Source organism: Oribacterium sp. oral taxon 102 (assembly GCF_013394775.1).
Lineage (GTDB): Bacteria > Bacillota > Clostridia > Lachnospirales > Lachnospiraceae > Oribacterium.
In genome coordinates this window covers 2337501-2395171 of record NZ_JABXYT010000001.1, presented here as the reverse complement: position 1 = coordinate 2395171, position 57671 = coordinate 2337501, and the positions used below count along the sequence as shown (strand labels likewise).

49 protein-coding genes and 1 tRNA gene (2 of these 50 cut by a window edge) are annotated in these 57671 nt (G+C 57.2%); 45 read left to right on the top strand and 5 right to left on the bottom strand.

Annotated elements, in window-relative coordinates; all coding sequences use genetic code 11:
* The 27 genes from HW273_RS10695 to HW273_RS10565 all read left to right on the top strand — a co-directional run.
* A protein-coding gene (locus tag HW273_RS10695) for a polysaccharides export protein (RefSeq protein ID WP_179012221.1) crosses the window boundary here: on the top strand, nt 1–1300 show its 3' portion. 68 nt of this gene lie to the left of the window's left edge; the window shows 1300 of its 1368 coding nt (coding positions 69–1368); its start codon lies off the left edge, out of view; its stop codon occupies nt 1298–1300.
* Entirely contained in the window at nt 1233–2174 is a 942-nt protein-coding gene (locus HW273_RS10690) for a glycosyltransferase family 2 protein (protein WP_179012219.1), read from the top strand. Before HW273_RS10695 ends, HW273_RS10690 begins: the two co-directional genes overlap by 68 nt.
* A complete protein-coding gene (locus HW273_RS10685; protein WP_179012217.1) occupies nt 2171–2542 on the top strand; it encodes a DUF2304 domain-containing protein in 372 nt (123 codons plus the stop codon). The genes HW273_RS10690 and HW273_RS10685 overlap by 4 nt, the downstream gene beginning before the upstream one ends.
* Nucleotides 2539–4110, top strand: a complete 1572-nt coding sequence (locus HW273_RS10680; RefSeq protein ID WP_179012216.1) for a DUF2142 domain-containing protein — start codon at nt 2539–2541, stop codon at nt 4108–4110. Before HW273_RS10685 ends, HW273_RS10680 begins: the two co-directional genes overlap by 4 nt.
* 295 nt (nt 4111–4405) lie before the next feature.
* Nucleotides 4406–5221 carry an ABC transporter permease gene (locus HW273_RS10675; protein WP_179012214.1) on the top strand — a complete coding sequence of 272 codons (816 nt, stop codon included), beginning with the start codon at nt 4406–4408 and terminating at the stop codon, nt 5219–5221.
* A gap of 12 nt (nt 5222–5233) precedes the next feature.
* Nucleotides 5234–5965 carry a lysophospholipid acyltransferase family protein gene (locus HW273_RS10670; protein WP_179012212.1) on the top strand — a complete coding sequence of 244 codons (732 nt, stop codon included), beginning with the start codon at nt 5234–5236 and terminating at the stop codon, nt 5963–5965.
* A gap of 75 nt (nt 5966–6040) precedes the next feature.
* Nucleotides 6041–7171 carry a bifunctional chorismate mutase/prephenate dehydratase gene (locus HW273_RS10665; protein WP_179012210.1) on the top strand — a complete coding sequence of 377 codons (1131 nt, stop codon included), beginning with the start codon at nt 6041–6043 and terminating at the stop codon, nt 7169–7171.
* A 13-nt stretch (nt 7172–7184) separates the two neighbouring features.
* Complete coding sequence (locus HW273_RS10660) at nt 7185–7886, top strand: response regulator transcription factor (protein WP_179012208.1); 702 nt, start codon at nt 7185–7187, stop codon at nt 7884–7886.
* Between the two features lie 36 nt (nt 7887–7922).
* Nucleotides 7923–9110, top strand: a complete 1188-nt coding sequence (locus tag HW273_RS10655; protein ID WP_243206794.1) for a sensor histidine kinase — start codon at nt 7923–7925, stop codon at nt 9108–9110.
* Complete coding sequence (locus HW273_RS10650; RefSeq protein ID WP_179012207.1) at nt 9107–10291, top strand: hypothetical protein; 1185 nt, start codon at nt 9107–9109, stop codon at nt 10289–10291. Before HW273_RS10655 ends, HW273_RS10650 begins: the two co-directional genes overlap by 4 nt.
* 59 nt (nt 10292–10350) lie before the next feature.
* Nucleotides 10351–12867 (top strand): hypothetical protein, encoded by a 2517-nt coding sequence (locus HW273_RS10645; RefSeq protein ID WP_179012205.1) that lies wholly within the window; start codon nt 10351–10353, stop codon nt 12865–12867.
* Complete coding sequence (locus tag HW273_RS10640; RefSeq protein WP_179012204.1) at nt 12864–13835, top strand: ABC transporter ATP-binding protein; 972 nt, start codon at nt 12864–12866, stop codon at nt 13833–13835. Before HW273_RS10645 ends, HW273_RS10640 begins: the two co-directional genes overlap by 4 nt.
* Nucleotides 13804–14523, top strand: a complete 720-nt coding sequence (locus tag HW273_RS10635) for an ABC transporter permease subunit (RefSeq protein ID WP_179012202.1) — start codon at nt 13804–13806, stop codon at nt 14521–14523. Before HW273_RS10640 ends, HW273_RS10635 begins: the two co-directional genes overlap by 32 nt.
* A gap of 99 nt (nt 14524–14622) precedes the next feature.
* Nucleotides 14623–15240 (top strand): uridine kinase, encoded by a 618-nt coding sequence (udk, locus tag HW273_RS10630; protein ID WP_179012200.1) that lies wholly within the window; start codon nt 14623–14625, stop codon nt 15238–15240.
* A 21-nt stretch (nt 15241–15261) separates the two neighbouring features.
* Nucleotides 15262–16740 (top strand): threonine synthase, encoded by a 1479-nt coding sequence (gene thrC, locus HW273_RS10625; protein WP_179012198.1) that lies wholly within the window; start codon nt 15262–15264, stop codon nt 16738–16740.
* 252 nt (nt 16741–16992) lie between these two features.
* Complete coding sequence (gene fba, locus HW273_RS10620) at nt 16993–17859, top strand: class II fructose-1,6-bisphosphate aldolase (RefSeq protein WP_179012197.1); 867 nt, start codon at nt 16993–16995, stop codon at nt 17857–17859.
* 241 nt (nt 17860–18100) lie between these two features.
* A complete protein-coding gene (locus tag HW273_RS10615; protein ID WP_179012195.1) occupies nt 18101–18862 on the top strand; it encodes a GNAT family N-acetyltransferase in 762 nt (253 codons plus the stop codon).
* A gap of 89 nt (nt 18863–18951) precedes the next feature.
* Entirely contained in the window at nt 18952–19101 is a 150-nt protein-coding gene (locus HW273_RS10610; RefSeq protein ID WP_179012193.1) for a hypothetical protein, read from the top strand.
* A 41-nt stretch (nt 19102–19142) separates the two neighbouring features.
* Nucleotides 19143–19610, top strand: a complete 468-nt coding sequence (locus tag HW273_RS10605; protein ID WP_243206793.1) for a VanZ family protein — start codon at nt 19143–19145, stop codon at nt 19608–19610.
* Nucleotides 19611–19934 (top strand): hypothetical protein, encoded by a 324-nt coding sequence (locus HW273_RS10600; RefSeq protein ID WP_179012189.1) that lies wholly within the window; start codon nt 19611–19613, stop codon nt 19932–19934.
* 73 nt (nt 19935–20007) lie between these two features.
* Nucleotides 20008–22032: an aminopeptidase gene (locus HW273_RS10595; RefSeq protein ID WP_179012187.1), complete on the top strand. Its 2025-nt coding sequence runs from the start codon at nt 20008–20010 to the stop codon at nt 22030–22032.
* A complete protein-coding gene (locus HW273_RS10590; protein ID WP_179012185.1) occupies nt 22019–23434 on the top strand; it encodes a D-alanyl-D-alanine carboxypeptidase family protein in 1416 nt (471 codons plus the stop codon). Before HW273_RS10595 ends, HW273_RS10590 begins: the two co-directional genes overlap by 14 nt.
* Before the next feature lie 581 nt (nt 23435–24015).
* On the top strand, nt 24016–25125 hold the full coding sequence (locus tag HW273_RS10585) for a carbamoyl phosphate synthase small subunit (protein WP_179012183.1): 1110 nt from the start codon (nt 24016–24018) through the stop codon (nt 25123–25125).
* A gap of 17 nt (nt 25126–25142) precedes the next feature.
* On the top strand, nt 25143–28346 hold the full coding sequence (carB, locus tag HW273_RS10580; protein ID WP_179012181.1) for a carbamoyl-phosphate synthase large subunit: 3204 nt from the start codon (nt 25143–25145) through the stop codon (nt 28344–28346).
* A 23-nt stretch (nt 28347–28369) separates the two neighbouring features.
* Entirely contained in the window at nt 28370–29323 is a 954-nt protein-coding gene (gene arcC / locus HW273_RS10575) for a carbamate kinase (protein WP_179012180.1), read from the top strand.
* Between the two features lie 115 nt (nt 29324–29438).
* On the top strand, nt 29439–30548 hold the full coding sequence (locus tag HW273_RS10570) for a metallophosphoesterase family protein (RefSeq protein WP_179012178.1): 1110 nt from the start codon (nt 29439–29441) through the stop codon (nt 30546–30548).
* On the top strand, nt 30545–32401 hold the full coding sequence (locus HW273_RS10565; RefSeq protein ID WP_179012176.1) for an ATP-binding protein: 1857 nt from the start codon (nt 30545–30547) through the stop codon (nt 32399–32401). Before HW273_RS10570 ends, HW273_RS10565 begins: the two co-directional genes overlap by 4 nt.
* Nucleotides 32402–32413: 12 nt before the next feature.
* Here the strand turns inward: HW273_RS10565 and HW273_RS10560 are convergent, their stop codons facing one another.
* The 4 genes from HW273_RS10560 to HW273_RS10545 form a co-directional block, all read right to left on the bottom strand.
* Complete coding sequence (locus HW273_RS10560; RefSeq protein ID WP_179012175.1) at nt 32414–33253, bottom strand: CPBP family intramembrane glutamic endopeptidase; 840 nt, start codon at nt 33251–33253, stop codon at nt 32414–32416.
* A gap of 14 nt (nt 33254–33267) precedes the next feature.
* Nucleotides 33268–34164, bottom strand: a complete 897-nt coding sequence (locus HW273_RS10555) for a TlpA family protein disulfide reductase (protein WP_179012173.1) — start codon at nt 34162–34164, stop codon at nt 33268–33270.
* Nucleotides 34165–34295: 131 nt separating this feature from the next.
* Nucleotides 34296–35129: a 4Fe-4S binding protein gene (locus HW273_RS10550; protein WP_179012172.1), complete on the bottom strand. Its 834-nt coding sequence runs from the start codon at nt 35127–35129 to the stop codon at nt 34296–34298.
* 67 nt (nt 35130–35196) lie between these two features.
* On the bottom strand, nt 35197–35355 hold the full coding sequence (locus HW273_RS10545; RefSeq protein WP_179012170.1) for a CD1871A family CXXC motif-containing protein: 159 nt from the start codon (nt 35353–35355) through the stop codon (nt 35197–35199).
* A gap of 298 nt (nt 35356–35653) precedes the next feature.
* Between HW273_RS10545 and HW273_RS10540 the strand changes: the two genes are divergently transcribed.
* From HW273_RS10540 to HW273_RS10500, 9 genes are all read left to right on the top strand, one after another.
* Nucleotides 35654–36334, top strand: coding sequence for a response regulator transcription factor (locus HW273_RS10540; protein ID WP_179012168.1), 681 nt, complete (start codon nt 35654–35656; stop codon nt 36332–36334).
* A complete protein-coding gene (locus HW273_RS10535; RefSeq protein ID WP_179012167.1) occupies nt 36327–37529 on the top strand; it encodes a sensor histidine kinase in 1203 nt (400 codons plus the stop codon). The genes HW273_RS10540 and HW273_RS10535 overlap by 8 nt, the downstream gene beginning before the upstream one ends.
* 14 nt (nt 37530–37543) lie before the next feature.
* On the top strand, nt 37544–38503 hold the full coding sequence (locus tag HW273_RS10530; protein WP_207718945.1) for a class C sortase: 960 nt from the start codon (nt 37544–37546) through the stop codon (nt 38501–38503).
* Nucleotides 38504–38822: 319 nt separating this feature from the next.
* Nucleotides 38823–39665, top strand: coding sequence for a hypothetical protein (locus HW273_RS10525; RefSeq protein WP_179012165.1), 843 nt, complete (start codon nt 38823–38825; stop codon nt 39663–39665).
* The gene (locus HW273_RS10520; RefSeq protein WP_179012163.1) at nt 39662–40543 is read left to right on the top strand and encodes a hypothetical protein; all 882 of its coding nucleotides are present in this window, start codon (nt 39662–39664) and stop codon (nt 40541–40543) included. Before HW273_RS10525 ends, HW273_RS10520 begins: the two co-directional genes overlap by 4 nt.
* Before the next feature lie 18 nt (nt 40544–40561).
* Entirely contained in the window at nt 40562–44644 is a 4083-nt protein-coding gene (locus HW273_RS10515) for a Cna B-type domain-containing protein (protein WP_179012161.1), read from the top strand.
* Nucleotides 44631–46154, top strand: coding sequence for an isopeptide-forming domain-containing fimbrial protein (locus HW273_RS10510; RefSeq protein ID WP_179012158.1), 1524 nt, complete (start codon nt 44631–44633; stop codon nt 46152–46154). Before HW273_RS10515 ends, HW273_RS10510 begins: the two co-directional genes overlap by 14 nt.
* Nucleotides 46155–46281: 127 nt before the next feature.
* A tRNA-Pro gene (locus tag HW273_RS10505) sits at nt 46282–46356 on the top strand.
* 116 nt (nt 46357–46472) lie between these two features.
* On the top strand, nt 46473–47189 hold the full coding sequence (locus HW273_RS10500; protein ID WP_179012156.1) for an SDR family NAD(P)-dependent oxidoreductase: 717 nt from the start codon (nt 46473–46475) through the stop codon (nt 47187–47189).
* Between the two features lie 91 nt (nt 47190–47280).
* Here the strand turns inward: HW273_RS10500 and hpf are convergent, their stop codons facing one another.
* Nucleotides 47281–47811: a ribosome hibernation-promoting factor, HPF/YfiA family gene (hpf, locus tag HW273_RS10495; protein ID WP_179012154.1), complete on the bottom strand. Its 531-nt coding sequence runs from the start codon at nt 47809–47811 to the stop codon at nt 47281–47283.
* A gap of 299 nt (nt 47812–48110) precedes the next feature.
* On the opposite strand from hpf, the gene secA reads away from it, so the two are divergent.
* From secA to tsaD, 9 genes are all read left to right on the top strand, one after another.
* Nucleotides 48111–50720, top strand: coding sequence for a preprotein translocase subunit SecA (secA, locus tag HW273_RS10490; RefSeq protein WP_179012152.1), 2610 nt, complete (start codon nt 48111–48113; stop codon nt 50718–50720).
* A 1-nt stretch (nt 50721) separates the two neighbouring features.
* On the top strand, nt 50722–51858 hold the full coding sequence (gene prfB, locus HW273_RS10485) for a peptide chain release factor 2 (RefSeq protein WP_179012150.1): 1137 nt from the start codon (nt 50722–50724) through the stop codon (nt 51856–51858).
* Nucleotides 51858–52331: an ACT domain-containing protein gene (locus tag HW273_RS10480; RefSeq protein ID WP_179012148.1), complete on the top strand. Its 474-nt coding sequence runs from the start codon at nt 51858–51860 to the stop codon at nt 52329–52331. Before prfB ends, HW273_RS10480 begins: the two co-directional genes overlap by 1 nt.
* 23 nt (nt 52332–52354) lie before the next feature.
* Nucleotides 52355–53608, top strand: coding sequence for a homoserine dehydrogenase (locus HW273_RS10475; protein WP_179012146.1), 1254 nt, complete (start codon nt 52355–52357; stop codon nt 53606–53608).
* Between the two features lie 237 nt (nt 53609–53845).
* Entirely contained in the window at nt 53846–54301 is a 456-nt protein-coding gene (tsaE, locus tag HW273_RS10470; protein WP_179012144.1) for a tRNA (adenosine(37)-N6)-threonylcarbamoyltransferase complex ATPase subunit type 1 TsaE, read from the top strand.
* A gap of 30 nt (nt 54302–54331) precedes the next feature.
* Nucleotides 54332–55141, top strand: coding sequence for a tRNA (adenosine(37)-N6)-threonylcarbamoyltransferase complex dimerization subunit type 1 TsaB (gene tsaB, locus HW273_RS10465; protein ID WP_179012142.1), 810 nt, complete (start codon nt 54332–54334; stop codon nt 55139–55141).
* A 143-nt stretch (nt 55142–55284) separates the two neighbouring features.
* Complete coding sequence (rimI, locus tag HW273_RS10460; protein ID WP_179012140.1) at nt 55285–55710, top strand: ribosomal protein S18-alanine N-acetyltransferase; 426 nt, start codon at nt 55285–55287, stop codon at nt 55708–55710.
* Nucleotides 55711–55808: 98 nt separating this feature from the next.
* Nucleotides 55809–56747: a ribonuclease Z gene (locus tag HW273_RS10455; RefSeq protein WP_179012138.1), complete on the top strand. Its 939-nt coding sequence runs from the start codon at nt 55809–55811 to the stop codon at nt 56745–56747.
* Nucleotides 56731–57671, top strand: the 5' portion of a protein-coding gene (gene tsaD / locus HW273_RS10450) for a tRNA (adenosine(37)-N6)-threonylcarbamoyltransferase complex transferase subunit TsaD (protein ID WP_179012136.1). It continues 97 nt past the right edge of the window; the window shows 941 of its 1038 coding nt (coding positions 1–941); it begins with the start codon at nt 56731–56733; its stop codon lies beyond the right edge, outside the window. Before HW273_RS10455 ends, tsaD begins: the two co-directional genes overlap by 17 nt.

Sequence of the window (57671 nt, the reverse complement as noted above, 5' to 3'; positions counted from 1 at the left end):
GCTTGCCTCGATGCTGCTTGCTTTTGCGGTGCTTCGGCTTGCAGGGCCGCGGGACGGCGGGATCTTCGGCTTCGGCTTCTCGACGCTGGGACAGCAGCTCTTCATCGTGTCGTACTTCGGGATACGGCCGTTCCATATCACGGATATGCGGGGGGAGTACAGCTTCGGAGAGTATCTCCGGCTTCGGTGCTGGACCTGCGGCGGGGCGGTACTGCTCACCCTGCTCTATCTCTGGGCAATGACGGAGAGCGGCGGGTATTCGCTCCGCCGGAGCCTCATCCTGCTCTGTCTCGTGCTCTGCAAGGTGGCGGACGGGTATGCGGATGTCTATGAGTCGGAGCTGCAGAGGCAGGGCAGACTGTACTGTGCGGGGCAGTCCCTCTTTTTCCGGACGTGGCTTTTGCTCTGCACGCTGCTGGTTTCGCTGGCGCTGTTTGGGGAGCTTCTGCTCTCTGTAGCGCTGTCTGTGTTGATGCAGCTTTTCGGGCTTCTGCTCTTCTCCGTCCGTCCGCTGCGGGCCTGTCCTCCGGATACGAGGAGAAGTGGAGAAGCGGGGATTCAGGGGGTACGGGACGGGGTGCGGCGCGGCTACCCTATGCGGCTTCTCCGGAGCACAGGACTGCTCTTCCTCTCTGTATTCCTGGATTTTTATGTATTTTCCGCCTCGAAGTACGCGGTGGATCAGCGCATGGGTGCGGAGGCGTCAGGGATCTTTAATATTCTCTTCATGCCGGCATCCCTGATTTACCTCCTCGCAAACTTCCTGATCCGTCCGATGCTGACGCGTCTCGCGGAGGAGTTCCGGGAGGAGAGGCGGAGGGCGTTTCTTAGAACCTGCCGTCTGCTCTTCGGCGGGGTAGCGCTGCTCGCTGTGCTGGTCTCGCTGGCGGCGCTCCTTCTGGGCGGCTGGGGACTCGGGATCTTTGAGCTGCTGCTCGGCAGCCGTTACAGAGGCGTCATGCGGAGAGAGCTTCCCAGCTTCCTCCTGCTGATCGCAGGAGGCGGACTTTATGCGCTCTGCAATGTTCAGTATTATATCCTCGTGACGATGCGGCGGCAGAGAGAGATTTTCCTGTCCTATCTGCTCGCAGCCCTTGCCGCCTTTCTCACGGCGGGGCGGATGGTAGGGCGGGGCGGAATCCGCGCGGGCGCGGGAAGCTATTTCCTCCTGATGGGACTTTTGCTTATCATTTTTACGCTTTGGGTGCTTTATGCACTGTATGGGTTTTATCATGGAAAGACAGAATCAAAGGACGGTCGACGTCATCATTCCGACCTATCACCCGGGGGAGAAATTTGACCGGCTGCTGGCGGGACTGTCCCTGCAGCGTTATCCGATCCGCCGCATCATTCTCGTGAATACGGAGGAGGCGGGGCTGGATCCGCTGCGGCTTCGCGGCTATGAGAATATCGAGGTGCATCACATCCGTCGGGAGGCATTCAATCACGGCGCGAGCCGGAACCTCGGGGTGTCCTTCTCCATGGCGGATTATTTTCTCTTTATGACGGATGATGCGGTGCCGCGGGATGAGATGCTCGTGGAGACGCTGGTGCGCGGAATGGAGAGTGATGCGCGGATCGCTGCGGTCTATGGCAGGCAGCTCGCGACGGAGGAGAGCTCCTTTGATGAGCGCTACAGCCGCCGCTTCAACTACCCGGAGCAGTCCTTCGTGAAGGGGATAGAGGATTTGCCGCGGCGGGGCATCAAGACCTTTTTTCAGTCGAATGTCTGCTGTCTCTACCGGAGGGAGATCTTCGACCGGCTGGGCGGCTTCGAGGCGAGTACGATTTTCAATGAGGATATGCTCTACTGCGCGAAGATGCTCCGGGCGGGCTATCTGTCCCGCTACGAGGCGGATGCCTGTGTCCTGCACGCGCATCATTACAGCGGGATAGAGCAGCTCCGCAGAAACTTCGACCTCGGGGTTTCGCAGGCAGAGCATCCGGAGGTCTTCGGCGGGATATCGTCAGAGGGCGAGGGGAGCAGGATGGTTTTTGGCAATGCCCGGGCGCTTATTCGAGAGGGAAAACCGTGGCTTTTGCCGCTTCTCTTTTATCGTTCGGGCTGCAAGCTCCTCGGCTTTTGGCTGGGAAGGAGCTTTCGAAGGCTGCCGGAGAGCTGGGTTCGTGCCATGAGCATGAATAAGATGTATTGGAGGCAGAAAAGGCGATGACAGATTTACTGCGTGTGATTCTCATTATGGTTTCTGTGCTGACCTGTGCGGTTCTGAACCGGCGGATCCGCAGATCGAAAACAAGCATTGAGAGCTCGGTCTTCTGGATCCTGCTGTCGCTGCTTCTCGTGCTTTTTGCCCTTTTTCCGGTGCTGCCGGATATGCTGGCGCATCTTCTGGGGATCTATTCGACAGCGAACTTCCTTTTCCTGTTCACGATTTTCCTGCTGCTGCTCTGTCAGTTCCATCTGAGCATGGAGCTTTCCCGCACCGAGGAAAGACTGAAAACACTGGTACAGGAGATTGCGCTGGAGAAGAGGGACAGAGAGGAGCAGGAGGAAGAGACGGAACAGAGGGAGCCGGCATGAGCGCGCTGCCTCTGCTTCGGACGATCGGGGACGGCTTTCTGCTGCGATGGCTGCTCCTGCTTTCCGCTGTTCTTTTTCTGCTTCTTCTGGGGAGCCTCCTCCTTTTCCGGAGGAAGGGGATACAGCTCTGGCAGGTCTATATCCCAGTCGTGCTTTCGCTGGGGCTTTGCTACAGCTTCGTGCTTCCGCCGCTCTCCGCGCCGGATGAGGTGGTGCACTATATCGGCGCCTACGAGCTCTCGAGCCGTATACTGGGGCGGCCCTCTCCGCTCTATGACAGCGAGGGACAGCTTCTGATCCGTGCGGAGGATACCTTCATCGACGACTGGCAGGGAGACGGAGATCCGGACAATGCGACGGTAGTCGGGAGACATCTTACACGCGAGCTCTATGAGGAGCTGCACCGGCGGGGCTTCGGTGCGGGGGAGGAGAGCGGCTATCATTTCACACTGCAGCTTCCGGTGGAGACGACGAGGCTCGCTTATCTTTTTCCGGCGCTTGGCTTCTCTGCCGCGCGGCTTCTGGGACTGGGCGGCTTCGGACTTCTTTACTTCGGACGCTGGATGAACCTGCTTTTCTTCACGATGCTGGGCGGAATGGCGGTGCGGCGGACACCGGTCGGAAGGGAGCTTTTCTTCGGCGTTTCCCTGCTCCCGATGCTGCTGGAGCTTGCAAGCTCTCTCTCCTATGACTGCTTCCTGCTGGGGCTGAGCTTCTATCTGACGGCGGTAATGTTGGATCTCGCGCTTTCGAAGCCCTGTGTCACAGGGCGGGATGTGCTGACGCTGTCCCTCCTTGCGGTGCTGCTCTCCCCCTGCAAGATAGTCTATTCTTTGCTCTTTCTCGGCTGCTTTCTGATCCCACCCCGGAAGTTCCGATCAAAGAGACATTACCTCGGCTGCATCCTCCTGATCGGGACGCTGATGCTGGGAGCAATCCTCTGGAGCAACCTTCCGGCGCTCCTTCGGTATGTTTTCCCTGCCGCAGGTACGACGCATTCCGTGGACTGGGTGGAGAATGCCGCTTCGGCGGAGACCTATGATTTGCAGGAATTGCTGAAAACCCCTATAATACTACTGAAGATCCTCCGGAACACGGTGCAGATTCAGGGCGGCTATTACCTTTATACCATGGCGGGCGGCGCACTCGGGCATCTTGAGGAGGGACTGGGACTGGGACTTCCGGGGCTCTGGTTCTTTTATGGGCTTCTGCTGCTCCTCAATCTGTTCGGGAGCGCAGCGGAGCCGCGGATCCCGCTTTTTCGGCGGCTGCTCTGCTTCCTGAGCGTGCTGTCGGTTTCCGTGCTGCTGCTCGTCAGCATGCTGACGGCGTACACGCCGCTTCGGACGGATTATGCCTTGGGCGTGCAGGGACGCTACTTCCTTCCGCTGCTTCCGCTTTTCGCGATGAGCTTCCATGGAAGAGGAGAAGCGCTGCTCCTTCAAAGAGGCGGGAGCTTCGGGAGAATGCAGGGCTTCGGTGCTTCGGCGCTGCTCTTCACAGAGCTGCTCGGAAACGCCGTGCTGCTGCTGCTGCTCTTTCTCCGGATTTCGCTGCGAACCCTGTGATGGATCAGATCACCCATCGCAAGCGATTGCTCTGAACCGCTCAAAGCTCTTCGCCAGAGGGGCAGCGCAGTCCTTCGAACTGCGCTCAACCGCGTGGCTCCCCCGATCAAAGATCGGGGGCAGGCAGGTATTCGCGCTTTCGTGATGTTTACCCATCGCTTTGTGCTCATACCTGTTGTCCCGTCCGATAAACATACGTCTGCCCGTGCAAGCACGGCATCCATATGTTTGCTGTCCGGGGACTTATACAGTATAATTCGAGTTTCCTTAGAAAGGCTTTTAAGAATATAAGATTATGAGAGCAATCCTTCAACTGCTAAAGAATATCAAGGAAAAACGGCGGATGATCTGGGATCTCGCATGGGCAGACTTCCGGAAGCGCTTCGTCGGCTCCTATTTCGGCATGCTCTGGATGTTTATTCAGCCGCTGGTCACCATCGCGATCTACGCCTTTATCTTCGGCCCTCACGGCTTCAAGTCGACACCGCCGGTGCCGAATGTGAGCTATACGCTCTGGCTGGTTCCGGGGATTGTACCGTGGTTCTTCTTCTCCGAGGCGCTGAATACGATCACGGGCATCCTGCAGGAATACAGCTATCTCGTAAAAAAGGTGGTGTTTCCGATCGAGCTTCTGCCGGTCATCAAGCTGCTGAGCTGCGGCTTCGTTCATCTCTTCTTTTTCCTCGTCATGCTGGCGTTTTATCTGCTGAGCGGGGAAGCGCCGCGATTCGCATGGATGCAGGCACTGTATTATTCCTTCGCTGCCGGGATGCTGGCGCTGGGACTCGGCTTCTTCACGAGCGCGATCAATGTCTTTTTCAAGGATATGCAGCAGATCGTCGGCATTCTCCTGCAGTTTGGGATCTGGATGTGTCCGATCATGTACGATGAGGCGCTTTTCACGAAAGGGCGTCCGTGGATGTCCGTGCTCTTCAAGCTGAATCCCTTTTACTATATCGTGGCAGGGTACCGGGATTCCATGCTTACGGGTGCGCCGTTCTGGATGCGTCCGCAGCTGGGATTCTATTTCTGGCTGGTAACGGCGATATTCTTTGTGCTGGGGCTCTGTTTCTTCCGGAAGCTGCGTCCGCATTTTTCTGATGTACTCTGAGGAGGCTTTATTATGCTGCATCTGATTTCAGTGGTGTTTGTGGTCGGCTCCTTCCTGCTGTTCGGGAGCCTGCGGCTTCTGAAAATGAGGGGAATGCCGGAAAAGGAGAGGGCTGCCTGCGCGCTCCCTGTGGTACAGGCTGCCTTCCGGCGGACGCTTAGGGCGGCAGGAGTGACGGTGGAGGCCGAGGGGCTGGAGAATATCCCGGAGAAGGAGGCGGTGCTCTTCGTGGGAAACCATCGCTCCTGCTTTGATGTGGTAATCGGCTATACCCTCGTGAAGGGACCGACCGGCTTCATCGCGAAGAAGGAGCTCGGGCGCTTCCGGCTGCTCCGTAGGTGGATGGAGGCACTCGGCTGCCGATTTCTGGATCGGGACAATGTGAAGCAAAACCTGAAGGTCATCCTCGCCGCTATTAAGGATGTGAAGGAGGGACGCTCGATCTGGATCTATCCGGAGGGAACGCGGAGCGAGGAGGATGAGCTTTTGATGCTTCCATTCAAGGACGGTTCGTTCAAGATTGCGGAGAAGAGCGGCTGCCGAATCGTGCCGGTCGCGATGCACGGGACACGGAATATATTAGAGGCGGACTTCCCGCGGATTCATCCGACCCATGTGCGGGTGAAGATCGGGGAGCCGGTGCAGCTTCTCGAGCTCTCCGAGGAGGAGCGGCAGCAGATCGGCGAGTATATGAGGGAGAAGCTCCGCGGCTACCTCCGGGAGCTTAGGGAAGAACAGGAATAAGAACAGAAACAAGGGCGCGCCGCTGTCAAAGGAGGCAGGGCATTCGGCGGGGAGAAGAGCAGAGAAGGAGAGTGCATGGGGCTCAGGGAGCTTAGGGAGGAACTGGACAGGCTGGATCAGGAGATTGTCAGGCTCTATACAGAGCGGCTTTCAGTCTGCGGGGCGGTAGCACGGGACAAGCTCCGAACCGGAAAAGCAGTGCTGGATCCGGAAAGGGAGCGGCAGAAGCTCTCGGCAGTCGAAGCATTGGCGGAGAGTGATTTTGAAAAAAAGGCGGTGCGGGAGCTCTACCGGCAGCTGATGACGGTATCCCGCAGGCTGCAGCTCGGGATACTGCAGGAGGCGGGACGAGGCACGGAGCTTCCGTTCCGAGAGCTTCCGGAGCTCCCTAAACGGCAGAAGACGGTAGCCTATCAGGGGATCGAGGGCGCATATGCATATCTTGCGGCGAGGGAAGCGTTCGGAGCGGATGCTGCCTTTCGTGCGGCGGAGAGCTGGCGGGAGGGCATGGAGCTCGTGCGAAGCGGGGAGGCGGATTACATGGTGCTTCCCATTGAGAATTCCTCGCATGGCGCGGTATATGATAATCTGGATCTGCTGCTGGAATATCCTGAGCTTGTGATACAGGAGGAGATCGACCTCCCGGTAGAGCATGCGCTTATCGCGGCGGAGGGGGCTGTGCTGTCCGGGATACGTCGGGTTTATTCGCATCCGCAGGCGCTCGGACAGTGCCGGAGCTTCTTCCGGGCACATTCGGAAATCACGGCGGTGCCGGCAGAGAATACGGCGCTTGCCGCGAAGCTGGTCGCGGAGTCGGGAGATCTGTCTGCCGCTGCGCTCGCCAGCGAGACCGCTGCCGCGCTCTATGGGCTCCGGATCCTGCAAAGAAGAGTGAATCAGGAGCGGAGCAATACGACGCGCTTCCTCGTGCTCGGTGCGGAGCACGTCTACCGGAGAGGGGCAGGGAAGGTCAGTATCTTCTTCGAGACGGGACACCATCCCGGCGCGCTCTACAATATCCTCGGCAATTTCCTCTTTAACGATGTGAATATGCGGATGATACAGTCGCGTCCGATTCCGGACAAGCCCTTCGAGTATCGCTTCTTCGCAGACATCGAGGGGAAGCTTTCAGAGGACAAGGTACGGAATGCGCTGAACGGCATCGCGCAGGAGACCGCGGCGTTCCGGATTTTGGGGTGCTATTAGGATGGAGGATAAAATGTCACAGATCAATATTTTGGTGGTGGATGACGAGAGGGAAATCGCGGAGCTGGTGGAGATCTATCTCGTGAGCGACGGTTACAGGGTTTTCAAGGCATACAATGCGGAGGACGGGCTTCGGATCCTCGGGGAGCAGGAGATCCATCTGGTGCTCCTCGACATCATGATGCCGGGAATGAGCGGGCTGGATATGTGCAGGAGGATTCGCGAGAGCTCCAACATTCCGGTCATCATGCTTTCCGCGAAGTCCACGGATCTGGACAAGATCGTCGGACTCACCGGAGGCGCTGACGACTATGTCACGAAGCCCTTTAACCCGCTGGAGCTGACGGCGCGTGTGAAGTCCCAGCTTCGCCGCTATACGCAGCTCAATCCGAACGCCTCGAACCAGTTCGGGGGCAACGAAATCCATATCCGGGAGATGAGTATCAATAAGGATAACCACAGGGTGCTGATCGACGGAGAGGACATCAAGCTGACGCCGATCGAGTTCGACATCCTCTTTCTCCTCGCCTCCCATCCCGGCAAGGTCTTCTCCACGGACGAAATTTTCGAGAAGGTCTGGAATGAGAAGGTCTATGAGGCGAACAATACCGTCATGGTACATATCCGGCGGCTCCGCGGCAAGATGAAGGAGGATCAGCGGGAGAACAAGATTATCACGACGGTGTGGGGAGTGGGCTATAAGATCGAGAAGTAACGAAACGCCGCGGCAGCGCGTGAAAAGGAACGGGCGATGAGGCAGGAAGAAAAGAAAAACACCATAACGCACCATTCCGGGCGCGGCTATATGCTGCAGCTCCTGTTCCATATCGGACTGTCTACGCTCGTATGCATGGTGCTGGAGGTCTTCTTCGTGACGAATATCACGGCGCTGACAGACTATCTCTACCAGACCGGAGACGAGTCCGGCATGGTACAGGGCTTCCGCTCCGGTTCCGTCATCAGCATCCTGCTCTATGTCCTGCTGGGGATCCTGCTGTTCTCTCTGACCTTTCTCCTCCTGCAGCGGAAGAACGCACGGGACATCGAGAGGATCGCGAGGGCGGTGGAGCAGATTTCGGCGGGAGACCTGGAGACAGAGCTCAGTCTGGAGGGGGAGGGCGAGCTGCAGCATATTGCCGAGTCGATCAGCCGTATGGAGAGAGATATTCTGGAGCTGCTCGGCAGAGAGCGGGGCGCGGAGCAGTCCAAGACCGAGCTGATCACCAATGTGGCGCATGACCTCCGGACACCGTTGACCTCCATTCTGGGGTATCTGGAGCTTCTGCGGAAAAAAAAAGGTCTGGATCCGGAGCAAAGAGAGCGTTACCTCGAGATTGCCTATACGAAAGCGAAGCGCCTGCAGAAGCTGATCGAGGAGCTCTTCGGCTTCACGAAGCTGTCCTACGGAAGACTTAACATGAATGTCCGGCAGCTGGATATCGTGCGGCTGCTCTCTCAGCTCGTCGAGGAGAGCTATCCCAGCTTCGAGAAGCAGGGCTTGAGCTATGAGTTCACGGCGAACTGCGCAAGCTGCATGATGGAGGGGGATCCTGATCTATTGGTTCGGCTGCTGGACAATCTGCTCAGCAATGCGATCAAGTACGGGGCGGAGGGAAAGCGCGTTATCGTGCGGCTCCGCGCAGAGAAGAAGCGGGTCACAATCAAAGTCGTGAACTACGGCTATGTCATCCCGGAGGAGGAGCTGCCTCTGATCTTCGACAAGTTCTACCGGGTGGAGCATTCCCGCGCAGAAGGCACGGGCGGAACCGGGCTGGGACTGGCGATCGTGAAGAATATCACGGAGATGCATCACGGGACGATCAGTGTTTCCTCGGATCTCTCCGGAACCTGCTTCACTGTGAAGCTGCCGCTTCGCTATGTGCCGGAGCCGGAGGGCTTCGGAGATACAGCAATGGAAGGAAAGGGGGGATCTCTGTGAAGCTGCATTCTTTTTTGGGGCTGTTCCTGCTGTTTCTCTGCATCGCCTGCTTCTCCGCCGGCTGCGGCAGGAGGGTTCCCTTCGCGGAGCGGGAGGAGGCAGAGCGCTATCTGGAGGCGGAGTATCCGGATCGCGCCATTACACTTTCAGAGAAGTATCGGGAAAGCTGGGGGCTGATTCAGGACAGGCGGTGGTGGAGCTTCACCATGGAGGGCTATCCGGAGGATACCTTTCATGTGTACAGTATGGTCGGCTGGGGTATGCTGCCCATCAAAATGTATCGCAGTATGGCGACAGATGTCGGGACTGTGGTGCGGGAAAGGCTCATCGGAGATTTCGAGAAGAATCAGCTGCCTGCCTTTGACAAAAAGACGCGCAGGCTGTGGAAGGGACTTCACGGGTATGAGGTCATACTGCGGATTGACAGCGTTGCAGAGCTGGAGACGGCGCTTCGGCTGATCGCCGCTTCGGAGGAGACTCTGGCAGAGGAAGAACGGAAGCTGGAGTTTTCAAGCTACTATACCATCTCAATGCAGATAGAGCGGAAGGCACCGGATCTGGGGGCGACGCTGCTCGGAACAGTGGATTGTATTGATTATGAGGAGCTGCCCTTCGGCAGAAGCCGCGTATCATTTTCCGCAGAGTATAGAACGGGGGATGATCCGGAGGAGACAGCGCAGCGCTTCCGGGACTCGGTACTCCTGTATTATATGATTACGGCGGACAGTGGAAACGGCATCGACGAGGCGGCGAAGCAGAGCTGGTGTGAGGTGCAGCGCAGGAAGCAGCAGGACATGGAAGAGGAGTATAGAGGCTGGCGTTATGTCTGGCTGGAACAGGGAAAGCAAACAGATCTTATGGCGATGGAGGTGATGACAGAGGACGGAGGAGACGAGCAGCTTCCCGGTATTTATCTGAGCTATCCGGAGGCCCGGGAGCTGTTTCTCCGGCAGGGACTCAGGGTGAAGGGAGGCGCAGACCGCTTCACTGTGACAGGGGTGACGGGGGATGTCTATCAGTTTGACAGCAGCTATTATCACAAAAGCAATGGAAGAGACTACAAAAAGAACGGAGAGGATCGCCTTTTTGCCAAAACGAACAACGGGCTGACGATCTGGGCGGTAGATGACGAGACCATAGAGGAGGTATCCGGCGTGCGGCTCCGGGAGCTGCTGCGTTAAGCGGCGGGAAGGAGCAGCGGAGCCGCCATACGGCAGGAGGAAAGGCGTATTATACGAGTATGAACAGAATGCGAGGGGGATTTTGGCGAAGAAAAGAGGGAAGAGGGGTAAGGCATGCTGCTGCGGTCATTTTTCCGCTGCTTCTTTTCTTTCTTCTTCTCTTTTCCTTTTCTGCCCATGCAGACAGCATTAAGCTGAATCTCACCTACGGCTATCAGAACACGGCGAAGGCAGGGCGCTTTCTGCCGCTCCGGATCGACATGGAAAATACAACGGAGGAGACCTTCGCAGGCTATGCCCACGTCTACCTCGCGGAATCCGGCAGCAGTATGTATGAATATCGTTATCCGGCGCTGGTCGAGGCGGAGTCGGCGACGAGTCTTGCGGTAAATATCGCGCTGGGAACCGGTGTGAATCAGCTTCTCGTGACGGCGGAGGGGAGGGATGGCACCGTCTACGGAAGCAGACGGATCGGATTGGATGTCGCCTCCTCCGATGCTGAGCTGATTATCGGGCTTCTGTCGGAGCGTGCGGATGCGCTCTCGTACTTTCAGGGCGTGAGCCTGTATGACGGACTGCTTCGCAGCAGGACGGTGCAGCTGGATCCGGAAAAGATGCCGCAGGATGAAACGGAGCTGGATCAGCTCGATCTGATCCTGATCTCGGATTTCGAGCTTTCGAGGCTGAAGGCGAATGAGGCGGCGGCGATCAATCGATGGGTTTCCGGCGGCGGCACGCTGCTGCTCGGGAGCGGGAGCCGGGGGAACAGCGCGCTCAGTCCCTACTATGACGAGCTGCTCCGGACAGAGCTCAGCCCCGGAGAGCGCAGCGTGGATATGGGGGTGGAGGCAGATGGGCAGGAGGTGTACCAGAGTCTGTATGCGGCACCGGTTTACCTCTTCGGCGGCAGAGAGCGGCTGCTGTCCGACGGCGCTCCGATGCTGTCTGTCGTATCCAGAGGCGCAGGGCTGATCGCGGTCAGCGCTTACGACTTCTGTGAGCTGCAGCGCTTCGGAACGGAGCAGCCGGCTTATGTAGATCTCCTGCTTCGGGAGATTCTCGGGGAGCGGCGCCTCGACCGGCTTTCGGTTTCCGCGACGGAGAAGAGCCTCAGGAACTACTGGGACATAGAGCTTCTCCTGAACCGTTCGGATCTCTCGAAGCTGCCGGGGGTGGGGCTCTATCTTCTGCTGCTTCTGAGCTATGTTCTGCTGATCGGGCCGGTGCTTCGCCTCCTTCTGCGAGGGCAGGGAGCGCTCCGCCTGTATCGTCCGGCGGTGCTTCTGCTTTCCTGTCTCTTCGCACTGCTCGTTTGGGTTATGGGGATCAATACGCGGCTCAGCGGCAGCTTCCTGACCTATGTCCGCTGGAAGGACTATTCCGCGGACTCTATCGACGAGACGGATATCCTGAATCTGCGCTCTCCCTATGGGGAGGAGTATGGAATGGATATCAAAACGGAGTACGGCGTTTATCCGATGCTGAAGGGAACGGACTATACCGGAGATCTCTCGGAGCTTCGTGCAGGGGGAGACATCGCCGATACCAGCATTTCCTACTTTCGGAATCACACCGCGCTTCGAATCCGGGGGGAAGCGCCGTTTACCGCGAAATACTTCGAGCTTCACAACAAGATTCCGAATACCGGGGAGCACTTTGAGGGGGAGGTGCGCTATTTTGACGGAGCGCTGTCCGGTACGGTGACGAACGGAACGGCGCAGACGCTCTATGACGCCGCGATTCTTCTGTATGGGAGACTGATCCGCCTCGGACGGCTGGAGCCGGGACAGACGGTGCCGCTTTCCGGGCTTTCGGTCGAGACAGTGCCGGTGCAGAACAGCGCATGGACGGCGAGCCGGATCGCGAACGGCAGCGGCAGGGCACTCCTTGGCTACTATCTCTCGTCGGAGCTGAACGGGTATTTCTCCCATGCGAAGCTGATCGGCTTCTTCCATGACGATCCGCTGGATTTTACAGAGAATACGCAGATAGAGCGCTATGGCGTCACCATGGCGCTTGCCTCCCTGCCCCTCACGGAGGAGAGAGACGGGGAGGCGGAGTATCCGGCGCTGAGTCTGGAGCCGGAGGCAGAGTCCGGGGATTATGAGGACAATACGATTTCGCCGCTCTTCCCGGCGGTTCTCTCCTATTCCTTCGGGCAGGGGGAGAAGCTTCTGAAGCTTCGCTTCGAGAGCCTGAGCCTGCCCTCTTCAGTGACGGAGGAGAGCTTTCGTCTGCTGCCATTTCAGGGAAGCATGAGCCTCTACAATTACCGGAGCGGCGGCTATGATAATGTGGATTACTGGACGGTGGCGCTGTCCGGGGAGGCACTCGCGCCCTATCTGAATGAGGAGAATGTGCTCCGCATCCGCTATACACCGAGAGATGAGGGACGCAGCGCTTTTACGCGTCTCTACCTCCCGATGCCGATCGTCACGGCGGAGGAGACGGAGATCAAGGAAAACGGGACGGTTCCTGTGATTAGGGTGCAGAACGGTGCAGCAGTCTCGGCGGATTCCGAAGAGGAGACGGAGGAGGCCGGGACGGCTGCCGCTTCGGAGGGAGAGACGGGATGATAGAGCTTCGTAAGCTTAGGAAGAGCTACGGAAGCCGGCAGGCGCTGGACGGGCTGAGCCTGACCGTACCGGACGGCGCAGCATATGGGCTGATCGGGCCGAACGGCGCGGGAAAAAGCACAGTTCTCCGTCTGCTTCTGGGGCTGGAAAGTGCGGACAGCGGAGAGCTCTGGCTGGATGGGATGCGGCCGGACTCGAATGTAAGGCGGCTGAAAAAGAGGATCGGCTATGCGGCGGACAGCTTCGGCTCCTATCCGGGGCTGGAGGTCGGGGAATATATGCGCTTTTTTGCCGCCTGCTACGAGCTCTCCGGCACAGCGGTGACGCGGCGGATACAGCTCCTGCTCGAGCAGGCGGGGCTTATGGGGAGAGAGGGGCAGCAGGTAGACAGCCTGTCCCGGGGGCAGCAGCAGAGGCTCTCCATCGCGAGAGCGCTGATTCATGACCCGAGGATATTGATTCTGGACGAACCGACAGAGGGAATAGAGCCTGGCAGCCGGCAGGCGCTGCTCCGGTTCCTGTCCGAGCTCTCCGGCGAGGGCAAGACGCTGCTCGTATCCGCGAGACAGCTCTCCGAGCTTTCGGGACTCTGCACGCATGTCGGGATACTGGATCACGGCAGGCTGCTGATAGAGGGAGAGGTCTCGGAGGTACTGCGAAGCGTCAATGCGTCAAGCCCGATCGTGCTTTCGATAGCGGGTGCGCTGCCGGAGACCATGCGGATACTCAGGAGGGATCGGAAAGTCCGTGCCCTCAGCATTCGAAACAGAGAGATCTGGATACACTATGACGGCACAGAGGAGGAGGAAGCGGGACTTCTGGCGGAGCTCGTGGCGGCGGGGATCCCGGTACGGGGCTTTCACCGGGAGAAGGGAGATCTGGAGGCGATTTTTCTCCGCCTGAATGGAAATCGAGGCGAAAGGACGGTGACGAGCTATGAGACAGAATCCGATTTTCCGGAGAGATGAGCTGCTGCTGAATCGCGGATATATGCTGACGGCGCTGCTCATCGTGGTGAACGCGGTCTTTTCCGTGCTGGTGCTGATCAATCTCTATGCCCTTTCCCTGCGCGCTATGGAGACGGGAGAGATTCGCTATCGCGCCTTTCTGGAGCTCTACTATGCCCTTGCCGCGGCGGAGCTTTTGCTGCTCCTGCTGCTGGGACCTGCGCTGACTGCGCCGGCGCTCACGGGGGAACGGGAGCGAAGGACGCTGCCGCTTCTCCTGACGACACTGCTTACGCCGGCAGATCTCGTGCTCGGGAAGTTTTTCAGCGCGCTGAGCGCGCTCGGTACGCTCGGCGCGAGCACCCTGCCGCTCCTCCTGACCGGCTTCGTCTACGGCGGGATCGGCAGCGGGGAGCTGTTTCTCTTCCTGCTGCTTTATCTGCTTACGGCGGTATTCTCCGCGGCGGCGGGCATGCTGTTTTCCGCCCTGTGCAGGAGCACGGCGGCAGCGATGCTCGGAAGCTACAGTCTGGTTTTCGTGACGGCGGGGCTTCTCGTGCCGCTCTATCTCTACCGCGGACTGCTTCCGCTTCCGGCGCCGCTCCTGCTGTTTCTCTCCGCCGCGGGGCTTCTGCTGCTTTCCGCTCTCTTCCTCTGGATCAGCCTCCGGAGGATTTCTCCGGGGAAGAGGCGGACGGGCTCCGCGTGAGGACGGCAAGAAGTGCTTGCAAAGGAAGGAGCGATGGCGTAGGATAATATTTCATATATGATGCGATGCGTCATGTGCAGGCTGAGGAGGGAGGACAGTATGAATTCCTGTATCATGATCGGGGTTGCGGGCGGCTCCGGCTCCGGCAAGTCGACCTTTACCAACCGGCTGAAGGATGCCTTTGGGGATCGGGTCACGGTTATTTATCATGACAATTACTATAAGTCCAATGACGGCGTTCCCTTCGAGATCCGGCAGAGGGAGAACTACGATCATCCGAGCGCCTTCGAAACAGATCTGCTGATCCGCCATCTGAAGGCGCTTCGCAGAGGGGAGAAGGTGCAGTGTCCGGTTTACAATTATTCCGAGCACAACCGCACGAGGGAGACAATAGAGCTCGCGCCCTCGAGGATCATCATTGTCGAGGGGATTCTGGTGCTGGAGAATCCGGAGCTTCGTTCCCTCTTCGACATCAAGGTCTATGTGGAGGCGGATGCCGACGAGCGGATCATTCGCAGGATCATTCGGGACGTAACGGAGAGGGGACGTCATGTCGAGGATATTTCGGAGCAGTATCTGACGACGGTGAAGCCGATGCACTACCTCTATGTAGAGCCGACCCGGGCGACAGCGGATATCGTCATTAACAGCGGGATGAATGATGTTGCCTTCGATTTGATGCGAACCAAGATCGAGAGTCTGCTTCGTCCGGAATGAGCGGACAGAGAGGGGGAGAATATGAACTACCAGTCGACAAGAGGCGGGGAAACGGGGGTCAGCCCGAGCCTCGCGATCCTGAAGGGACTTGCCGCGGACGGCGGGCTTTTCGTGCCGGAGGAGCTGCCGCGCCTTGACGGTAGGCCGGAGGATTTCAGGGAACTCTCCTATCAGGAGACTGCATACCGCGTGATGAAGCAGTTTTTCACGGACTTCACGGAGGAGGAGCTGCGCTGCTGCGTTGCTGCTGCCTATGACGGAAAGTTCGACACTGCGTCGATTGCGCCGCTCGAGAAGCGGGACGGCTGCTATTTTCTCGAGCTTTTTCACGGGAGAACCATCGCCTTCAAGGACATGGCGCTTTCGATTCTGCCGCATCTGATGGTTACCAGTGCGCGGAAGAACGGCGTGGAGGATCGCATCGTGATCCTGACGGCGACCTCCGGGGATACCGGCAAGGCGGCGATGGCAGGCTTTCAGGATGTGCCGGGGACGGAGATCATCGTCTTCTATCCGAAGGATGGCGTTTCCCGCTTTCAGGAACTGCAGATGCGGACGCAGAATGGCGGGAATACCCATGTTTCCGCCATTCTGGGGAACTTCGATGACGCGCAGACCGGTGTCAAGCAGATCTTCGGGGACAAGGCGTTCCGGGAGAGACTGAAGAGGCGCGGGCTGATCCTCTCCTCTGCGAATTCCATCAATATCGGACGTCTCATCCCGCAGGTGGCATACTATGTCTATGCGTACGCACAGCTGCTCTCCTCCGGAGAGCTCGAGAACGGGGAGGAAATCAATGTCTGCGTGCCGACCGGTAATTTCGGCAATATTCTCGCTGCGAAGCTGGCAAAGGAGATGGGGATCCCGATCGCGAAGCTGCTCTGCGCTTCCAATGAGAACCGGGTGCTTACCGACTTTTTCCGGGACGGGATCTATGACAGGAACCGCCCCTTCCTGCTGACGAGCTCTCCGTCCATGGATATCCTGCTCTCCTCCAACCTCGAACGGCTGCTCTATCTCTCCGCGGGACGGAATTCGGAGAAAACCGCAGCGCTGATGCGGGAGCTCGGCGCAGAGGGAAGGTATCGGGTTGACGACAGGATGCGGGACTTCATGGGAGATTTCTACGGCGGCTGCGCCGCGGAGCCGGAGGTATTCGCCTGCATCCGCGCACTGTATGAGAAGAGCGGCTATGTCATCGACCCGCATACAGCGGTGGCAAAGGCGGTTTATGACCGTTACCGGAGCGAGACGGGAGACCGGAGAAAGACGGTGATCGCCGCTACCGCGAGCCCCTTCAAGTTTGCGCCGGCAGTAATGCAGGCATTGTCGGAGGACTGCGGAGATGGGGATATTTTCCGTCTGATCGACCGGCTCTCAGAGATATCGGGCGTTGTGGAGCCCGAGGCGGTGCGGGAGGTCAGGAACGCACCGCTCCGTCACGATACGGTATCTGCGGTTGCGGAGATGGAAAAAACAGTGGAGGGCTTCCTCCGTTAAGAGAAGCGGTCTTCGGATCGCAGAAAGGGCTGCCCTGTTCTTTTTTTTAAGAAAAGGGTAGTTTTTTTCAACAGGCCATGTTAATATCTTAACGAGCTTCGGATTGTAGACGGGGAAGCCCTTTCGTTGTATGATAGGGGCAGTCAGCGGCACGAGCGCTGTGCGCAGCGAGACGAAGTATAAGACAAATACAGTGTGGAATACCGGAAATTCCGGCGTGAGGATGGATAGGCTGAATGGGAGGTAATTGCGATGTTAGTAAATGCGAAGGAAATGCTGGATAAGGCGCTTGCCGGACACTATGCGGTTCCGCAGTTCAATATCAATGATCTGGAGTGGACGAAGTCCGTGCTGCTCGCCTGTGAGGAGATGAAGTCTCCGGTGATCCTCGGGGTTTCCGAGGGTGCCGGCAAGTATATGACCGGCTTCAAGACGGTGGCGGCTATGGTCAGGGAGATGGACAAGAGTCTCGGCATCACGGTACCGGTAGCGCTGCATCTGGATCATGGAACCTATGAGGGGAGCTATAAGTGCATCGAGGCAGGCTTCACCTCTATCATGTTCGATGGCTCACACTATGAGATCGACGAGAATGTAGCGAAGACGACCGAGCTGGTAGCCGCCGCGCATAAGGCAGGGCTTTCCATCGAGGCGGAGGTCGGCTCCATCGGCGGAGAGGAAGACGGCGTGATAGGCATGGGCGAGTGCGCAGATCCGGAGGAATGCAAGCGGATCGCAGATCTGGGCGTGGACTTCCTCGCAGCAGGCATCGGCAACATTCACGGTATCTATCCGGAGAACTGGCAGGGGCTCTCCTTCGATACGCTTGCGGCGATCAAGGAGAAGATCGGCGCAGCGCTTCCCCTGGTGCTGCACGGCGGTTCCGGCATTCCGGAGGATCAGATCAGGAAGGCGATTTCTCTCGGCGTTTCCAAGATCAATGTGAATACGGAGCTGCAGCTCGTATTTGCGAGGGCGACCAGAGAGTACATCGAGGCAGGCAACGACAGGAAGGGCAAGGGCTATGATCCGCGGAAGCTGCTGAAGCCGGGGGCAGATGCCATCATCGAGGAGTGTAAGAATAAGATCCGTCTCTTCGGCTCTGACAACAAGGCATAAAGATAAAGGAAATGCGCCGCTGCGGATGCAGCGGCGTCTTTTACTGTATAAGTCCCTGTCAAGCGAACAAACACGAAGCGATGTGTAAATATCGCGGATTCACTGAGATCTGCAAGACCGAAGGGAAGCGTAATACGGAGCAGCGAGCAGAACGGAGAGGATTGGTGGAGCCGAAGCTTTCGGCATGGAAGCTTTCTTAGGAGGCGGCGTGAACGATAGGGGCATAACAGAGGGAGGAGAAATGAACGGAGAGCTGCGTCTGTCTCTCACTGCGTCAGAGGAGAGGGCGGTATCGGAGCTGATTCGGCTCTGCAATGAGGCGGACAATACGAGTTACGATACCGCGGCAGAATGGGACTTCTGCTATCTTTATGAAAATCCGGGAGAGGCGGAGAGCGGTGTTCGGGAGCCCCTGCTCTCGGTACTCTTCGGCTATCGGATCGGAGAGCGGGAGCAGGGACGGGAGGTGCTGGAGCTATCTGCCTTCACGCACCCCCGGCTGCGGAGGCAGGGGCTCCTTCGGGGAAGCCTGAATGCGCTTCAGGACGATTTTCGGGACTTCAGCTGGCATTTCGTGCTGAAGCCTCTGCGGACGGCGGAGGGCGTTCGGGAGGGAAGACTGCCGGAAAGTGCGGAGAAAACCGTCCGGGCGCTCAGCTTCCGCAGACTTCACGATGAGCTTTTCCTGAGAAAGACACTTACGCGCGGGATCGCGAATCCCGGAGACAGTCTCTCGAATCGTTATGGGGAGCTGCATTTCACACCCTATCATACTGATACGCTCTATCTCTATGGTCTGCTCGTCTATGACCGCTATCTCGGACAGGGACATGGAAGGGCGCTGATGGAGGCGGCGGAGCATTTCGAGTCGGGACCGTACCGGCAGATCCTTCTGCAGGTCAGCTCCCGGAACGAGATCGCCTGCGGGCTCTATGCCAGTCTGGGCTATGAGGTCGTCGACAGGAGCATGGTTTATGCGTTCTCTTGTAAAGAGCGCAGCTGATATGCTATGATTACAGCGGCTTAGCTGTGCGCAGGATGCGTACGGAATGCGCGCGGAACGAAGTGAGCCTTTGGAGGAGAGGAGATCGGATGGAAAGAGTATTTAAAACGATGCGCACGGCAGGCGCGGGTTCTATCGTGCTCGGTGTGGTCGTGCTGCTTACGGGGCTTACGGTCGGTGTGCTGTCCATCGTGAACGGTGCGCTGCTGCTGCGGAGAAAGAACGAACTGACCTTCTGAGTATGGAGAGGCGGTTCCGGAGAAGAGGACGGAAGAAGAGAATGACACGGAACCGCTGGATCGGTGTCATTTTGTTTGTGTGCTATCTTGCTGCGCTGCTCTATCTGATGTTCTTCTCGGATATGGAGCAGCGGGGTATCCTCGTGAAGGCGGATTATACCTATAATCTGCTTCCCTTCCGGGAGATTCGGAGATACCTTTTTTACGGGAGGCAGATCGGGATGGGAGGCGTGCTTCTGAATCTCTGGGGCAATATCATCGGCTTTCTGCCGCTGGGATTTTTTCTGCCTGTCTTTTCACGACGCTGCCGGGAATACTGGTACGATACCCTGCTTGCCGCCTATCTCCTGTCCTATGGGATAGAGATGACGCAGCTCCTGCTCCGCGCGGGGAGCTGTGATGTGGACGATATTATCCTGAATACACTGGGAGGCGGTCTGGGCTATCTGCTGTTTTGCCTGGTGCAGCGCGTTCGGAGCAGACGCTATCGGAGGCGCAGGAGGAGCTGAATGGCGAAGAGGAGATTCAATTATATCAGGAGGAAGCCGGCGAGCGGTACGAGACGGGCTGTCTTTTCGGGATTCGGCTCTCTTATACTGCTGCTGCTCTGTCTGCTTCTGTCTGTGCGGGAGAAGGGGCAGGGGCCGCTGCTGCTCGGCGCACTGGGACTCAGCTCCCTGCTCGCGGCAGTATTCTCCCTTTTCTGTGCATTTTACGGACTGCAGGAGAGGGATAGGAACCGAACCGGCGTCCGAATCGCGGGCGCGTGCAGCACGCTCATTGCCCTGCTCTGGGCGGTGCTGATCTTCGTCGGACTTCGGCTGAGCCGGTGAAGCGCCAATGGCAGGAGATCCGGAAGCAGTCGGGCTTCTCTGAATGAGGAGGGAAGCAAAGGAAGAGGAGACTATGAGGGAACGTTATACAGATGCGGTGGAGCGGATCCGGGAGATCACAGCAGAGCGGACTGTTGAGAGACCGTTCCGCGACTTTTTCCGAAGGGAAGCGAGGTATATCGGGGAGCTGGACGGCCTGCTTCGGGCGCTTCGCGGCAGAACGGCATGGGAGGCGGACATTGCCTGTCTCCGGGATGCGCAGCGGCTCTATACGGAGGCAGCGGAGCAGTATGAGAGCTCCTATCTGAATCCTGCCTATGCGGCGAGGACGCTTTCGGAGTACGGAGCGGTGCTTTCGGCACTGGCAATGGAGATTCACGGGCTGCTTCCGGACTGCTTCGAGAGGAGAGAGGAGCGGATCACTACTGTGCTCGAGCTCTTTCTGGAGATCTACTGTATGTTTGAGGTGGACAATGAGGACATGCCGACAGCGCGCGCCGTCCGGGACTGCTTCTATTCTTACTGCTATGATTACTCGGAGGAGCTGCAGCGCACGGTGATGGAGGAGTTGTATACGAGGAAGCCGAATCTTCTGAAGCGGATTATCCTGGAGGAGGACTTCCGGAGTACGGACTATCTCTACAGGAGCGGAGAATATGTGTCGGAGGAGTCGCTGCGAACCGCGGAGTTTATCCTCGGGCTCGGAGCGGACGAGATCGACCGGATGGCATATGCCTGGTATTTCGGCTTCAAGGAGGGCTTCCGCCTGCAGAGGAAGCCTTATGAAAAGAAATCCCTGCTTTCCTTCCGCTTCCCGGCAGGCTTCGAACGGGTCGTACAGCGAACTGCGGCGTATTTCGCGGAGGATGGCTATGACTTTTCGCTTCCGCGGCGTCCGCGGGCGCTGCTGCTGCGCTCTCCCAGAGGTGCGGGCAGTTATTATGTGAGCCCGAACCGGCAGCTGGACTATGATCATTCCTATGACCTCGCATTGGTAATGGGAGAGCGGATCAGTGCCAGGATGCTGGAGGAGCGCCGGCAGCTCTTTCGCCGTTATGAGACGGAGGGTGTAAGGGATTACGCCGGACCGGTTGTGATGGAGAGCTTCGGAGAACCGGACTTCGTACCGGAGAATCGGACGGAAGCGTTGTGCTTCTCTCCGCACCAGACAGAGGTTTACGGAAAGTATCAGAGCGCGCTGCAGCGCCTGACCCATGAATACATCCGGGAGGAGGAGCGGAGCTTCACGATCATTGCGTGGCCGCTGCCGTCGATCGGGGCATATTTTCCGGAGATTTTCCGGGAGACGTTCGCCGTGAATACGCTGGACAGTGCGAAATATGGGAAGATACAGGAGCGCCTGATCGCCGCGCTGGACAGCGCGGACTTTATCCGTGTCACGGGGCGGGGCAATGAGACGGACATGCGGGTCTGTCTGCATCCGCTGTCCGACCCTGAGCGGGAGACCCGTTTCGAGAACTGCCTGTCGGATGTGAATATCCCGCTGGGGGAGGTATTCACCTCTCCGGTACTGGAGGGCAGCGAGGGACTCCTGCATGTGAACGAGGTCTTTATCGAGGGGATCTGCTTCCGCGGACTCCGGATTCGCTTCACAGACGGCAGAGTAGCCGACTACAGATGCGAGAACTTCCCGGACAGGGAGGAGGGCAGGAAGCTGATCCGCAGGCTGATCTTCGGAGAGAAGGAGAGGCTCCCGCTCGGTGAGTTCGCGATCGGCACCAATACCCGCGCCTATCGTATGATTGAGCGCTTCGGGCTCGGCGCGAAGATGCCGATCCTGATCGCGGAAAAGACGGGTCCGCATTTCGCAGTGGGAGACACCTGCTATTCCTTCATGGAGGAGATGCGGCTGTACAATCCGGACGGCAGGGAGATCATCGCGAAGGACAATTCCTGCTCGATTCTCCGGAAGACCTGCCCGGAGGACGCTTACTTCGCAGTGCATACGGACATTACGATTCCCTATCGGGAGCTGGGGGATATCCTTGCGGTACGGCGGGATGGCGCGGAGCTTGCCATCGTGAAGGAGGGGAAATTTGTTCTGCCGGGAACGGAGGAGCTGAATGAGGTGCTGTAGGACGGGAGGCGGACAGCAGAGGCTCCGCTTTCGCCTTCTTTTACTCGTCTTCCTGCTGCTTTCCTTTCATCTCTTCTCCTTTTCCACATTTGCGGCGGTCTGGCCGAGTGCAGAGCTGACCGCGCAGGCGGGCGTCGTACTGGATGTGGACACGGGGACGGTGCTCTTCGAGAAGAACGGGACGGAGCGTCTCTATCCGGCATCGATCACGAAGGTTATGACGGCACTGGTCGTGCTGGAGCATGCGAAGCTCGGCGAGAAGGTGACGTTTTCCCATGATGCGGTTTACAATGTGGACAGCGGCTCCTCGAATGCGCAGATCGACGAGGGGGATGTGCTGACGGTGGAGGACTGTCTCTATGCACTGCTTCTGAAGTCTGCGAATGAGGCAGCGAACGCGCTGGCGGAGCACGTCGCAGGCTCGCGCGCTGCCTTTGCGGAGCTGATGAATGAGAAGGCGGCGGAGCTTGGCTGTACGGGCACGCATTTTGCAAATCCCTCGGGGCTCTGGGAGGAGGAGCATTATACGACGGCGGAGGATATGGCGCGGATCGGGCGTGCCGCCTTTCAGAATGAGGATTTCCTCCGGATCGAGGAGAGCCGTTCGCATCGGATCGCGCCAAGCAAGAGGGTTCCGGAAGGGCTCATGATTTATATGGAGCACAAGATGCTGCTGCCGAACAGCGTCTACTATGACGAGAGGGTTGTCGCCGGAAAGACCGGCTATACGCTGGCTTCAGGAAATACGCTGCTTACGCTCGCGAAATCGGGCGGGCGCAGGCTGGCGGCGGTCGTGCTGGGAGACAAAAATCCCGCGCATTATACGGATACGAGGACGCTCCTTGATCTCGGCTTCAATCAGACAGAGAAGCGGACGCTTCCGGACAGCTTTTATAATATGGAGATGCTTCGGAATCGTCTGGTGCAGGATACGGTGGCAGAGGATAGCCTGAAGAGCTCGGAGCTGGAGCTGAAGGGCAGCCGTCTGGTTTCCGTTCCGCTGGGGACGGAGGAGACGGAGCTTCATTATCGTCTGAACTACAATGTTCCGGAAAATGCGCCGCAGCGGGCGGTCGCGGAGATCGAATATCTGCTGGGAGACCGGCAGGTCGGGAGTGACTTTATCGTGAAAGCGCAGTCAATCCGGATTCTGATCGAGGATGCACCGGCAGGAACCAAGGCAGCAGCCGCGGCGGTGACGCTGAGCGGCTTCACGGTACTGGGAATCGTACTTTTCGCACTCTTCGGCGGTGGTGCCGCCGCATGGGCGAGGCGGCTGCACGGGGAACGACAGCGGAGGAAGGAGCTTCGGGAGAATCGCCTCAGGCGTCTTCGGGAGCTGGATATGAGCGAGGAGGAATTTCGGGAGCTCGTAGAGAAGCGGCGGAAAAAGAGAGGATAAGTCCTTGCAAAGCTTCGATGGGCTGTGCTATCATAAGAAAAATTTGCGACGGTCAGGCAGGCTCAATGAATTACACATGGCTTGCCTGAACTGCTGTGAAAGTTCGGAGCAGCAGAACTGCGCTGTCATAAGGAAAAGGAAAAGACTATGACATATTTTTTGACCCCGCGGGGTACTTCCCCTTTTATATCGCAGATTTCGGCTGCTGCCGCGATTCTCTCTCGGCCGCAGCACACGGGACAGCTATCAGAACCAAATCAGGACTTGGCAGCGCAATGAGACGCATCCGCGAAGTCATCTGATTTGGTTTTTTATTGCATAAGCTCCTGTGCAGTGCCGGAGCAGACGCCATGCCTGCATGAGCGGAAGCTCCGGCATTGCACAGGGCAACAGATATGAGCACGGAGCGATGTGAAGCATCGCGAAAGTGCGAATAGCTGTTAGCGATGCGAAAGCTTCGAGAGAAGCGGAGCAGCGCGAGAGCTTATGCAGGTGAAGTGGAGCAGACGCCATGCCTGCATGGGCGGCATTGCACAGAAAGCTTAACCTTACATGAACAGCAGCACTTGAGGAGGAGTAGAATGGACGCTTTTTTGATTCTGGAGGACGGAAGCACCTTTCAGGGGAGCTCGATCGGCTCCACGCGGGAGGTGATCTCCGAAATCGTGTTCAATACGTCGATGACGGGCTATCTCGAGGTATTGACCGACCCGAGCTATGCGGGACAGGCGGCGGTGATGACCTATCCGCTGATTGGCAGCTACGGGGTCTGCGCGGAGGACATGGAATCGGAGCGTCCGCAGCTGGACGGCTTTCTCGTGCGGGAGCTTTCCCGGATGCCGAGCAACTTCCGTTCGGAGAACACCATTCAGAATTTCCTGAAAAAATACGATATTCCGGGTATTGCCGGCATTGACACGAGACAGCTTACGAAGCTGCTTCGGGACAGGGGGACGATGAACGGAATGATTACGACGAAGCGCTACAGCATGGAGGAGAAGGAGGCACTGCTTCTGCGAATCCGTGCGTACCGCGTCACGGGTGTCGTGAAGCGCGTAAGCACGAGGGAGGTCTATACGGCGGAGGCGCAGAATGCGGACGGCAGCCGTTATACGGGGGAGGCGGCAATCAGGAGAGTCGCGCTTCTGGATGTCGGTGCGAAGCGGAACATCATCCGTTCCTTGCAGCGGCTGGGCTGCGAGGTGACGGTCTATCCCTCGGATACGAGGGCGGAGATCATCCTCGGAGCCAATCCCGATGGCATTATGATCTCGAACGGACCCGGGGATCCGAAGGAGAATGCAGAGATCATAGAGGAGGTGAAGAAGCTCTACCGCGCAGAGATTCCGATCTTCGCGATCTGTCTCGGGCATCAGCTCATGGCGCTTGCCACCGGCGCGGACACTTATAAGCTGAAGTATGGGCATCGCGGCGGCAACCATCCCGTCAAGGATCTGGAGAGCGGCAGGGTCTACATCAGCTCGCAGAACCACGGCTACGCAGTGGATACGGCGACAGTCCGCCCGGAGATTGCAAAGGAGGCATTTTACAATGTCAATGACCGGACGAATGAGGGGCTTCGCTACATCGGGAAGCGTATCCTGACGGTGCAGTATCATCCGGAGGCATGCCCGGGACCGAGGGACTCCGAATATCTGTTCCGTCGCTTTATTGACATGATGGAAGCATAGTCCGGGGAGGGAAGAAGATGAGAGATACAAGCATCAGAAAGGTTCTGGTGATCGGCTCGGGCCCGATCGTCATCGGACAGGCGGCAGAGTTCGACTATGCGGGCACGCAGGCGTGCCGTTCGCTCCGGGAGGAGGGCGTCGAGGTCGTGCTGCTGAATTCGAACCCGGCGACAATCATGACGGACAAGGACATTGCGGATCATGTTTACATTGAGCCCCTGACAGTGCCGGTGCTGGAGAAGCTGATCCTTTTGGAGAAGCCCGACTCCGTGCTGCCGACGCTCGGCGGACAGGCAGGGCTGAATCTCGCGATGGCGCTGGAGGAGTCCGGCTTTCTGGAGAAGCACGGCGTGCGCCTGATCGGAACGACGGCGCTTACGATCAAAAAGGCGGAGGATCGCCTCCTGTTCAAGGAAACGATGGAGAAGATCCATGAGCCGGTCGCGGCATCCGAGGTCGTGCATTCCACAGCGGACGGACTGCGCGCTGCAGAGGAGATCGGCTATCCGGTCGTGCTGCGTCCTGCCTACACCCTCGGCGGCTCCGGCGGCGGCATCGCTATGGACAGAGAGAGCTGCAGGGAGATCCTCGAAAACGGGCTGCGCCTCTCCCGCGTGCATGAGGTGCTGGTGGAGCGCTCGATCGCAGGCTGGAAGGAGATCGAGTATGAGGTAATGCGGGACAGCGCGGGCAACGTCATTACTGTCTGCAATATGGAGAATCTCGATCCGGTCGGCGTGCATACCGGCGATTCCATCGTCGTCGCACCCTCTCAGACGCTTTCGGACAGGGAATACCAGATGCTCCGGAGCTCTGCGCTGCATATCATTTCCGAGCTGCATATCACCGGCGGCTGCAATGTGCAGTATGCGCTGCATCCTGAGAGCTTCGAATACTGCGTGATCGAGGTGAATCCCCGCGTTTCCAGAAGCTCTGCGCTCGCCTCTAAGGCGACAGGCTATCCGATCGCGAAGGTGGCGGCGAAGATCGCGCTCGGCTATACGCTGGACGAGATTCGGAATGCAGTGACGGGCAAGACCTATGCCTCCTTCGAGCCGATGCTGGATTACTGCGTGGTGAAGATGCCGCGTCTTCCCTTCGACAAGTTCCTCACGGCGGAGCATCTCCTGGGAACACAGATGAAGGCAACCGGCGAGGTCATGGCGATCGCGCACAGCTTTGAAGCCGGTCTGATGAAGGCGATCCGTTCGCTGGAGCAGAATGTGGACTGCCTTCTATCCTATGACTTCGGGGGGCTGGACGACCACGACCTCCGGAAGCTCCTTTCACAGGTGGACGACCGCAGGATCTGGGTGATCGCAGAGGCGCTTCGCCGCGGCTTCAGCTACTCGGAGCTGCATGAGATCACAAAGGTGGATGAGTGGTTCATTGACAAGCTCCGGATCCTTACGGAGATGGAGAAGCGGCTTCGCGAGGAGTCTTTAAATGAAGTGCTGCTCCGTGAGGCGAAGCGCCTCGAATTTCCGGATCGCGTGATCGCCCGCCTCTCCGGCTACCGGGAAGAGGAGATCCGGGAAATGCGAGAGCGCCGGGGCATCCGGGCCGCGTTCAAGATGGTGGATACCTGTGCGGCGGAGTTTGAGGCGGAGACACCGTATTACTATGCCGTCTTCGGGGCGGAGAATGAGGCAAGCGGTGCATTCCGCGATCCTTCGAAGCAAAAGAAAGTGCTGGTGCTCGGCTCCGGCCCGATTCGGATCGGGCAGGGCATCGAGTTCGATTTCTGCTCGGTGCACTCGACATGGGCGTTTCGACGGGAGGGCTGGGAAACCATTATTATCAATAATAATCCCGAAACGGTTTCTACGGACTTCGATATCGCGGACAAGCTCTATTTCGAGCCGCTGACAGCGGAGGATGTGCGGAATGTCGTAGAGCTTGAGAAGCCGGACGGGGCGGTCGTGCAGTTCGGCGGCCAGACGGCGATCAAGCTGACGGCAGCGCTGCTGGATATGGGGGTGCCGATCCTCGGCACGCAGGCTTCGGATGTCGACGCCGCGGAGGATCGCGAGCGCTTTGACGCGATTCTGGAGCAGACCGGCATTCAGAGACCGGCGGGACGGACGGTGTTCACGGCGGAGGAGGCGAAGAATGCTGCCCGGGAGCTGGGCTATCCGGTGCTGGTGCGCCCCTCCTATGTGCTGGGCGGACAGGGAATGCGGATCGCAATCAACGATACGGACATCGATGAATTTATCGGCGTCATCAACCGGATCGCGCAGGAGCATCCGATTCTGGTGGATAAATATATCCGCGGCAAGGAGCTGGAGGTCGATGCGATCTGCGACGGACAGGATATCCTGATCCCGGGAATCATGGAGCACATAGAACGAACCGGCATTCACTCCGGAGATTCGATCTCCGTTTATCCGGCGAAGTCGCTGAGTGAGAAGGCGAAGCAGAAAATCATCGAGGATACGGAGAAGCTGGCGAGGGCACTTCATGTGAAGGGTATGGTCAACATTCAGTTCATCGCGGACGGTGACGAGATCTATATCATTGAGGTCAATCCGCGTTCCTCCCGGACGGTGCCGTACATCTCGAAGGTGACGGGCATCCCGATCGTGCCGCTGGCGACCCGCGTGATCTGCGGACACAGCATCCGGGAGCTGGGCTATGCACCGGGACTGCAGAAGGAAGCGCCGTACTATGCCGTCAAGATGCCGGTCTTCTCCTTCGAGAAGATCAAGGGCGCGGATATCTCGCTGGGGCCGGAGATGAAATCGACCGGCGAATGTATGGGGATCGCAGAGAACTTCAATGAGGCGCTGTACAAGGCGTTTCAGGGCGCCGGAATTCAGCTGCCGCAGCATCGGAACATGGTCATCAGCGTGAAGGATGAGGACAAGGAGGAGATCGTTCCGATCGCGAAGCGCTTCGAGCGCGTCGGCTACCGCATTTTCGCGACGCGCGGTACCTACCGCTGTCTTCGGGAGGGCGGCGTGAAGTGCTTCCAGGTGCGGAAGGTGGAGCAGGAGTCACCGAATATTCTGGATCTGCTGCTCGGACATGAGCTGGATCTCATTATCGATACGCCGAGAGAGGGCGCGGAGGCATCGAGAGACGGCTTCGTGATCCGGCGCAATGCTGTTGAAACCGGGGTGAATGTGCTGACGGCGATCGATACCGCGGCGGCGCTTGCCTCCTCTCTGGAGAACAGGGCGGAGGAGCTGTCCCTGATCGATATCGCGGCGATGTGAGGGCTCGAAAGGAGGCTGGGGCTATGAGTAAGAAAAGAATGGTGATCGCGCTTGGGCATAAGGATCTGGGCTTCACGCTGCAGGAGCAGTATCAGGCTGTGCAGCATACCGCGGTGCGGATCGCGGACTTCGTTACGGCGGGCTACCAGCTCGCGATCGTGTTCTCCAATGCGCCGCAGGTCGGCAGAATTCATACGGCGATGAAGGATCTGTACGAGAACTACGGCGGACAGTATGAGCGGACGCCGCTGTCCGTCTGCTCGGCGATGAGCCAGGGGATGATCGGCTATGATCTGCAAAATGCGATCCGTGCGGAGCTCGTGAAGCGCGGCATCTACAAGACGGCATCCACGATTTTGACACAGGTCATGGTAGATCCCTATGATGAGAGCTTCTATCAGCCGGTGAAGCGGGTCGGCAAGCGGATGAGCGAAGCGGAGGCGAGACAGGAGGAGGAGAACGGCAATGAGGTGACGAGGCTTTCGGACGGGAGCTTCCAGCGCATCGTGCCCGCACCGATACCGCAGGCTATTGTCGAGATTGATGCTGTCAAAGCGCTGCTGGACGCAGATCAGATTGTCATCGCGGCAGGCGGCGGCGGGATTCCGGTGATGCGGCAGGGCACGCGGCTGCGGGGCGCGGCGGCGGTGATCGAGAAGGATCTGGTCGCGGGGCTTCTGGCGAAGGAGATCGATGCGGATATCCTGCTGATCACCACAGCGGTGGAGCAGGTGTCCCTGCACTTCGGGAAGCCGGAGGAGCAGAAGCTCTTTGAGATGAGCACCGAGGAGGCGAAGCGGTATATCGCGGACGGACAGTTTGAGTTCCGTTCCATGCAGCCCAAGGTGCAGGCAGCGATCGACTTCGTAGCGTCCGGGAACGGGCGGCGTGCGGTTATCACGACACAGGAGCTCGCGGAGAAGGCGGTCGCAGGGCTGGCAGGCACGACGATATACAGTGAGGAACGCGGCAGGTAAGAACGGGGAGGAGAAAAGGCAGGACTTTTCTCCTCCTTGTTTTTTTCAGAAAAAGCGATATAATACAGAACATATATTCCTATAAAGCTCCGGGGGGCTCCGGAATGGGAGGGACATGAAACTGATACATACGGCGGATCTGCATCTGGACAGCAGCTTGAGCAGACATTATACAAGGGAAGGAGCGGAGAGAAGGCGGCAGGAGCTTCTGTCCGGATTTCTCCGCATCCTGGACTTCGCGGAGCGGGAGGACGCGGCAGCTCTCCTGATCGCGGGGGATCTCTTCGATTCTCCGGCAGTTTCGGGGGAAACGCTCCGAACCGTGCTTGATGCGTTTCGGGCGCATGCGGGACTTTCTGTATTTTACCTGCGCGGCAACCATGATACGGAGAATGTTTTCCGCACTTTTTCGGAGGCTCTGCCGGAGAATCTGCATTTTTTCACGACAGACTGGACGAGCTATCGGATCGCAGCACATGTCACGTTGTCCGGCCGGGAGTTTCTGTACGGACGTCAGACTCCGGCGGCACGGGGGGACGCCTTTACGAAGGGGCTCTCGCTTTTGGAGGAGGATTTCAATCTGCTTCTGCTGCATGGCACACTCTCTATGCATGGGGAGGGGCAGGAGAACGGGGAGGGGCTGATTCCGCTTTCGGCGCTTCGGCACCGTGCGATTGATTATCTTGCGCTCGGCCATATACACGGGATACAGGGAGGAGAGCTGGATGCGAGAGGATGCTGGCAGTACGCCGGCTGTCCGGAGGCGCGGGGCTTCGATGAATGCGGGGAGCACGGAGTTTTTCTGCTTGAGATCGATGAGGCTATGCATCACTGTACAAGGCGGCGGGTAGACCTCGGGCTGCGGCATTTTCATGAAATTCCGGTGGAGGTGGATGGGGCGGAGAGCAATGCAGTGCTGCTCGAACGGATGCGCTGTCTCCTGCCTGGAGAGGAGGACGCAGCTCGTTTCCTCCTCAGAGGGAAGCGTGCGCCTTCGCTCCGCATCCATACAGAGTTCCTGCGGCAGCAGCTCGCCGCGTCCCTGCACCTTACGGAGGTTGTGGACGAGACGAGACTCGAGGTCGATTATGAGGGCCTTCGGAGAGAGCCGGGACTCAAGGGGGAATACGTTCGGCTTTTGGAGGAGAGCAGCGAGCTCACAGAGGAGATGAGGACGGAGCTGCTTCAGCTGGGGCTTCGGATTCTGATGGGAGAGGAGCTATGAGACTGCTGCATTGTCATATCGAAAATTTCGGGAAGCTTCACGATTTTGATTTCGACTTCCGGGAGGGGCTGCAGATTCTGCTTCGGGAGAATGGCTATGGGAAAAGCACCTTCGCGGCATTTCTTCGTGTCTGCTTCTACGGCTTTTCGGGGGAACGAAAGCAGGATATCACGGAGAATGAGCGGCGGCGCTATATGCCGTGGCAGGGCGGACGTTTCGGCGGGGAGCTTCGCTTCGAGCGCGCCGGCAGACGCTACCGGCTGGAGCGTATGTTCGGGGAGAAGCGGTCGCAGGATCATTTCGCGCTCTACGATCTGGACAGCGGATTGCCCAGCACGGATTTCAGCGAACGGATCGGAGAGGAGCTCTTCCGGATCGACGCGGCATCCTTTGAGCGGACAGTTTTCAGCGGACAGCTCCGCGTCCGTTCTGAGATGAATGCGGATATCCACGCGAAGCTGGGAGATGTCAGTGAGACGGCGTTCGACATGCGAAGCTTTGAGTCGGCGATGCTCCGGATCAGGGAGGAGCAGAACCGCCTGTCTCCGCTTCGGAAGACAGGGCTGATTTATAAGAAGCGATTGGAGGTGGAGGCGCTTCTGGCGGAGCTTCGCAGGCGGGAGAATGTGGAGGCAGAGTGGAAGCGGATTTCCGGACAGCTTTCGGCGCTCCGGCAGCAGCGGGAGAAGCACCGGAGAAATGCGGCAGCCATACAGACAGAGCTCCATGCCCTTTCCTGTGAACGGGATCGTCTTTTCCATGCTCTTTCAGACTGGCAGAAGGAGCAGCAGAGAAGGCGCGAGATATCTGAGAGAGAGGAGGCGGAACGGCTTCGTCGTGAGGAACAGGAGAGTGGGGAAAGGGAGCGGAGCAGGCACTCCGGCAGACTGCTGTGGGCACTGCTGCTGCGAGGCTTCTCTCTCCTCTTCCTCGTCATGGCGGCAGTTCTCCTTCTGTATGCCTCTCTTCGTCGCGCTTCGTCACAGTTTCTTCTATATAATACCGCCCTTCTGCTGCTGTCTGCGGCGGGCTTCGGACAGCTTGCCGCACTTTTTCTGCGGCGGGGATGGGAGAGACGGCGGAAGGCTGCGGAGGAGGCATCGGATGGCGGGACGCTGACGGGGAGACGGATCGTCGTACAGCAGCCTCCTTCGCGGTCTGATGAGAGCGAGGAGGAAAGACAGAGAGGAGAGGAGCTTTCGGCAGAGCTTCGGCGTTTTCAGGAGAGCGGCGAGGGAAGAATCCTGGAGCTTTCTCAGCGCCTGGAGGAGGAGATGCGTGCCGGGGAGGTAATTTCAGAGCAGCTCCGCGAGGCAGGAGAGCAGGCAGAGGAGCTTTCGGCAGAGCTTCGGACGCTTTCTGAAGCGGCGCTCCGGACGGAACGGACAGAGGAGCTTCGGGCGCTGGAGAAGCGTTATGCCCTGCTGAACCTGACACAGCAGTATCTGCAGCGCGCGAAGGAGCGCTTCGCGAAAAAATACCGGAAGCCGCTGGAGGAGGGCTTTCGGTATTACTATCGTCTTTTGCTTGGAACCACCGATGGCTCGCTGCCCTCGGAGGAGGTGCAGTCCTTCCGGCTGGATGCGAATCTGGAGATCCGCTTCCGGCAGGAGGGGCGGGAAAGAGGGATCGCCTGTCTCAGCGAGGGGTATCGGGATCTGCTTTTTCTCTGTCGGCGCTTTGCGGTCATTGACAGTATGTATCGGGCGGAAAAGCCCTTTCTGATACTGGACGATCCCTTCGTAAACCTTGATGATGACAAAATGAATGGAGCGATGGACTTCCTGCAGCAGTGCGCGGGGCGCTACCAGATTCTCTATCTGACCTGTTCGGAGAGCCGGAGCGGATATTGAGGAGGCTTCTCCCTATGCAGGGACGCTTTCCGTCTCTTGTCCGCCCTGCCTCTTTCTCCGTTCCCCGCGGAGAAAATACCTGAGAATACAGCCCAGCGGGATAAGCATGGCGAAAGAAAGCAGGCGCAGCCTTTCTCCGGTTTCCGGAGGGGTGAAGTCCAGCATCGCAGCGATAAGGTTGTTTGCGATGTGTACCAATATGGGAAAGAGCAGATTCTGCCTTTTCTCATAGAGGATCGCGGCAACGGCGCCCATGCAGCTGGCGTAGACAGCCTGCACCGCATTCATGTGATAGATACCGAATAATACGGAGGACAGCAGGATCGATATCCCGACGGGGGCGATTTTCCGCAGAGAACGGAAAACGATGCCGCGGAACAGAAGCTCTTCTATAAATGGGGCGGCGATCACCGCGGTTAAGATTTCGACGAGCAGCCTCCCTCCGCCAAGCCTTTCATTTCCTGCATTCATCGCGGCAATGCTTTTTTGAAGCGCAGGGATCTGTTCTGCCAGCATGATCCAAAGGAGAGAAACGCCGGAGACGCCTATGCCTGCGAGGAAGCTCAGAACAGAGTCCCGAAGTTCCGGCACGGCTCTCTCCTTCGTATCTTCCTGACCGAAGAGCAGCCTGTAAAAGACATAAAACAGGAGAATCAGAATAACATAGATAAGAAGCTCCGTTAAATACGAGAATTCTGCAATCTGTGCCGCGGGAAGCTGCAGAACACCCAGAAAGAGCCCTTCGAAGAGAAGATACAGGAGGTTGAAGAGCAGGAAATGCGCCGCAATTGCGAGAATGGGAATCGCGAGGAAACGTGCTCTGCCCCATGCCGCCGTATTGTTCTTGTTCATAGCTGCCCTCTATATCAGTCCTTCTTATTCAAGGCTTGAAGCTGCTGCTCGATTTCCGAAACCTTTTTCAGATCCTCACGGAGCGTTTTCAGCTCCTCCTCGGTAAAGTCGTCCTTCGCTTCTTCCAGCTGTGTTTTCAGGAATTCATCATATGGGGTATCCATGCTCTGCACTGCCTTGTCCTTTTGGATTTTTGCGAACAGTCTGTCCCAAAGCGTCTTGTGTGAGGAGAAGATGTCGTTTTCCTTCGCCAGAAGCGCTGTCATTTTGTCGTCAGCGCTTTCCTTGGCGGTATCTCCGGAGATGACGGTGTTTACCTCGCCGCCGTTCTTCAGCTCGTCCACAGCCTTGAGGATCTGCTCCATCCTCTTCTCATTCTCGATGCTGCCTACGATAGGCTGCCCTATGATATTTCCGTTCTTGTCGATGAGAATGGTGGTGGGGAAGCTGAAAATCTTCTCGAGATAGTTCAGCGCATCCTGCCCGCCGTTCAGATAGATATTTCTGTAGCTGACGCCCTGCTTGGAGAGAATTTCCTTCGCTGCCGTCAGAGCGGCTTCATTGTCGTTTGTCGCTTCGACATTTACACCGATGAGCTCGGCACCCTTCTCCCGGAGCTTGGCGTTGAAGCTCTCGAGCGCAGGCATCTCGTTCACGCAGGCGGAGCAGCCGTTAAACCAGAAGTTGAGCAGTGTCGCCTCGTTTTCCCGGAAGAGGGACTCGTCTACCTCGTTGCCGTCGAAATCCTTCCCCTGAAAGCTGGGGAAAGCTTCCGCGACCTGCTGTGAAGCGGTCGCCTGCTCCGGAGATACGGGTGCAGCGGACGATGGAGCAGATCCTCCGCAGGCCGCCAGCGAAGCGGTTGTCATTGCGATGAAAAGTACAGACACAAGCTTCTTTGAGAGTTTCATTTTATTATTTTCCTTTCTTTTTCTTTTTGCCTCATACCTGTTTGTGGCACAAGAGCTGTGAAGCAGCGAAGTGTCGCGCAGATGCATACAGTATGCGGCGTGACAGATCACATGTGCGTTTACTGTACGGCTTACGGCATGGCCTCGGAGGGAGTGAGAGAGGCTTTCCCTCCGAAGTGAATATGAATCGCCTTTGTCGGACACGCCTTCACGCATTCGCCGCAGCGGATGCATTCCGTATGCGCGGCGTTTTTCGTGATATCCACATCCATCTTACAGAGCCTGCCGCATTTTCCGCAGGAGATGCAGCTGTGCCGATCTACAGTATAGCTGAATAGAGAAACTCTGTTGAACAGGGCGTAGAACGCACCGAGCGGACACAGCCACTTGCAGAACGGACGGTAAAACAGTACGCTGAGGGCAATGACGGACAGCAATATCCCGGATTTCCATGTAAAAAGCGGTCCCAGCGTCGCCCGGATGCTGCCGTTTGCGAGAGAGAGTGGGATGCCGCCTTCCAGGATTCCCTGCGGGCAGACATATTTACAGAAATACGGCGAGCCCATTCCGGCGTTGTTGGTGAGCAGGATGGGCAGCGCAGTGACTGCGACTGCCAGCATTCCGTACTTCAGATACCGCAGCGCTCGAAGCCCTTTGGTGCTGAACTTCTTCACGGGGATCCGATGCAGCAGATCCTGAAACCATCCGAAGGGACAGAGGAAGCCGCAGATAAATCTGCCGAGCATGACACCGAAGAAAATCAGGATGCCGCTGATATAATACGAAAAATTAAATTTGGATGAGCCCGTCACCGCCTGAAAGGCGCCGATCGGGCAGGCTCCCGTCGCAGCCGGACAGGAATAGCAGTTGAGCCCCGGCACACATACCTGCTTGAGCTTTCCATTGTACAAGGTTCCCTTTACAAAATTGGGAAGATGCGGATTTGTCAGAAACGCGGCAAGCATTTGGATGGTATTTCTTTTTTTGAGGAAATGCCAAAATGAGCTTATTCTGTTCTTTTTCATTTGATTCCTATCCGATCCCGACACATTCTAAGCATAGGCGGATCGCCTTGCTGAATACCGTCTCGACCTCTCCGCGGTATGCGCCGATACATACGAAGACGGCAGATGCCGCCAACAGCGCTGTCTGGGCGAGACGCTTCCTCCGAAGCTTGTCTGAGAAATTCATTTTGTCTGCCTCCTTTTTATACTTTTCCGGCGGGCCTTCGTATGCGCAGTTCGTCGGAATTGCATTTGGCCTCCGCTCCGTCGTTTCTGTTCAGCGAATCGCGGATGACTTACCGGAACGATAACGAAATATAGCAGATCCGGCATAAAATTTTTGTTAAGGGAGTGTTGATTTGACTCTTCTAAAAAAATCTTATTCCTGTATAATAAATCAAAGCCCTGCGTTCGATAGGACGGGCATCGGGATAGAAACAGGAAAAATTTTCCGGCAGAATTTACGAAGGGAGCGTGAACCGGTTATGAGGATATTGGTAGTTGAAGATGAGAAGACGCTTTGCGAAACCGTTGCCAAGGGGCTGCGGTTGGACGGATATGAGGTGGATACCTGCTTTGACGGAAATACCGCGTTGGATACGGCGCTGACAGAGAGCTATGATCTCATTATACTGGATCTGAACCTCCCGGGGATGGATGGCATGGAGGTGCTTCGGAATTTTCGTAAGGAGGACGCGGAAACCAGCGTGCTGATCCTTTCCGCACGGGGACAGCTTCGGGACAAGATCGACGGTCTGGACAGCGGGGCGAACGACTACCTCTGCAAGCCCTTTCACTTCGAGGAGCTGGAGGCGCGCGTGCGCAGCCTTACCAGAAGGCGTGTCATCCAGAATAATCTCATCCTCTCGTGCGGGGAGCTTTCGCTCGATACGAAGGCACGCACGGTATCCGCACGCGGCACGGAGCTGTCCCTGACCCGAAAGGAATTCGGGCTTCTGGAATATCTGATGCTGCATCCGGAGCAGCCGCTGAGTCAGGAGGAGCTCATCCAGCATGTATGGGACGGAAGCGTCGACAGCTTCAGCAATTCGATCCGCGTACATATCTCAGCGCTTCGCAAGAAGTTGCGGACGGCACTGGGCTATGACCCCATCACGAACCGCATCGGACAGGGGTATATGATAGGAGCAAATACGAATGAATAGGCGGCTTTCCCTCCAATGGAGACTTACGGCAGTCACGGCGCTGATGGTAATCGTGTCCTGCCTTCTGCTCAGCTATTTCATCAGCAAGTCCGCCCTGCTGTATATGGGAGAAATTGAGGATTCGGCGATCGCCATCCTCCCCTCTGTCGAGCTGCCGGAGAATTTCACCGGCGATTTCGAGGTGCATCTGGATCCGAAGGCAGTACTCTCCGATATGATTCAGAGCACGCAGACGGAATTCTGGACGAAGAGTCTGCTGATTACGCTGATTATCACGCTGGTCAGCAGCGCCATGATGTACTTCATCATAGGCAGCTCGCTGCAGCCGCTGCGTCGGCTGGGGAGGCAGATCGAGGATATTCAGGCGAAAAACCTGAGGAGGCTCGTCGCTTCGGACGGCAGCTCTGCAGAGATTGTGCAGCTGACCGATGCGTTCAATGCGATGCTGAAACGGCTCGGCGATACGCTTTCCGCGCAGAGGCAGTTTTCCGCCAATGCCGCGCACGAGCTGCGCACTCCTCTGGCAGTCATGCGCACGAGGCTGGAGGTCTTTGAAAAGAGCGACGCGCCGGAAATTGAGGAATATCGGGAGCTGCTCGGCATGATACGGGCACAGACCAACCGCCTGTCGCAGGTCATAGATATCCTTCTGGAAATGACGGAGCTGCAGGCAGCGGAGAAGGGAGATACGATCCGGCTGTCCGAGATGGCGGAGGAGGTGGTCTGCGACCTGACGGCGGTTGCAAATAAAAGAGATATCCGTCTCATACAGAAGCCCGGCAGCGCGGAGATCACAGGCAATGATACCTTGGTCTACAGGGCGATTTATAATCTGGTTGAAAATGCGATCAAGTACAATCGTCCGGGCGGGGAGGTATCGATCGAGGTGAAGGAGGATGAGGAATTTGCGAGTGTCCTCATTTCGGATACCGGAACGGGCATCGACAGAGCGGACTGGGAGCAGATCTTTGAGCCGTTTTTCAGAGTGGATAAGTCCCGAAGCCGTGAGATGGGCGGCTCAGGGCTGGGACTCGCACTGGTGAAGGAGATCGCGCAGCAGCATGGCGGAGCTGTGCGGGTGCGGAAGAGCACGGAGCAGGGGACGCAGATGGAGCTTCTGCTCAAAGGAAACGGCGGCAGGCGGGGGCGTGAGGGAAGAAGAAATGACGGGCGTTTTCGGCAGAACGGATTCTGAAAGGTGAGGAACACTTGAGAGACAGAGAGAGGAAAGACAGAAAAGACAAGCGGAGGGAGGCGGACGGCACGCCGGACGCAGCGGGGAAGAAAGCCAGATCGGGGAGGGGCGCATCACTCGTCTCGAGGCTCGCCACCGGCTTTATCCTCTTAACGCTCGCCGCAGGAGTAGGGATGCTGCTCTACCCGACCGTCAGCGAGCGGCTGAATGCGCTGCACCAATCGCAGGCGATCGCAGGCTATACGAAGAGAGTGGAGACGCTGGAGCCGGAGGACTATGATGCCATGTTCGCGGCGGCGGAGCGCTACAATGCGGCGCTTCTCCGGAAGCCGGATCGTTTCCGGCCTACGGCGGAGGAGCTTGCGGAATACAATGGGCTGCTGGATCCCAGCGGGAACGGAATCATGGGCTATGTGACTGTGCCGAAGATAGACGTCCGTCTGCCGATTTACCATGGCACGGATGAGACGGTGCTGCAAACTGCGATCGGGCATATCCCCGGGAGCTCTCTTCCGGTGGGCGGGAAAAGCACGCATGCAGTCATCAGCGGGCATCGCGGGCTCCCCAGTGCCAAGCTGTTTACCCGTCTGGATGAGCTTATGGCGGGAGACGGATTTATATTGACGGTTCTGAATCGGGAGCTGTATTACCAGGTGGATCAGGTGACGGTGGTGCTGCCCTCGGAAATCGAGGACATCCGGATCACAGAGGGAGAAGATTACTGCACGCTGGTGACCTGCACGCCCTATGGGATCAATTCGCATCGAATGCTGATTCGGGGGCACCGGGTGGATCGTCTTCCGGAGGCGGCGTCGGACGGCGGGGGAATGGCGGAGGATACCGCGGATGACACGCCGGAGACGGCGCAGAGCGGCAGAGAGATTCCGGATTGGATGCCGCTTGCCTTTGCAGGCTTCGCTGTACTGGTGATCGGCGGTGCGCTGCTGGCCCCTGTGAAGAGGAGAAGAAAATAAATGTTTTTGACTGTCTGAATAAGAAAAAATTATAATATACCGCTTTTTTTTCAGAAGTACTCGACAAAGCTATGAAAATTGCTGCGTAATATATGAATTGTGCGAAATATTTCGATAGGAAAGGGAATAGAGACGGGAGGAACCGGAAGTAACTAGAAAACAAAGACAGGACATAAAAAAATAAATAGTGGAATTATCTGACGAAATAGGCTATAACAAATTATAGAGGTATATAGTTCGACAGGAAATAACGTATGATGAATATTTTTGATGCATTTTGATGAACTTTAATGAACTTTAATGAGATAAGAGCATAGGTATGAGAGTATTGTTTAGAAAATTTTGTGCGCTCGCGTTCACGCTGGTGCTTTCGGGGCTTCTCGCCGTATCTGCTTTCGCGGAGGAGGGGAGACTCAGGGTAGAGGGGCTTCAGGATCGGAATGGAAGGGCGATTTCCGGTATGGAGCTGTCCCTCTATCAGGTTGCGCTCCGGGAGGCTTCCGGAGATTTTACGGTTTCCTCTGCTTTCAGTCCGATTGTCAGCGCGGAGCAGCTTTCCGCGCTTCAAACCCTCAATGCGGAGCAGCTTCGGGCGTTTTCCCTGCGTCTTAGGAATGAGGAGAGAAGCCGCGGCATTGCCGCCCTGGACAGAACGATTTCGGATAGAGAGGGGAGAGCGGCATTTGGGCAGACGCTTCCGGAGGGAATCTATCTTTTGGATTATGCGAATTGGCGGTATTTTTCCTCGAATCCGAGTCTGTTTTCGGTTCCCGCCGCTGCCGTAGGGCAGGACGGGACGATTACCGTTTCCTACGATATCGTTCTGCGCGGGAAGGTGGAGGATGATACGCCGTCGGAGCCGAACCGTCCGAATCCGCCGGAGACCTCCCCGACGCCGCCGGAAACGGTTCCGACGCCTCCTGCGGAACCGGAGATTCCGCCGGTTCCGCAGGATCCGGGGAATGTGCTCGGCGCACTCCGGGAGCCGGTCAGGCAGGCAGCGCAGCGGGTACTGGGCGCAGTCAGAGGGATTGCCACGGGAGATGAGAGCAGGGGAGCAGTGTTTCTGCTGCTTACGGTTTGTGCAGGAATAGGGCTTTCCGTCTGGAGCGTAGCTTTCGTACGCGGTAAGGGAAAGAAGAAAGAGAAAGAGAGAGAATGAAGGATAAGAATCGGAGAAAAACGGAATACAGGCACGGCGACCTGCTCCGGGGGCTGCGCACGCTTCTACGGCAGCAGGTGCGCCCCTTTCTTGCGTATACCCTGATTTTTGTTGTAACAGGCAGTATGCTTCTCTCCGCGGCGGAAAGAACCGGAGCAGCGGAGGCGTTCTTCTCGGAAGTAATATACGGGACAGAGGGGGATGACGCCGCCCTCAGCGGAGACGAGCGGGTCAATGCGATTCTGGAGCGGTACGGCAGAGGAGAGCTCGACGGAGAGGAGGCGCGGCGGCTTCTCGCGGTGGAGGGCGTTTCCATTAGCAATGCTCCGATTTCCTTCGAGGATGAGGAGGAGCTTACCGCGGAGGAGCTTACGGAGCTGGAGGATGCGGCAGAGCTTGCTCTGAGAGAAAAGAGGCTGAAGGAAACGGAAAGCTCTTTTCTGCTTGTGCGTATAGAGGGAGAGGATGTCCTTCCTCGGAGAGCCTCGGAGAGTGAGCTTCGGTCTCGGGAGGAGAAGGCATCCCCCAGCAATATAGACGGAGAGAAAGAGATCGCCAGCTCCAGCGAGCTTCCTGCGGAGACAGGGAGCAGAGAGGAGTCCGGCATTACCCCGCGTTCTGTGTCGGGACACGCTGAAGCAGCATCCTCTGAGTGGGAGGAGATGGATCTTCTCTCCGAGCTTGGAGACGAGCTGTCTTTTCCGGAAGACTTCATTACTTCCCTGATCGCAGTGCGCGGAGCAGGGGCAGATGGAGCGGAGCAGAAGCCGGAGAATCTGAAGGACTATCTCGGAAAGGACGATATCCGCTTCGAGCGGAAGGGACCGAGTGATGCAGCGTGGAAGCCGGTAACGCCGGAGAATCCGATCCGGCACTGAGACAGCATCGCGCTTTCCATGAAGTGGAGGATCCCTGCGGAGAAGCTGCGGGAAAAAACCAGCTATATTTACCAGCTCCCCGGCGCGGTGGGGATAGAGCAGGAGATTGCAGGAGAGATTACACGGAGGCTTCCGGACGGAACCGAGCAGAAGATCGGCAAATATACGATCTCACAGGATGGAACTGTCCGGCTGGATTATACCAGTGCAGACTTCCTCGGCGAGCAAGGGGATGTCCTCAGTGAATTCTGGATAAAGGCGCGGGCGAACCTTGATAAGGCGGATGAGAACGGGGAGATCGTTTTCGATACCAAGGAGGGGAAGATCCGCATCACCAACATCGCGGCATCCTACGATATGTATATCGACAAGAAAGGAGAAAAGACGGGGGAACGGGAGCTTCGCTACCGCATCACCGTCGGTACGAGCCGCGGCACGGAGCCGGGGAAGCCGATCTCGCTTACAGATACGATAAAGAGTCAGCCGGAGGGCGCTTACCGGTTTCAGATGAAGCCGGGCAGCTTCCTCGTCGAGAAGCTCGACGCACAGGGCAATAAGACTGCAGTTTCTCTCCCGGGAGAGGCACTACAGCTCACGGCGGACGGCAGCTTCCGTCTGTCGGGACTGGAGCCGCTCGGAAAGGGAGAGCGCTACGAGATTTCCTATCAGGTTTTGGTGGACGGGGATCTCGCGAAGTACACGGAAAAGGAGGATACCGCTGCGGTCAACAGGGCTTCCGCCGGCTGGGACGGCGGTGGGAAGCGAGAGTCAGAGACGCGTACGCCGATCACCACGAAGAAGACGGTCTCTCAGAAGGGCAGGAAAAGCGGGGAATATGATAATAAGAATAAGCTGATCCATTGGAAGGTCGTGGTAAATCCGGATGCAAGCCGGGATGTATCAGGCTGGACCTTCCGGGATGCGCCGGCGCTGCTCCCCTACAAGGGGGAGAGCTATAACCGCATCGTTCCGGGGAGCGTACGGCTCTATAAGGACGGAAACGAGTGGTGGTCGGATCCCGCCAGAGAAATCAAGCTTGCAGAGACGGGGACATACAGCTATGATGCGGAAAAGAATGAGATCCGATATACCTTCCCCACGGGGCGGGAGCTGAAAAGCTCTTATCTTTTCGAATACGACACCACAGCGCCGCCCCTGCAGCCGGGAGAGTATTTCACGGCAGACAACAGCGCGGAGGTGGATCACGAGCAGCATTCCGCTTCGGTAAGCGGCGACGAAGCCCCGGGGCGGTGGAATGTGGAGAAGCAGGCGTTAGGCTATGAGAAGCCGGAGACCGGCACAGGCGGGAAATATATCTTCCCGAAGTGGTCTGCCGCCGTGACAGAGCTTCCGAAGACAGAGGTGAAGGAGCTGCTGTTCGAGGATACGATCAAGGAGGCGTGGAGCCAGGGACATTCGCCGGAGGAGCAGGCGCATTTCGGCAATGCCGCCGTGCTCAGCGAGCAGCTTCGGAAGAACCTGACGCTTACCCTGCGGGACAGCTCGGGGACGAGGGTTCGGCTATTGTCCGGGACAGATCCTCTGGCAGCGGAGTATCATGTAGAAATCAAATTTTATGATGCAGAGGGGAGAGAGATCACAGACCTTCAAAACCGGGATATCGCTGCGGCGGAACGGGTGAAGCGCTTCACCATCCGGATCGGCAGAAAGGACGGGAAGAGTCTCGCCGCCAGTCGTCTGGAGCTGGGAGAATACAGCACGGTGCAGGATATTTCTGTGGGAGGCACCGGGGAAAGCTGGGAGGTGAAGAACACCGCTATAGCAGGCGGCACGGAAAGTACGGCGCATAACCGATATTTCGTTTCCGACGGCGGACTCAGGAAGGAGGTCAAGCGGACATGGGAAAATAATTTCAGCAGCGGGGAGGAGAGCTATTCCTTCGAGAGCCTCGGGGCGGAAAAGCTCCTGAATTACCGCCTGACCCTTTCCACCACTGCCGCGGACGAAGGCAGGGACATTGTGCTTCGGGACAGCCTGCCGGAGGGCATGACGCTGGTGGAGGATTCCGTGAGGGCGTACTTCCTGTCCACTGTGGACGGGAAATATTCCACGCTTTCGGATGCGGGGATCGATCTGAACGATGCGGATACCTTCATGGTAAATACTGCGGAGGATGGGAGGAGCTTCACGATCCGGATCAGAAACTACAAGCTGGATCCGGAGAAGCCGATCATTCATATCTATTATAATGTAAATCTCCTGCGCGGCTGGAAGGAAGCGAAGGAGACGAAGGTCTTCCGGAATACCGTGGAGTGGACGAGCCGCGGCGGGATGGGTCCGGTGCATCAGGAAACCACGGTGACGCGGGATTATCCGAAGATCAGAAAGGAGGGCGTACAGCTTCGGGAGATCGTAGATGGGAAGGAGCAGTACAGAGCGCAGCTCGATTACAAGCTCCTGATCAATGCGAAGGGCGAAAAGCTTGGGACGCAGGATACGATTACGCTGGTGGATGAGATCACGCAGGCTGTGAGGTGGGGACAGTCCTCACTGGCACGGATCGATCCGAAGCTGATTCCGGGCTCTGTGAAGCTCTTCCGCTATGACGGATCCCGGGAGGACGGTGTAGGAGAGGAAATCCAGGATGCGCGCTTCCGCTATACCTATCAGGAGGACGCGGAGAGCGGCAAGCGCATACTGCAGGTGACGCTCCCCAACAGCATTGCCTGCGTGCTGAAGTACAGCTATGAGACCTCCCGGTCGCTGACAAATGACGACGAGATCTCCAACAAGGCGACACTTTCCGGCGGCTACTCCAGTGAAAGCAGGATCAATCTGAAGGAGATCAGCTCGGGCGCGTCGGCGAACAAGGATGTCATTCGCCTGCAGAAGGTGGACAGCCAGAACTTCCGGCAGCAGCTCAGCGGCGCGGTATTCCGCCTCGAAAGCTATGATGCTTCGGCACAGGCGTTCACATCCGCGGATGTCCTTGATGCGGATGGATTTACCGTCGATAAGGAGAAGATCTGGGATCTGAGCCGAGAGAAGAGCCTGAAGAGGGATGTGCTGTATCGTCTGGAAGAGACGAAGGCGCCGGCGGGCTACCGCATTGGTGAGAAATATCATTATTTCATCGTGAAGGGCGACGAGGAGGATAGTGCCGCATGGGAGAAGGCGACGGGCGGCATCGATTCCGAGGCGCTTAGAGAAGTTCAGGCGAAGCTTCGCTATCTGAAGGGCGGCGAGGTATATACCGTCGAGAACGAAGCGATGCTTACCGTCGAGAAGCAATGGATGAAAAAAGACGGCAGCACGCTGGAAAAGACGCCGGACTCGGTAAGCTTCAAGCTCTATCAGCGGAAGAACGCAGCGAACCATACGGTATTTATAGAGTCCACAGGCTCATCGCTGACATCGTCAGATCAGTATGCTTTTCAGAGAAAGAACTACGCACCCATCGTGGTGTCTGACGGGGCGAGCTTAAACCTGCGTGCCGTGCTTAGTTGGGGCATCAACTTCGAGGTCGCCATGAAGGACGGGGAGAAGGCAGATATATCCATCGACGGTGAGCCGAAGCAGCGGGTCAAACTGCAGTACGACAAACAGGGAAGAAAGCCGGATGGATTTACGGTACAGCTTCAGGAGATCCACTCGGATATTCATCTTACGGTGCGGCATCTGGGATCCGGGGATCCGCCGGCGGGAGACTGGAACGCGGCGGAGCTTGGAGACATCAAGGTGACAGACGGAGAGGGACCGGCACCGCCGAAGCTGATAGGAACCTATACCATCTACAGGAATCCGGCAAAGAACAATACCGGGAAGGCGTGGAGTATGGTCTTCGATCAGCTGGAGGCTTCGGATAAGGACGGAAATCCATATTTTTATTCTGTAGAGGAGCTGGACGTGCCGGAGGGGTTTCTGACGACATACAGTCAGGGAGCGGTGCAGAGCGGATTGATCGTCATAACGAATCAGGCGACAGAAGACACTGTTTACACCCTGCCGGAAACCGGCGGAATCGGTACCAAGAGGCTGTATTTCCTCGGAAGCATGTGGATACTGCTTGCGGGAGCGGCCCTTTGTTATAAAAAGAAACAGGAAGGCAAGGAGAAAGGAAAGAGAGATGAAAGGATTTAGAAAGATCACGAGTGTCCTGCTGGCGCTGGCAATGCTGCTCGGCATATCCATGACAGCACTTGCGGAGACGAGCTCTGCGGTGAGCGAGTTCACCATCAGGAAGCTGAGCGGAGACAGCCATCAGTATGCTGTTTTCCAGATATTTACGGGAACGTACAGCGACGGTAAGTTCTCCGATATCAAGTACGGACAGAATACCGCATCCGGAAACACGGCAGGAACGGCGGTTCCGGAGGATACGCTGACGAAACTGACTGCACTGGAGAATAAGAGCGACAGGGAGAAGCTGGACAGCATCCTTCCCTTGGTAAATCTCACAGGGACGCCGTTTGCGAGCCTTGCCGCAGGAGATACGGAGGTGAAGGTGGCTCCCGGCTACTATCTCATTCAGGATACGACGGCGCTTGACAAAGCAAACGACGCGCGGAACCTCTATGTGGTTGCAGTATCGGAGAATATCGAAATCAAAAGAAAGACGGACATCCCTACGGTAGATAAGGAAATCTATGACAATGCGGACAACGGAGTGGCAGCCGGCTGGGGGGAGACTGCAGACCACAATCTGAACGAGAGCTTCCAGTTCCGCCTCACCGCGACGGTACCGGCGGACGCGAAGATCAAGGACTACAAGGACGCGTATCAGCTTACCTTCCATGATGTAATGTCCGCAGGCATCAGCTTCGAGCGGATCGACAGCGTGGAGGTCAACGGGGTTTCGATTGCGGCCTCTGCCTACACCACGACTGCGACAGAAAATATGACGGCTAAGGAGTGGACGCTGACCATTCCGGACGCAAGAAGCTATGTAAATGGGGGAGAGCAGGAGCTGAAGATCGGCGTAACCTACAGTGCGCATCTGAATGACAGCGCAGTGATCGGAAACCATGACGACAATAAGAACACCGTGGATCTGGAGTTCTCCAACAACCCCAATGGAGAGGGGAAGGGAAAGACCAAGGAGGACACGGTCTGGGCGTTCAGCTATGAGCTGAAGAACAAGAAGGTTCGGGATACCGAGAACGGAGCCGCGCTTCAGGAGGCAGGGTTCCGGCTCTATAAGAGCTATGATGCATCGAAGGAGGGCGACGCGCAGTTTGCCGACGAGGTGAAGCTGATCCGGAAGGACGGCGCTTACAAGCCGGCAGCCTCCGGTGAGTCCGGTGTGGAGATGCGCTCCGGCAGCGACGGAACCTTCAACATTCAGGGGCTGGATGCCGGAACCTACTACCTTCGGGAGACGACGACGCCCGCCGGCTTTAATTCTCTGACTGCGCCGATCACGGTTGTGATCCGTGCGACCCACACAGAGGACAGTGAGACGACGGCACATACGGATATTACGATCACGAAGGATAGCGCAGAGGTTGACGAAATCGTAGTCGTAAACAAGCAGGGTATCACGCTGCCCTCGACCGGCGGTATGGGTACCACCGTGCTCTACGCAGCCGGCGCGCTGCTGGTGATCCTTGCCGGCGCGGCAGTGGTAGTGAAGAGACGCAGAGAGGCATAAATCTGCGGCAGGAATACGGAAATAGAGGGGAGAAGGCGGGCTGTCCATATAGGGGGCGCCCATGCCTTCTCCTTGACTTTTTTTCTGATTCTGTGTAAGATACATAGGTCGTACGGTGCGTACGAAGCGAGGTGTGGCTCAGTTTGGCTAGAGCACCTGTTTTGGGAACAGGGGGTCGCAAGTTCGAATCTTGTCACCTCGAGGATGAGAAAAAGAAAAGAGCGATTCCGAAAGGATCGCTCTTTTCTGATAGCAGATTTATCGCATATAGCGTAACAGTTCAGCTGAGCCGAAGCATGGGACAGAGAGGGGGACAGCATGAAAACAGCCATTGTTACAGGCGCCTCGAGGGGAGTCGGCAGAGCGATCGCGGAACGGCTCGCGGGAGAGGGCTACCGACTGCTTATTAACTGCCGCTCGCGTTTCGAGCTGCTGGATCATGCCGCGGCGGAGCTTTCGGCGAAGACGTCGTGCATCCCGATCCACGGGAAAATCTCCGGGGAGCTGCTGGAGCGGTATCTGGGTGGAAGCGCTGTTTCTCAAGAAGAGCTTCTTCTTGTAAATAATGGCGGGATTTCCCGTTTTCAGCTCGCACAGGAGGTTACGGACGGAGAACTCATGGAGCTCATGGAGGCGAATCTTCTTTCGATGTTTCGCCTCTGTCGTGCATTGATTCCCTATCTGCTTCGCAGCGGGAACGGGCGCATCCTGAACATTTCCTCGGTTTGGGGTATCTGCGGCGCTTCAATGGAGTCGGTCTATTCCATGACGAAGGGCGGTGTCAATGCCTTCACGCGGGCGCTGGGCAGGGAGCTCGCGCCGAGCCGCATTCCGGTCAACGCGATTGCGCTCGGCGCTGTGGATACGGATATGAACAGCTGGATGGGGGAGGAGGAGCGTGCCGCACTGAATGAGGAGATTCCGTTCGGACGGATGGCGTCTGTATCTGAGGCGGCAGAATTTGCCATGCTTCTTCTGAAGAGTCCCCATTATCTTACAGGGCAGGTGATACAATTCGACGGCGGCTGGATCTAGGCTCCTCCTTCTTCTTTTGACTGTCATTACGCGGCGGTATGCGATCGAAAAAAAGGGGCTGCCGCCGGCAGCCCCTCTGTTGCTTCTTTCCTCATATCTCCGGCGCGATCAGCCCGTAGGTATTGCCCTTTCTCTTGTATACGACATGAACCTTGCCGGTATCTCCATCCTGAAATACGAAGAAACTGTGTCCGACCAGCTCCATCTGGAGGCAGGCCTCCTCTGCGGTCATCGGCTTCAGGTCAAACTGCTTCGTGCGAACGATGCGGATTTCCGGCTCCTCCGGCTCCTCGGTATCGGAGAGGAAGTCGTCCGTGAAAGCATGTACGCTCTGCTTCCGGTCGATGAGCTTTTTCCTGTATCTGCGGATTTGGCGCTCGATGAGATCCTCCACGAGATCGATGGACTGATACATATCCGTCGTTTCCTGCTCGGCGCGGATCACGGTGCCCTTTACCGGGATCGTCACCTCGATCTTCTGCATATCCTTCTGAGTGGAAAGAGTGACATTGCAGAGGGTATCCGCTTTGAAGAACTTGTCCAGCTTTCCCAGCTTTTTCTCCACCATATTGCGTAAGCCATCGGTTACGGTAATCGTTCTGCCTGTGATACTGAATCTCATAAAAGATACTCCTTCCTCGGAGAGCGGTTTCGAAGCAGCGCTCCGTGACTCTCCTTTGTGATGAATACAGTATAGCACTTTTTGAAAAATTTCTCCATAAATAAATGTGCGGAAAATAAAATAATCTTTTAATTCCGCCGCCGCAATTCTGAAATTTCTGTGAAAGGATGAAATGTTTGTGTCCTGCGGGGGATTCCGCCTTGAATTACCGTGGGCTTAGTGGTAGACTTTACAAGTTATAACCGTAAGTGTATCATTTGCCTGGTCGAGGCAGAATCAGGATAAAGGAGCAATACTCAATGAATCTTTTTGAGAGAATATTCGGAACTCATTCGGAGCGGGAGCTGAAGCTGATCCAGCCGAGGATCGATGAGATTCTTTCGCTGGATCAGCAGATGACGGCGATGTCCGATGCGGAGCTCCGGGGGCAGACCCCGAAGTTCAAGGAACGGCTCGCGAACGGCGAAACACTGGATGATCTCCTGCCGGAGGCGTTCGCGACGGTGCGGGAGGCCTCCAAAAGAGTTCTCGGGATGCAGCATTATCCGGTACAGCTGATCGGCGGCGTGGTGCTGCATCAGGGGCGCATTGCGGAGATGCGTACCGGAGAGGGAAAGACGCTGGTTTCCACCTGTCCGGCGTATCTCAACGCGCTGGAGGGAAAGGGCTGCCATATTGTCACGGTCAATGATTACCTCGCGAAGCGTGACGCGGAGTGGATGGGGAAGGTTCATGAGTTTCTGGGGCTGAGCGTCGGCGTGATTCTCAATGAAATGAGCGCAGAGCAGAGACAGGCGGCATACCGCTGTGATATCACCTATGTGACGAACAATGAGCTCGGCTTCGACTATCTCCGTGACAATATGGCGATCTACAAGAACCAGCAGGTACTGCGCGGGCTGCATTACTGCATCATCGATGAGATCGACTCGATCCTGATCGATGAGGCGAGAACACCGCTTATCATCTCCGGACAGTCCGGCAAGTCCACGAAGCTCTACGAGGTCTGTGATGTTCTGGCACGGCAGCTCGAGAGAGGAGAGGAATCCGCGGAGTTCTCGAAGATCAATGCGATCCTCGGTGAGGAGATCGAGGAGAGCGGAGACTTTATTGTCAATGAAAAGGAGAAGACGGTAAACCTCACCCAGCAGGGCGTGGAAAAGGTTGAGAAGTACTTCCATATCGAGAATCTCGCGGATGCGGAGAATCTCGAGATCCAGCACAATATCATTCTGGCGCTGCGCGCCAATAATCTGATGCACAGGGATAAGGACTATGTCGTAAAGGATGACGAGATTCTGATTGTCGACGAGTTTACCGGACGGATCATGCCGGGACGCCGTTATTCCGACGGACTGCATCAGGCGATCGAGGCGAAGGAGCATGTCAATGTGAAGCGTGAGTCCAGAACGCTCGCGACGATCACCTTCCAGAATTTCTTCAATAAGTTTGAGAAGAAATCCGGCATGACCGGTACGGCGCAGACCGAGGAGAAGGAGTTCCGGAACATCTATTCCATGGATGTCATTCAGATCCCGACCAATCGTCCGATTCAGCGAATCGATCTGGATGATGCGGTATACAAGTCAAAGAAGGAGAAGTTCAGAGCGGTCGTGGATGAGATTGAGCGGATCCATGAGACAGGTGCGCCGGTGCTCGTCGGCACGATCGCGATCGAGACCTCGGAGATGCTGTCCTCCATGCTGAAGAAGCGCGGCATCAAACACAATGTGCTGAACGCGAAGTTCCATGAGCAGGAGGCGGCGATCATCGCGGATGCGGGCACACACGGTGCGGTGACGATCGCGACGAACATGGCAGGGCGCGGCACCGATATCAAGCTCGATGAGGAGGCGAAGGCGGCGGGCGGGCTGCATATCATCGGTACGGAGCGGCACGAGTCCCGTCGTATCGACAACCAGCTTCGCGGACGTTCCGGACGGCAGGGCGATGTCGGACAGTCGCAGTTCTACATTTCCCTTGAGGACGATCTGATGCGTCTCTTCGGCTCAGAGCGGTTGATGGGGATGTTTGAAATGCTGCGCGTCCCGGACGGGGAGCAGATTCATCACAAGATGCTTTCCAATGCCATCGAACGTGCACAGGAGAAAATCGAGCTCAATAACTACGGCATCCGTGAGAACCTGCTGAAGTATGATGAGGTGAATAACGAGCAGAGAGACGTCATCTACGGAGAGCGCGAAAAGGTGCTGGAGGGCGACAATATGCGCCCGCTCATCATCAAGTTTATCACTGATACGGTGGACAACTATGTGGATGCCAACATCGCGGAGGAGCAGACCGCGAAGGACTGGGATCTGAGCGGGCTTAACGATACGCTGATGTCCATCATTCCGCTCCCGAAGCTGCAGCTTACCGAGGAGCAGTATGAGACGATGACGAAGAGCGAGTTCCGGCAGATGCTGAAGGAAGAGGCGATCCGTCTGTATGAGCGGAAGGAGGCAGAGTTTCCGAATCCGGAGCAGATGCGGGAGGTAGAGCGCGTCATGCTGCTTCGTGTGATCGACCAGAAGTGGATGAGCCATATAGATGATATGGATCTGCTGCGTGACGGCATCGGTCTGCAGGCATACGGGCAGAAGGATCCGCTGGTCGAGTACAAGATCACGGGCTATGAGATGTTTCAGGAGATGACGAGAGCCATACAGGAGGAGACGATCCGCGTGCTCTACCACATCAAGATCGAGCAGAAGGTCGAGCGGGAGCAGGTGGCGAAGCCGACCGGTACGAACCGGGATGAGAGCGCGGCGAAGAAGCCGGTGAGACGACAGGCACGGAAGGTCTATCCGAACGATCCCTGTCCGTGCGGCTCCGGCAAGAAATTCAAGAACTGTCACGGCGCGGAGCTCTTCGAGAGACTGGCGCAGCAGCCGGCAAAGGAGCTTTGATATGATAGAGTTTGATCAGTTTAAATATGAGCTGGGGCAGAAAAAGGAGCCACTCCGTCATCTCGGGGAGTCTCTTGATCTGGAAAACAAAGAGAAGCGGATCGTCGAGCTGGATCGAATGATGGAGGAGCCGGATTTCTGGACAGACGCCGAGAAAGCGAACCGGCTTTCCACGGAGGCGCGGCATCTGAAGGATGATGTCGAGGGCTACCGGAGGCTCGTGCAGTCCTATGAGGACATCGAGGCGCTGATCGAGATGGGGCAGGAGGAGGAGGATGCAGGGCTCGTCACAGAGGTGCGGGAGGAGCTCGCGGCGTTCTCGGAGACACTCGATGCGATGAGCACGAAGCTGCTGCTGTCCGGCGAGTACGATAATATGAATGCGATCCTGCGTCTCAATGCGGGCGCGGGCGGCACCGAGTCCAATGACTGGGCGGGGATGCTTTATCGTATGTATACCAGATGGGCGGAGCGGCACGGCTATACGGTCAAGGTGCTGGATTATCTGGAGGGAGATGAGGCGGGCATCAAGTCGGTGACGATCGAGATCGACGGTGACTATGCCTACGGCTATCTTCGTTCGGAAATGGGGATTCATCGTCTCGTGCGGATTTCTCCCTTCAACGCGCAGAGTAAGCGGCAGACCTCCTTTGTTTCCTGTGATGTTATGCCGGATATCGACACGGATATCGACATTGAGATCCGTGACGAGGATATCAAGATGGAGGTGTTCCGTTCCTCCGGCGCAGGCGGGCAGCATATTAACAAGACCTCCTCTGCCGTCCGGCTGATCCACATTCCGACCGGCTTCGTGGCGGCGTGCCAGGAGGAGCGTTCTCAGATCCAGAACCGTGAGAAGGCGATGCAGATGCTGAAGGCGAAGCTCTTCATGAAGGAGAAGCAGGAGCAGGAGGAGAAGCTCGCAGGGATCCGCGGCGAGGTCAAGGAGAACGGCTGGGGCTCCCAGATCCGTTCCTATGTCCTTCAGCCCTACCGCATGGTCAAGGATCTCCGCTCCGGAGAGGAGACAGGCAATACCGACGCGGTGCTGGACGGCGACATTGACCGCTTCATTACCGCCTATCTGAAATGGATGCAGCTCGGCTGTCCGGATCGCAAGGTGCAGGGTGGCGACTGATGACACAGGAGTCGGATTACTATGTGGTGCGCGCGAATGCACTGCCGGAGGTACTCCGGAGAGTCGTGGAGGTGAAACGACTGCTGCAGAGCGCGGAGAAGCTGAGCATTGCCGATGCGACGGAGCAGGCGGGGATTTCCCGCTCCTCCTACTACAAATACAAGGATGATATTCTTCCCTTCTATGACAATTCCAAGGGGAAGACAGTGACACTGGTGATACAGATGATCGACGAGCTGGGAGGGATATCCAGGGTTTGCTCGAAGATGGCAGCATATGAGGCGAATATTCTGACGATCCACCAGTCTATTCCCGTGAATAATGTTGCGACGCTGACGGTTTCTGCGGAGATCAGCAGCGAGACCAAGGACATTTCGGGAATGATTCGTGAGATTGAGGCCATGGAGCATGTGCAGTATGTGAAGATCCTCGCGCAGGAGAGCAGGCTGAGCGGGACGAGTGCACAAGGATAAGGATAAGGGACAGGAGAAGAGGTATGAAAGCAGCGATCATGGGCTATGGAGTCATCGGTTCCGGCGTAGCGGAGGTTCTCAGGATCAATCAGGATCAGATCGTCAGAAAGGTTGGGGAAGCGATCGAGCTGAAATATGTGTTGGATCTTCGGGAGGAGATTCCGGAGCATCAGGAAAAGCTGATTCATGATTTTTCTGTGATCGAGAATGATCCGGAGGTCGAACTGGTGGTAGAGACCATGGGGGGCATCCATCCTGCGTATGAATTCATCAAGCGCTGCCTGGAAAAGGGAAAGCATGTGATCAGCTCCAACAAGGCTGTGGTTGATGCCTGCGGCTCGAAGCTGATTCTCACTGCGAGAGAGCATAACTGCAACTTCTATTTTGAGGCTGCTGTGGGCGGCGGGATTCCGGTCATCCGCACGATCTATCATAACTATGCCGGAGAGAAGCTGACAGAGATTACGGGGATTCTGAACGGGACGACCAATTACATTCTGACACGGATGCGGGAGGATGGCAGCAGCTTCGCAGACACACTGAAGGAGGCGCAGCGTCTCGGCTATGCGGAGCGCGACCCAAGCGCGGATATCGACGGCTTCGACACCTCCAGAAAGACTGCGATCCTTCTGTCCATGGCGTCCGGCAACCGCTGCCGTCATGAGGATATCTATACCGAGGGGATCCGCAATGTCTCCGCTATTGACTTTATGTATGCGGAAAAACTGAATATGAACATTCGCCTGCTGGGTTCCGTGCAGGAGGTGGAGGACAGGTATTTCGCCTATGTCGCGCCCCTTCTGATCGATCGGGCAGACCCTCTTTATCCGGTGGACGGTGTCTTTAACGGCATCCGCATTGTCGGGAACTGTCTCGGCACGACAATGCTCTACGGGATGGGGGCGGGGAAGCTTCCGACGGCATCGGCAGTGGTTTCAGATATCATTGCGGCAGTTCGGCACAAGCAGCATTTCCAGGGGATCGGCTGGTCGGAGCGGATGATTGAAATTGAGCCGATGGGCAGCAATGCCTTCCGCTATCTGATCCGGATTGAGGGAATGCCGGAGGGGATCGAGTCGGATATCCGGGAGCTTTTCCTCGATACGGGCGCTGCATTTCAGCCGGTGCTGCTGGACGGCAGGAGTGACGAGTTCGGCATTCTGACGGATCTGATGTTCGAGTCTGATTTCCTCGAAAACCATAAGGAGTTTGAGGCGAAAACCGGCAGGCGGATTTTCCACTTCATGCGGGCGCGTCGATCCGAGACCGAGGCATAAGGACGGAAAAGGTGCTGAACGGCAGAATAGTCAAAGAGGCGAGGTTCGGAACCGCTCCGGTTCAGCTTCGCCTCTTACTGTATAAGTCCCCCTGTCAGGGAGATGCTGATGAAATCGAAAAAGCTACGTGTCAAAGGGCGTGATGCCTAAAAAGCGTGCGGAACGCCGCGCAGGACTTATAAGATTGACGGCACCGAAACTTTCGGCACGGGGACTCTGCTGCGGAGGACAGGAGAAATGGTATACGAAACGAATTCCGCGAAGGAAACCTTCGCGTTGGGAGAAAGGCTGGGACGGGAAGCGGTTGCGGGGAGTGTCCTCTGTCTGGACGGGGATCTGGGAGTCGGCAAGACGGTATTTACGCAGGGCTTCGCCCACGGGCTGGGGGTTTCGGATTATGTAAATTCTCCGACCTTCACGATCGTGAAGGAGTATGAGGGCAGACTGCCGCTTTACCACTTCGATATGTATCGGCTGGGGGAGGAATCGGAGCTTCTGGAAATCGGCTATGAGGACTATTTCTACGGGAAGGGCGTGTGCGTGATCGAATGGCCGGAGCGGGTTGCAGGGCTGATTCCGGAAGAGGCAGACTGGCTCCGCATTACGAAGGAGCCGGAGAAGGGATTTGATTACCGGCGGATCGAGCTTCTGGAGAGAGGGAAAACCGGCGCGGCGCGGGAAGAGCGGAGCTGATACTTCGCTTTGACAGGAGAAAGGATAATCATGCTGACTTTGGGAATCGATTCCTCCGGGCGTACGGCGAGCTGTGCGCTGGCAGAGGATGGGGTGCTGCTGGGAGAATACAGCACGAATATCGGGCTGACGCATTCGGAGACGCTGCTTCCGATGATACAGGAACTGTTTGCTCGCTGCGGGAGACGCTGTGAGGCGCTTTCGCTCGTTGCTGTCAGCGCGGGGCCCGGCTCTTTTACGGGACTTCGGATCGGTGCGGCGAGCGGAAAGGGGATTGCGCTTGCCTATGGCATTCCGATGGCGGCGGTGAGTACGCTGGAGGGGCTCTGCCGGAACGTGGCGGAGTCGGAGCGGTTCGTGCATCCGATCATGGATGCACGCCGGCATCAGGTCTATACGGCGGAATATCTCGGGGGAGTGCTGCGGGGCGAAGAAGAGGCGGTTTCGATCGAGGAGCTGGTAGCGCGGCTGAACAGAGAGGGGGGAAAGCACCTCTTTCTGGGAGACGGCGTGGCGGTCTACCGGGCATATATCGAGTCGAACATGACTGCGGAGCACAGCTTCGCATCCGCCGGGAACCTGCTGCAGCGGGCGGGCTCCATTGCCCTCCTCGGCGAGCGAATGCTTGAGCGCGGAAAAACAGTGGAAAGCGGGGACTTCACACTCAGCTATGTGCGGAAGCCGCAGGCGGAACGGGAGAGAGAACGGCAGGGACTTCGGGAGTTCGATATGCTGCATCAGAACAATGCCGACAGCGCGGAGCGTACCCTGGACAGGAGCTTGCCGCGAAATTACCGGATCGGCGGGCGCAGCGGCTATGAAAATGAAGAGAGTCTATGAAAATCCTATGCGAAAAGCTTCCGCACCATCAATCCTATAAGTCCTGCATACCTGCTGTCCTGTCGGATGCCGGGAATGTCCGCTCATGCAAGCATGGCGTTCCCATGCCGCCTGACAGGGACTTATATAGTAAAATACAGGAAATGACGGAGGCGGATATCCTGGAGGTGCTGCAGCTCTCGATAAAGAGCTTCGGTGCGATGGCGTGGAAGGAACGGGATTTTCTCCATGCTATCGAGAGCCGCTATGACTATCCCTATGTGATCCGGGTACGGGGGCGCTTCGCAGGCTTTTCTCTGCTTCGCTGTCTCGGGCCGGAGGCGGAGGTGCAGGAGATCTGCATTGCAGAGGCGTTCCGAGGGAAGGGATTGGGGAGCTGCCTGATGGATCGAATGATAGAGGATACACGACTGCGCTCCGGCAGCAGCATTTTCCTGGAGGTTCGCGTCGGCAATCGAGCGGCACGGGAGCTCTACCGGAAGAAGGGCTTTGCAGAGCAGTATATCCGCCGCGCTTACTACAGCGATCCGACCGAGGATGCTGCGGTGCTGCGGCTTTCGCTTTCATAAATCCGGTAAATATGTGCCTGTCCGTGCGGATACGGGTAGTCACGTGCTTGCTGCTTGGGGGACTTATACAGTAATATTGCAGACACAGAGGGAACAGTATGTTAGATGTTTGTTTGCTGGGAACCGGCGGTATGATGCCGCTTCCGAATCGCTGGCTGACGAGCCTGATGCTCCGCTCGAGCGGCAGTAATCTGCTGATCGACTGCGGAGAGGGAACGCAGATCGCGATGAAGGAGAAGGGCTGGTCACCGAATCCGATCGATTTTATCTGCTTCACGCATTATCACGCGGATCACATTTCCGGACTGCCGGGGATGCTTCTGAATATGGGAAATGCGGAGCGGACAGAGCCGCTTCATATCCTCGGACCGAAGGGACTTCGGAGAGTGGTGGACGGGCTTCGTGTGATCGCACCGGAGCTTCCTTTCCCTATTCTTTATCATGAGTTTACGGAGCCGACAGAACGCTTTATGCTGGGGCCCTATATCATTGATGCATTTAAGCTGAATCACAAGATTATCTGTTATGGGTATAGAGTCTCCATTCGACGGCTGGGGCTCTTCGATGCGGAACGGGCAAGGGCACAGGGGATCCCGGTGTACTGCTGGAACCGTTTGCAGCATGGAGAAACGGTCACGGATAAGGGAAATGTTTATACGCCGGACATGGTAATGGGAGCAGAGCGGCGCGGAATCTCGGTCTGCTATTGTACGGACAGCAGACCGGTGCCGATCATTGCGGAAATGGCGCGGGATGTCGATCTCTTCATCTGCGAGGGAATGTACGGTGAACGGGAGAAGCAGGAGAATGCCCGCAGGAACCGTCACATGATGATGCAGGAGGCGGCGGAGCTCGGGGCGAAGGCGCAGCCGCGGGAGATGTGGTTTACCCACTATTCCCCCTCTGAGATGCGGCCGGAGCAATACAAGGAAGAAATCCGGCGGATTTTCCCGGTGAAATTTGCACGGGACGGCTGGACGCGGGAGCTGCGCTTCGAGGAGACGCAGGCAGAGGGGCAGGATGGAAGAGAGAAATAGAGAAGAGAAGGTTACGATTCTGGCGATCGAGTCGAGCTGCGACGAGACGGCGGCGGCGGTGGTGCGGAATGGACGGGAGGTGCTGTCCAATGTGATCTCCTCGCAGATCGCGATTCACACGGAGTATGGCGGAGTGGTTCCGGAGATCGCGTCCCGGAAGCATCTCGAGAAGATCGACGAGGTGATCCGGCTCGCGCTCAGGGAGGCGGGCTGCGGCTTCGCGGAGATCGACGCGATCGCGGTAACCTATGGGCCGGGGCTGGTGGGCGCGCTTCTGGTGGGCGTTGCCGAGGCGAAGGCACTTGCCTATGCGTTAGACAAGCCGCTGCTTGGCGTACATCATATCGAGGGACATATCGCGGCGAACTTCGTGGAGAATCCGGAGCTGCGGCCGCCGTTTGTCTGCCTTGTGGTATCGGGAGGACATACGCATCTCGTGCTTGTGAAGGACTATGGAGAGTTTGAGATTGTCGGCAGAACCCGGGACGATGCGGCGGGCGAAGCCTTTGACAAGGTGGCGCGCGCGGTCGGGCTTGGTTATCCGGGAGGACCGAAGGTGGATAAGGCAGCGAGAGAGGGAGATCCGGCGGCGATTCATTTCCCGAGAGGCGAGGTGGAGGGGAGTCCGTATGACTTCACCTTCTCCGGGCTGAAATCCTCGGTGTTGAATTATATCAACAAGGCGAACATGACAGGTGCGGAGATCCGGGTGGCGGATCTCTGCGCTTCTTTCCAGAAGGCGGTGACGGATGCGCTCGTGAGCCGTGCGATCAGGCTTTGCAGAGAGCGAGGCTGCCGAAGCCTTGCTATCGCGGGCGGTGTCGCCTCCAACTCTTGGCTACGGAGAGAAATGGAGGAGGCGTGCGCGGAAAACGGGATACGTTTCTTCCGTCCGAGTCCGGTGCTCTGTACGGATAATGCGGC

Coding starts and splice junctions, on each gene's coding strand:
- HW273_RS10540 (WP_179012168.1), top strand. CDS start 35,654: ATGAGGATATTGGTAGTTGAAGATGAGAAGACGCTTTGCGAAACCGTT.
- HW273_RS10610 (WP_179012193.1), top strand. CDS start 18,952: ATGGAAAGAGTATTTAAAACGATGCGCACGGCAGGCGCGGGTTCTATC.
- prfB (WP_179012150.1), top strand. CDS start 50,722: ATGATAGAGTTTGATCAGTTTAAATATGAGCTGGGGCAGAAAAAGGAG.
- HW273_RS10680 (WP_179012216.1), top strand. CDS start 2,539: ATGAGCGCGCTGCCTCTGCTTCGGACGATCGGGGACGGCTTTCTGCTG.
- HW273_RS10570 (WP_179012178.1), top strand. CDS start 29,439: ATGAAACTGATACATACGGCGGATCTGCATCTGGACAGCAGCTTGAGC.
- HW273_RS10605 (WP_243206793.1), top strand. CDS start 19,143: ATGACACGGAACCGCTGGATCGGTGTCATTTTGTTTGTGTGCTATCTT.
- HW273_RS10475 (WP_179012146.1), top strand. CDS start 52,355: ATGAAAGCAGCGATCATGGGCTATGGAGTCATCGGTTCCGGCGTAGCG.
- HW273_RS10655 (WP_243206794.1), top strand. CDS start 7,923: ATGAGGCAGGAAGAAAAGAAAAACACCATAACGCACCATTCCGGGCGC.
- fba (WP_179012197.1), top strand. CDS start 16,993: ATGTTAGTAAATGCGAAGGAAATGCTGGATAAGGCGCTTGCCGGACAC.
- carB (WP_179012181.1), top strand. CDS start 25,143: ATGAGAGATACAAGCATCAGAAAGGTTCTGGTGATCGGCTCGGGCCCG.
- HW273_RS10545 (WP_179012170.1), bottom strand. CDS start 35,355: ATGAATTTCTCAGACAAGCTTCGGAGGAAGCGTCTCGCCCAGACAGCG.
- HW273_RS10645 (WP_179012205.1), top strand. CDS start 10,351: ATGAACAGAATGCGAGGGGGATTTTGGCGAAGAAAAGAGGGAAGAGGG.
- HW273_RS10555 (WP_179012173.1), bottom strand. CDS start 34,164: ATGAAACTCTCAAAGAAGCTTGTGTCTGTACTTTTCATCGCAATGACA.
- HW273_RS10560 (WP_179012175.1), bottom strand. CDS start 33,253: ATGAACAAGAACAATACGGCGGCATGGGGCAGAGCACGTTTCCTCGCG.
- thrC (WP_179012198.1), top strand. CDS start 15,262: ATGAACTACCAGTCGACAAGAGGCGGGGAAACGGGGGTCAGCCCGAGC.
- HW273_RS10670 (WP_179012212.1), top strand. CDS start 5,234: ATGCTGCATCTGATTTCAGTGGTGTTTGTGGTCGGCTCCTTCCTGCTG.
- HW273_RS10500 (WP_179012156.1), top strand. CDS start 46,473: ATGAAAACAGCCATTGTTACAGGCGCCTCGAGGGGAGTCGGCAGAGCG.
- HW273_RS10585 (WP_179012183.1), top strand. CDS start 24,016: ATGGACGCTTTTTTGATTCTGGAGGACGGAAGCACCTTTCAGGGGAGC.
- secA (WP_179012152.1), top strand. CDS start 48,111: ATGAATCTTTTTGAGAGAATATTCGGAACTCATTCGGAGCGGGAGCTG.
- HW273_RS10565 (WP_179012176.1), top strand. CDS start 30,545: ATGAGACTGCTGCATTGTCATATCGAAAATTTCGGGAAGCTTCACGAT.
- HW273_RS10525 (WP_179012165.1), top strand. CDS start 38,823: ATGAGAGTATTGTTTAGAAAATTTTGTGCGCTCGCGTTCACGCTGGTG.
- hpf (WP_179012154.1), bottom strand. CDS start 47,811: ATGAGATTCAGTATCACAGGCAGAACGATTACCGTAACCGATGGCTTA.
- tsaB (WP_179012142.1), top strand. CDS start 54,332: ATGCTGACTTTGGGAATCGATTCCTCCGGGCGTACGGCGAGCTGTGCG.
- HW273_RS10675 (WP_179012214.1), top strand. CDS start 4,406: ATGAGAGCAATCCTTCAACTGCTAAAGAATATCAAGGAAAAACGGCGG.
- HW273_RS10510 (WP_179012158.1), top strand. CDS start 44,631: ATGAAAGGATTTAGAAAGATCACGAGTGTCCTGCTGGCGCTGGCAATG.
- HW273_RS10600 (WP_179012189.1), top strand. CDS start 19,611: ATGGCGAAGAGGAGATTCAATTATATCAGGAGGAAGCCGGCGAGCGGT.
- HW273_RS10660 (WP_179012208.1), top strand. CDS start 7,185: ATGTCACAGATCAATATTTTGGTGGTGGATGACGAGAGGGAAATCGCG.
- udk (WP_179012200.1), top strand. CDS start 14,623: ATGAATTCCTGTATCATGATCGGGGTTGCGGGCGGCTCCGGCTCCGGC.
- HW273_RS10480 (WP_179012148.1), top strand. CDS start 51,858: ATGACACAGGAGTCGGATTACTATGTGGTGCGCGCGAATGCACTGCCG.
- HW273_RS10515 (WP_179012161.1), top strand. CDS start 40,562: ATGAAGTGGAGGATCCCTGCGGAGAAGCTGCGGGAAAAAACCAGCTAT.
- tsaE (WP_179012144.1), top strand. CDS start 53,846: ATGGTATACGAAACGAATTCCGCGAAGGAAACCTTCGCGTTGGGAGAA.
- HW273_RS10665 (WP_179012210.1), top strand. CDS start 6,041: ATGGGGCTCAGGGAGCTTAGGGAGGAACTGGACAGGCTGGATCAGGAG.
- HW273_RS10595 (WP_179012187.1), top strand. CDS start 20,008: ATGAGGGAACGTTATACAGATGCGGTGGAGCGGATCCGGGAGATCACA.
- arcC (WP_179012180.1), top strand. CDS start 28,370: ATGAGTAAGAAAAGAATGGTGATCGCGCTTGGGCATAAGGATCTGGGC.
- HW273_RS10640 (WP_179012204.1), top strand. CDS start 12,864: ATGATAGAGCTTCGTAAGCTTAGGAAGAGCTACGGAAGCCGGCAGGCG.
- HW273_RS10590 (WP_179012185.1), top strand. CDS start 22,019: ATGAGGTGCTGTAGGACGGGAGGCGGACAGCAGAGGCTCCGCTTTCGC.
- HW273_RS10685 (WP_179012217.1), top strand. CDS start 2,171: ATGACAGATTTACTGCGTGTGATTCTCATTATGGTTTCTGTGCTGACC.
- HW273_RS10550 (WP_179012172.1), bottom strand. CDS start 35,129: ATGCTTGCCGCGTTTCTGACAAATCCGCATCTTCCCAATTTTGTAAAG.
- HW273_RS10690 (WP_179012219.1), top strand. CDS start 1,233: ATGGAAAGACAGAATCAAAGGACGGTCGACGTCATCATTCCGACCTAT.
- HW273_RS10520 (WP_179012163.1), top strand. CDS start 39,662: ATGAAGGATAAGAATCGGAGAAAAACGGAATACAGGCACGGCGACCTG.
- HW273_RS10535 (WP_179012167.1), top strand. CDS start 36,327: ATGAATAGGCGGCTTTCCCTCCAATGGAGACTTACGGCAGTCACGGCG.
- HW273_RS10635 (WP_179012202.1), top strand. CDS start 13,804: ATGAGACAGAATCCGATTTTCCGGAGAGATGAGCTGCTGCTGAATCGC.
- HW273_RS10455 (WP_179012138.1), top strand. CDS start 55,809: ATGTTAGATGTTTGTTTGCTGGGAACCGGCGGTATGATGCCGCTTCCG.
- HW273_RS10615 (WP_179012195.1), top strand. CDS start 18,101: ATGAACGGAGAGCTGCGTCTGTCTCTCACTGCGTCAGAGGAGAGGGCG.
- rimI (WP_179012140.1), top strand. CDS start 55,285: ATGACGGAGGCGGATATCCTGGAGGTGCTGCAGCTCTCGATAAAGAGC.